The organism is Microbacterium sp., from assembly GCF_026393345.1.
Lineage (GTDB): Bacteria > Actinomycetota > Actinomycetes > Actinomycetales > Microbacteriaceae > Microbacterium.
This window is the reverse complement of the sequence record NZ_JAPLAI010000041.1, coordinates 1-56680: the sequence shown is the minus strand read 5'-3', so window position 1 is coordinate 56680 and position 56680 is coordinate 1. Positions and strand designations below refer to the sequence as shown.

The window sequence follows — 56680 nt, the reverse complement described above, 5'->3', positions numbered from 1 at the left end:
GCGCCGATGTGCTCTACCTCGCCCGGTACGAGGGTGCCCGCGCGGAACGCCTCGGTGCGCCCCTCGGCTCCCGTCTGCCTGCCGCCCTGTCCGCCACCGGGCGAGCCCTCCTCATGACGAAGCCGGATGCGGAGGTGCGCGCCCTGCTGACCGACGCCGAGCCGTTCCCCGCCGCAGCCGAGAACGGCACGCGGACCGTGACGGCGCTGCTGGAGAAGCTCGACGTCGCCCGCGAACGCGGCTGGACGCTGGATGATGGGGAGGCGCTGAACGGCATCATCGGCGTCGCCGTCTCCCTCGAGGGCTGGGCGCCGGGCGACCCGCAGCTGGCGCTGGGCGTCGGCATGCCCGCCGAACGCGCCGACCGTGCGCACGTGGAGCGCGTGGCCGCCGCCCTGCAGGATGCCGCCGCGGCGCTCACCAATCCGCTCGGCGCCTCCTCCCGCCGCCGCTGACACCCCACACCGGACGCCTCCCGCCGGAGGCGCGCTTCCGCGCGCCCGCATCCGTCCCTCCCGGTCCATCGGGCCTGCGGACGCGTCACGCGTATCCCGTTTCCGCGGGAAAACGGGACATTCACGAGGGTTTGTGCGACCCACGGCGTTCAGTGGGTTGAACTATGTCCAGCAGGTTGGTATCTTCATGGACAACCCCCTGGGTAGCCGATCGAAGGAGATGGCCATGTCAGACCCCCGCACCGTGGCGATGCCGCCCGCCGAAGACCCGGAATACGCCGCCAACCTGCGGCGCGCGACGTATGCGTCCAGCATCGGAAGCGCGCTGGAGTACTTCGACTTCGCCCTCTACGGTCTGTCCACCGCGCTGATCTTCAACGTGCTGTTCTTCCCGCAGGGCGACCCCGCCATGGCCACCGTCGCCGCGTTCGCGACGTTCGGCGTGGGCTTCCTCGCCCGCCCGTTCGGCGGCTTTATCTTCGGCGCCCTCGGCGACAAGGTCGGCCGCAAGTGGGTGCTGGTGATCACGATCCTGCTGATGGGCGGCGCGTCCACCGCGATCGGACTCCTGCCGACCTTCGAGACCATCGGGTACGCGGCGCCGATCCTCCTCGTGGTGCTGCGGCTGCTGCAGGGCTTCGGCGCCGGCGCGGAGCAGGCGGGCGCGACCGTGCTGATGGCCGAGTACGCGCCGATCCGCCGCCGTGGCTTCTACGCCGCGCTGCCGTTTATCGGCATCCAGGCGGGCACCCTGCTGGCCGCCGTCGTGTTCAGCCTGATCTCGCTGATGCCGACCGACCAGCTGCTCAGCTGGGGCTGGCGCGTGCCGTTCCTGTGCTCGTTCGTCCTCATCCTCGTCGCCCTGTTCATCCGGATGCGGCTGCGCGAGACGCCGACCTTCGTCGAGCTGGAGAAGAGCGAGCAGGTCGCCGAGCACCCGGTCCGCGACATCTTCACCCACGGCCTGCCCGGGGTCATCGTCGGCATCGGCCTGCGGATGGCCGAGAACGGCGGCTCCTACATGTTCAACACCCTGGCGCTGGCGTTCTTCGTCACCGTGGTGGGTCCGGAGGCCGACAAGAGCCTGCTCACCTGGGGGGTCACCCTCGGTTCGCTCATCGGCGTGTTCTCGGTACCGTTCACCGGTCACCTCTCCGACCGCTTCGGCCGCCGCACCGTCTACCGCTTCGGCGCCGTGTTCATGCTCGTCTACACCTTCCCGGCCTGGTGGCTGCTCTCGCTCGGCAACTACGCCATCGCGATCGGCGTCATCGCCGTCGGCATCGGCGTAGCCGTCAACTCCATGCTCGGCCCGCAGTGCGCCATGCTCCCGGAGCTGTTCGGCAACCGCCACCGCTACCTCGGTGTCGCCATGGCGCGGGAGATCTCCGCGGTCCTCGCCGGTGTCCTCGGCGCCTACCTCATCGCCGTCAGCGACGGCAACTGGGTGCTGCTGGCGATCTACATGGGTGTGCTGGCGCTCATCACGGCCGCATCCACCTTCCTCGTCCCGGAGACCCTGCGCCGCGACCTCACCCGGGTCGATGACGCCGTGAAGGTCTCCCGGGATGAATCCGGCGGCGACGTCAGCGCCACCACTGTCACGATCCGTACGGTTCGCTGGTGAGCGGCCTCGGCGCCTTCGACCTCACCGGCAGGCTCGCGCTGGTGACCGGGTCGAGCCAGGGCATCGGGTACGCGCTGGCCGCGGGCCTTGCCGAGGCGGGCGCGACGGTCATCGTCCACGGGCGGGATGCGGCCAAGGCCGCCGCCGCCGCATCCGCCATCGCCGAGCGCACCGGCACCGCCGCCCGTAGCGCCGTGTTCGACGTCACGGACACCGCGGCGGTGGATGCGGGGATCACCGCGATCGAGGAGGCGTTCGGCACGCCCGACATCCTGATCAACAACGCCGGGATCCAGCGCCGCGCACCCATCGTGGAATTCAGCGACACCGACTGGCACGACCTGATCGCCACCAACCTGACGAGCGCCTTCGCGCTGTCGCGCCGGGTGGCGCCCGGGATGATCGCCCGCGGGTCGGGCAAGCTCATCCAGATCGGCAGTGTCCAGTCGCAACTCGGCCGGCCGTCCATCGCGCCGTACGCGGCCACCAAGGGCGCCATCGTCATGCTCACCAAAGGGTTGTGCGCCGACCTCGCCCCGCACGGCGTGCAGGCCAACGCCCTCGCGCCGGGATACATCCGCACCGAGCTCACCCGTGCCCTCGTGGACGACGAGGAGTTCTCCGGCTGGGTGCGCACCCGCACACCCGCCGGCCGCTGGGGCGAGACGGGCGACCTGGTGGGCGCCGCCGTGTTCCTGGCGAGCTCGGCGAGCGACTTCGTGAACGGTCAGACCCTGTACGTCGACGGCGGCATGACCGCGGTCGTCTGACCCCGTTCTGCACTGGAGAGGAAGCCATGGCGAACATCGGAGTGGTCGCGCACGCGGCCGGTGACGTGCGCATCGACGACATCGGCGAGCCGCGGCCGGCCCCTCATGAGGCGGTCGTCGAGATCGCCTACGGCGGCGTGTGCGGCTCCGACCTGCACTACTGGCGCCACGGTGCGGCCGGCGCGTCGATCCTCCGCGAACCCATGGTCCTCGGGCACGAGGTGTCGGGCACGGTCTCCCGTGCGGCGGCAGACGGGTCGGGACCGGCCGCGGGGACCCCGGTGACGGTGCATCCGCTGACACCGCTCGGCGACGGGCACACCCCGTGGCCCGCGGATCGGCCGAACCTCGCTCCCGGCTCGCGGTACCTCGGCTCCGGCCAGCATCTTCCGCACACCGCCGGTGCCTTCGCGCAGCGCGTTGCCCTGCCCACCCGGATGCTGGTGCCGCTGCCTGCGGGACTGTCGCTCGAGGTCGCGACGCTCGCTGAGCCGGCGGCGGTGGCGTGGCACGGCGTCGAACGTGCCGGAGACATCCGCGGCCGCCACGTCGCGGTGATCGGTGCCGGGCCCATCGGGCAGCTGGCGATCGCCGTCGCGCACCACCACGGCGCGGCGCAGGTCAGCGCGACCGACCTGCATCCGCTGCCGCGACGCCTCGCGGCCGCCGCCGGCGCCACCGTGGTCGACCACGATGCGATCGCCGAGCTCCATGCCGATGTGGTCATCGAATCCAGCGGCACCGTCCCCGGCCTTGCCGACGCGATCGCCGCGGCCGGGCGCGGCGGCACCGTCGTCATGCTCGGTCTGCAGCGCGCGGGCGATGTCCCGGCGAACCTTGCCGCCGCGATCACCCGCGAGCTCGCACTCGTGGGATCGTTCCGGTTCGCGGGGGAGCTGCATCCGGTTGTCGAGGCACTCACCGACGGCTCGCTGCGCGTCGACGGTATCGTCACCCACGTGCTGCCCGTCACCGACGCCCTCTCCGCCTTCGACGTCGCCGCCGATCCGGCACGATCGTCGAAGGTGCTGCTGGATCTGCGCGCATGAGCCGGATCGTGGTGATGGGCCCGTCGGGTGCGGGCAAGTCCGTGGTCGGGGTCGCGCTGGCGGCCCGGCTCGGCATGGGCTTCGCCGACGCGGATGCGCTGCATCCTGCCGCCAACGTGGCCAAGATGAGCGCGGGCGTCCCGCTCGACGACGGTGACCGGATGCCGTGGCTCGATGTCGTGGCGCAGACCCTCGCCGCGGCGGAGGAGGGCCTCGTGATGGCCTGCTCCGCGCTGGCCCGGCGTTACCGGGAGCGGATCGTCGCGGGCGCCGCCGACGTGGTGTTCGTCGAGCTCGTCGTTCCGACGGATGATCTGGCGGAGCGCATGGCGACGCGCGAGCACTTCATGCCGCCGAGCCTGCTGACCTCGCAGTTGCGGACGCTAGAACCGCTCGCCGCAGACGAACCGGGCATCCGGGTGGTCAACACCGGCCCGCTCGACGAGGTGGTCGGCCGGATCGTCGCGGGGCTCGCCGCACGCTGAGCCGAGAACGCCGTCGCGGCGCCACCGGAGGAGAGCGCGGTTACTTGCGGAAGGGCTCGCGGCCCAGGGAGAACAGGGCGCCCACGGCGCCGATACCGCCGACCGCGACGAGTGCCCAGATGATGCCCTCGAACACGGCGGACGCGGCGGTCGGAGTCACGAGCTCGGACAGGTGCACGATCATGCGGGGGCCCTTCGTGGGGGTGGACGGAACGGTTCTCATGTTATCCGCCCCGCTGGTAGACTCGTGACGAACTTCGGCGAGGGACGCCTGTCCGCTTCACGGCGGGCCGTCCGTTATCGACGAGGGTGTGCAGGCCCACGGCTTCCTCACGCACTCGCGTTCGAGTCGAATCCGAACCATCCCATTTCACTGGGCCTGTAGGCCCCGCAAGGAGAATCATCATGTCGGAAGACAACAAGGTCGCAGCCGAGCTGCGCACGCAGTTCGGCAAGGGTTTCGCCCGTCGCCTCCGCGCCGCCGGCCAGGTCCCCGCGGTTCTGTACGGTCACGGCACCGACCCGGTCCACATGGCCCTCCCCGGCCACCAGATCGCCCTGATCCTGCGCCGCGCCAACGCCCTGCTGGAGCTGTCGGTCGACGGCACCGACCACCTCGCGCTCGTCAAGGACGTGCAGCGTGACCCGGTGCGTCAGATCATCGAGCACATCGACCTCCTCGTCGTGAAGAAGGGCGAGAAGGTTCAGGTCGACATCCCCGTCATCCTCGTCGGTGAGGCTGCCGTCGGCACCATCGCCAACCAGGACGCGAACACCGTGTCGCTCGAGGTCGAGGCCACCCACATCCCGCAGCACGTCGAGGTCGACCTCACCGGCCTCTCCGAGGGCGCGCACGTCACCGCCGCCGACCTGAAGCTGCCCAAGGGTGCAAGCCTGGCCGTCGACCCCGAGACGCTGATCGTCGCGATCTCCGGCGAGTCGTCCGCTGCCGAGGACGAGATTGCCGCCGCCGATGCTGCGGTCGCCGCCGAGCAGTCCGAGGAGTCTGCGGAGTCCGCGGAGTAAGACCCGCATCCTTCGGGGCATCCTGCATGTCCCGAAATCAGTACAACATGTCCCACTTTCTGCCGTTCTGGCGTCGCCATTCCGGCAGAAAGTGGGACATGCTCGTTGACGGAGGGGCGGAGATGGCACAGACCTGGTTGGTCGTCGGCCTCGGGAACCCGGGGCCGCAATACGCGGCGACCCGGCACAACGTCGGGCAGATGGTCGTGGACGAGCTCGCCGCACGCCGCTCCGAGACCTTCCGGGCTCACAAGGCGAACGCGCGCGTCGTCGAGACGTGGCTGCGTCCGGGCGCCGACAAGCTCGTGCTCGCCAAGCCGAACAGCTTCATGAACGTCTCCGGCGGGCCGGTGTCCGGTCTCGCGTCGTTCTACGGCATCCCGCCGGAGCGCATCATCGTCGTCCACGACGAACTCGACATCCCGTTCGACACCCTGCGGCTGAAAACCGGCGGCGGACACGGCGGCCACAACGGCGTGCGCGACGTCGTCAAGGCGCTCGGCACCCCGGACTTCCCCCGCGTGCGCGTCGGCATCGGCCGCCCGCCCGGCCGGCAGGACCCGGCCGATTGGGTGCTCGACCCGTTCTCGGCGAGCGATCGAACCGTACTGCCGAACCTCGTCTCGGATGCGGCGGATGCGGTCGAACTGCTGGTCGACGAGGGCCTCACCGCCGCACAGCAGCGCTGGCACGCGCCCCGGTGACCCGCGGCGAACGTAGGATCGTTCTGTGACAGTTCCCGGGATCGTTCGCGCCCTCGCACAGTCCGAGACCTTCGAGGATGCGCTTCGCTCCGCCGGGGTCGATGCCGCATTCTCGGTGCCGAGCGCACTGGATGCGCCGCTCCTGGCCGGATTGCTGGAGCGCCGCCGCAGCCGTGACGAACCGGCAGCGCTGCTGCTCATCGCGCCCACCGGACGCCGCGCCGAATCCCTCGGTCCCGCGCTGGAAGCGCTCCTGCCCGGCGCCGTCGTGCTCCACCTCCCGGCGTGGGAGACCCTGCCGCACGAGCGACTCAGCCCGAGCCCCGAGACCGTGGGCCGCCGGCTCGCCGTGCTCCGCCGCATCGCGGCCTGGGACGGCATCGCGCCGCTCGTGATCACCGCGTCCATCCGCGGCGCGCTGCAGCCGCTCGCCCCGGGACTGGCCGACATCGAACCGGTCGTGCTGGCCAAGGGAGAGCGCGGCCAGGAGCTCGACGACGTCATCGGGCGCCTCATCGAGCGGGCTTACCACCGGGTCGACATGGTGTCGCGCCGCGGCGAGTTCGCGGTGCGCGGCGGCATCCTCGACGTTTTCCCGCCCGACGCCGACCATCCTTACCGGGTGGAATTCTTCGGCGATGAGGTGGACGAGATCCGCGCCTTCTCGGTCGCCGACCAGCGCTCCCTGCCGGGCGAGGTCGGCCGGGTGGAACTGCTCGCAAGCCGTGAGCTGCTCCTCACCGCCGACGTCCGTGAGCGCGCCGCCGGCCTCAAGGACGCCTTCCCCGCGCTGACCGGGATGCTGGAGAAGATGTCGCAGGGCATCCCCGTGGAGGGCATGGAGTCGCTCACCCCGGCCCTGCTCGATGGTCTCGTCACTCTCATCGACTACCTGCCGGAGCGTTCCGCGGTGGCCCTCGTCGAGCCCGAGCGGGCCCTCACCCGTGCCACCACCCTCGCCGACACCAACCGGGAGTTCCTCGACGCCGCGTGGAGCGCCGCGGTCGCCGGGGCCGACACCCCGGTCGACCTCGGCGCCGGCGACTTCGTCACCCTCGACGAGCTGCGCGAAGCCACCTCCGAGCGCGGCGGCGTCTGGTGGACCCTCAGCGCCTTCGACTCGGGAGCGGCGGATGCGGCCGAGCTCGGGCTCATCGAGGCCGGCGACACCGTCCGCATCGATGCCGCATCCGTCCCCTCGTTCGCCGGGAACGTCGACGGCGCCACGGAGCTCGTCGGATCGCTCCTCCGTGACGGCTGGAGCGTGGCCGTCACCGCGGAGGGTGCGGGCCTCGCCGACCGCGCCCGCGACGTGCTGGCGGAGCGCGGCATCGCCGCCCGGCGGGTCGATGAGATCCTCACCCCACCGGAGCCGGGCGTTGCCCTGGTCGTCGCCTGCGGACTGGAGCGGGGCTTCCAGGCTCCCGGCGCGAAGCTCGCCGTCATCACCGAGTCCGAGTTCTACGGCCGCGCCGTCAGCGGCGAGAACCGCGGGCCGAAGAAGCTCGCCTCCCGGCGCCGCAACGTCGTTGACCCGCTGCAGCTGAAGCCCGGCGACATCGTGGTGCATTCCACCCACGGCATCGGGAAGTTCGTCGAACTCGTACAGCGCGAGGTCTCCAGCGGCGGCCGCAACCCGGTCAAGAGCATGCGTGAGTACCTGGTTCTGGAGTACGCGCCGTCCAAGCGCGGACACCCGGGCGACAAGCTGTTCGTCCCCACCGACCAGCTCGACCTGCTCTCCCGTTACGTCGGCGGCGAGACGCCGACACTGTCCAAGATGGGCGGGAGCGACTGGTCGGCCGCGAAGAGCAAGGCCCGCAGGGCTGTCCGCGACATCGCGGTGGAGCTCGTGAAGCTGTACTCGGCGCGGATGGCCTCCCGTGGCCACGCGTTCGGGCCGGACACCCCCTGGCAGCGTGAGCTCGAGGAGGCGTTCCCGTTTGCGGAGACCCCCGACCAGCTGCAGACGATCGATGAGATCAAGGCCGACATGGAGAAGCCGATCCCGATGGACCGGTTGCTCTCGGGCGACGTCGGCTTCGGGAAGACCGAGGTCGCCGTGCGGGCCGCGTTCAAGGCCATCCAGGACGGCAAGCAGGTCGCCATGCTCGTGCCCACGACGCTCCTCGTCAAGCAGCACCTGGAGACATTCACCGAGCGGTTCGCCGGTTTCCCGGTGAAGGTCCGCGCGTTGTCGCGTTTCCAGACCGACAAGCAGGCGCGCGAGGTCGTCGCCGGCCTCGCGGACGGCACCGTCGACATGGTCATCGGCACGCACCGCATCCTTACCGAGACGATCCTGTTCAAAGACCTCGGACTCATGATCATCGACGAGGAGCAGCGGTTCGGCGTCGAGCACAAGGATGCGCTGAAGAAACTGAAGACGAACGTCGACATCTTGGCGATGAGCGCGACGCCGATCCCGCGGACGCTGGAGATGGCGGTCACCGGTATCCGCGAGATGTCGACCCTCGCGACGCCGCCGGAGGACCGGCATCCGATCCTCTCCTACGTCGGGCCCCGCAACGACAAGCAGATCGCCGCGGCCATCCGCCGCGAGATGCTGCGCGAGGGTCAGGTGTTCTTCGTGCACAACCGGGTGCAGTCGATTCAGCGGGTCGCGGCCCAGCTCGCCGAGCTCGTGCCCGAGGCGCGCATCGCCGTCGCGCACGGCCAGCTGGGGGAGCACGCCCTGGAGCAGGTGGTCGACGACTTCTGGGAGCGTCGTGCCGATGTGCTGGTGTGCACGACGATCGTCGAGACCGGTCTCGACATCTCCAACGCGAACACGATCATCATCGACCGTGCCGACAAGTACGGGCTCAGCCAGCTGCACCAGCTGCGCGGGCGCGTGGGACGCGGACGCGAACGCGCGTACGCCTACTTCCTGTACGACGAATCGAAGCCGCTGTCGGAGACCGCCGCGGACCGGCTCGAGACCATCGCCGTGAACAACGACCTCGGCTCCGGCATGCAGGTCGCGCTGAAGGACCTGGAGCTTCGCGGCGCGGGCAACCTCCTGGGCGCCGAGCAGGCCGGCCACATCGCCGGGGTGGGATTCGACCTGTACCTGCGGATGATCGGTGAGGCCGTCGCCACCTTCCGGGGTGATGAGACGGAGGGCCCCACCGAACTGCGGCTGGAGCTGCCGGTGCAGGCCCGCATCCCGGAGACCTACATCGACAGCGAGCGGCTGCGCCTGGAGGCGTACCAGAAGCTGTCCGCTGCGGCATCCGCAGCCGCGAAGGACGACGCGCTCGACCTCGTGGTCGAGGAGCTCACCGACCGCTACGGCACGCCGCCCGCGGAGCTCGAGGGGCTCGTGCGGATGGCGCGACTGCGCCGGCGTGCCGCCCGCGCCGGGCTGTCCGACGTCGTCGCGATGGGTCCGAACCTCCGCGTCGCACCGGCCCACCTGCCCGATTCGCTACGGGTCCGGCTGCAGCGGCTCTACCCGAAGGCGAAGCTCGTCTCCAGCGGCGAGGCGCTCGTCGTGCCGCTGCCGGGCGCGGGCGGGGAGCCGCTCGCCGACGGCGACCTCATCGCGTGGACGCAGCAGCTGCTCGATGCGATCTTCCCGGAGCCCGCGCCCGCCGCATCCGCCGCATCCGAGTCGGTGAACGCCTCCGAGTGAGACCTCGGAACGCGAAGACCCCGCTCCCCGATTACGGCCCGGGGAGCGGGGACTTCCCCGACGGCGGGGTCAGACCAGGCCCAGGGCGAGCATGGCGTCGGCGACGCGGGTGAACCCGGCGATGTTCGCCCCGGCGACGTAATCGCCCGGGGTGCCGTATTCGTCCGCGGTCTCGAGGCACCGGTCGTGGATGGACCGCATGATCTCGGCCAGCCGGTTCTCGGTGTACTCGAAGCTCCACGAGTCGCGCGAGGCGTTCTGCTGCATCTCCAGCGCGCTGGTGGACACGCCGCCGGCGTTGACAGCCTTGCCGGGAGCGAACCGCACACCGGCCGCCCGCAGGACCCGCACCGCGCCCGGGGTGGTGGGCATGTTCGCGCCCTCGGCGACGACCCGGCAGCCGCCGGCGATGAGCGTCGCGGCGCCGTGCTCGTCGAGCTCGTTCTGCGTCGCGCAGGGGAGCGCCACCTCGCAGGCCACGTCCCATACCGAGCCGCCGGTGACGTACACGGCACCGTCGCGCCGTGCGGCGTAGTCGGACATGCGGCCGCGGGCGCCGTTCTTGATCTCCTTCAGCAGCTCCAGGTCGATGCCCGCCTCGTCGACGACGTACCCGTTGGAGTCGGAACAGGCGATCACGCGCCCGCCCAGGTCGTGCACCTTCTCGATCGCGTAGATGGCCACGTTCCCGGACCCGGAGACGACCACGCGCTTGCCCTCCAGGGTCTCGCCGGTGGTGCGGAGGATCTCGTTCACGAAGAACACGGCGCCGTACCCGGTGGCCTCCGTGCGCACCTGCGAACCGCCCCAGGTGAGGCCCTTGCCGGTGAGCACGCCGGACTCGTAGCGGTTGGTGATGCGCTTGTACTGCCCGAACAGGTAGCCGATCTCGCGCGTGCCGACGCCGATGTCGCCCGCGGGCACGTCGGTGTGCTCGCCGAGATGACGGTAGAGCTCGGTCATGAACGACTGGCAGAACCGCATGATCTCGGCCTCCGATCGTCCCTTCGGGTCGAAGTCGGAGCCGCCCTTGCCGCCGCCGATGGGCAGGCCGGTGAGCGAGTTCTTGAAGATCTGCTCGAAGCCGAGGAACTTCACGATCCCGAGGTACACGCTCGGGTGGAACCGTAGGCCGCCCTTGAACGGGCCGAGCGCGGAGTTGAACTCGACCCGGAAACCGCGGTTGAGCTGCACGCGGCCGGCGTCGTCGGTCCACGGCACACGGAAGATGATCTGCCGCTCGGGTTCGCACAGGCGCCGGATGACCTCGGCATCGGCGTATTCGGGATGCTTCACGACGACGGGGCCGAGGCTTTCGAGCACCTCGCGGACGGCCTGGTGGAACTCCCGTTCGCCGGGGTTCCGCCGGATCACCTCCTCGAAGACGGGCGCGACGGATGAAGGAAGGACGGTCTCGGTCACAGTGGAGCTCTCATGCCGGGAGACGCGCGGAGAAGGCGGGTCCCATGGGTAGCGGACACCCTCCAGATTACGCGCGTGATGCCGGGGGTCCTGCCCGCCGGCGGCCACGCCGGCGCGGTCAGAGGGTGATCGTGCCGGTGGCGAGCAGGACCACGGCGGCCACCGCCCCGGCCGCTGCGAGCACGAACACGACAGCCTCCACCCGCGTGAACACGCGCAGGCCCCGCTCTCGCCGTGCGGCGACGAACAGCACGGTGCCGGGCACGATGATGAGCAGCGACAGCAGGAGGTAGCTCAGCCCCGCCGCATACAGCAGGAAAGCGGTGTAGCCGGTCGCCAGCGCAGAGATCGCGACATCGCGCCCGCGGGAGCGGTCGCCTGGCGCGTATCCCTCGCCGGTGAGGGTGAGCTTCAGCGCGTACGACGCCGATAGCAGGAACGGGATGAGCACGAGCGAGCTGGTGAGATCCAGCGCGACGTCGAACGCGTCCTGTGCGAACAGCACGACGACGAGCATCACCTGCACCAGCGCGGTCGACAGCAGCAGCGCGGCAACCGGCGTGTCGTGCCGGTCGGTGCGGCGCAGGAACCGGGGCAGGTCGCCGGCCCGCGCGGCGGCAAGCAGCACCTCCGCCGCCATCAGCGTCCACGCCAGATACGCACCGAGCACCGCGACGATGAGCGCGACCCCGACGACGATCGCGCCCCACGGACCCACCGCCGCGGCGAGCACACCGCCCATGGAGGGCTCGGCGAGCGCGGCGATCTCGGCGCGCGGCAGCACGCCGTACGACACGATCGTCACCGAGGCGAACACGGCCAGCACGCTGAAAAAACCGAGCAGCGTCGCGCGGCCCACATCCTTCCGGCTGCGGGCGTGCCGGGAATTGACGCTCGCCCCCTCCACCCCGATGAAGACGAACACGGTGACCAGCATCGTGGCGCGCACCTGCTCGAACACCGGAGCCGCATCCGTGCCGCCGGTCCAGTTCTCGGCGAAGACCGCAGGGTCGAACACGGTGAGGCACAGCACGACGAAGACGAGGATGGGGACGGTCTTGGCGATGCTGACGATGCGGTTGAGCGACGCCGCCTCCCGGACGCCGCGGCGGATGAGGACGAAGAACAGCCACACCCCGGCCGAGGCGAGGCCGACCGCGAGCAGCGTGTCCCCGGCGCCGAGCGCGGGGAAGACGGCACCCAGGGTCGACATGATGAACACCCAGTAGAAGACGTTGCCGGCGCAGGCGCTCGCCCAGTAGCCGAATGCGGAGAAGGAGCCGGCGAAGTCGCCGAACCCGGCCTTGGCGTAGCTGAAGACACCGGCATCCAGATCTGGGCGACGCACCGCCAGCATCCGGAACACCAGCGCGAGCGTCAGCATCCCGGCCCCGGCGATACCCCAGGCGATGAGCGCGCCGGCGACGCCCGTGTCGGCGGCGAACGCGCCGGGAAGGGAGAACACACCGGCGCCCACCATGGAGCCGACGACGAACGCGGCGAGGGTGAGCATCGAGACCTGGGCGGTGCCGGATGCGGCGGCCGCGGTGCGAGCGTCGGTCATGGCCGGCGCCTCACCGGCGTCGCGGGACCCTGCCGGAAGCGCGTCACGGTTCTCACCCTAACCACCGGGCGCGCCCTCGACGCGGATGTCGCGGCCGTCCTACGCTGACCGTGACGCGAGGAGCACGCATGCAGTTCGAGCATCTCGGGGTTCGCCCCCGCATCCACCCCACCGCCGTCATCGCTCCCACCGCGGTGATCAGCGGCGACGTCACGATCGGCGCCGGCTGCCAGGTGCTGCACGGTGCGGTGATCACCGCCGAGGGCGGGCCGATCACGCTCGGCGAGAACGTCATCGTGATGGAGAACGCCGTGATCCGGGCGAGCTCCACCAACCCGGTGCACATCGCCGACCACACCCTCGTGGGGCCCATGGCGAGCATCTCCGGGGCGACGATCGGCGCGGAGGTGTTCCTCGCCACCGGGGTGCGCGTGTTCAACGGCGCCGTGATCGGGGATCGCAGCGAGGTGCGCATCAATGCCGTGGTGCACCTGCGCACCCATCTGCCGGAGCGGAGCGTCGTGCCGATCGGGTGGGTCGCGGTCGGAGACCCGGCCATCGTCGTCTCACCGGATCGTCATGACGAGATCTGGGCGTTGCAGCAGGAACTCGACTTCCCCGGGTACGTCTTCGGCCTCGACCGCGACACCCCCGACCTCATGGTGCAGCTGACCGACCGCTACGGCCGCAGCCTCTCCCGCCACGCCGCCGACACCCAGCTCGACTGAGCTGCCGGCGCTCCCGACGCCTCGCGGTCAGCGGATGCGGGTCAGCCGGTGTTCTGCAGGCCCGCTGCGACCCCGGACACCGACAGCAGCAGCAGACGCTGCAGCTCGGGATCGGCGGGCGCGTCCTGCGGCGCCTCGCGCAAGGCACGCAGGGCCCGCAGCTGCAGCAGCGACAGCGCGTCGACGTAGGGGCTCCGCAGCTTCACCGCCCGCTGCAGCACGGGCTTGTTCGCCAGCAGGTCGTCGCCGCCTGCGATGCGCACCACCCAGGCGCGGGTGAGGGCCATCTCCTCCTGCACCAGCTGCGCCAGGTCGTCGCGGTCGCCGAGCGCCAGGTACTCGCGGGCGATGCGGTCGTCGGCCTTGGCGAGGCTCATTCCGACGTTGTCGATCATGGCGCGAAACAGCGGCCACTCGCGGTACGCGTCGCGCAGCAGCGCCTCATCGCCCACGGCCTCGAGCGCCGTACCGAGCCCGAACCAGCCGGCGAGGTTGATGCGCGCCTGCGTCCACGCGAACACCCACGGGATCGCCCGCAGATCCTCGAGCGACTCCACGGACAGGCCGCGACGGGCGGGGCGCGAGCCGAGCGCGAGCAGGCCCACCTCCTCCATCGGGGTGACGGTCGCGAACCACGGGGCGAAGCCGTCGGCCTTCACCAGCGTGAAGAACCGGTCCTTCGACGCATCCTCCATCGTCTGCGCCATCGCGGCGAACCGCTCCGCCGCGGAGCGGTTGCGCTCCTCGTTGGAGGGGGCGGATGCCAGGAGCACAGCGGAGGCGACCTGGTCGATGTGGCGCATGGCGATGGCCGGGTCGCCATAGCGGGCGAAGATGACCTCACCCTGCTCCGTAAGCTTGAACCGGCCGTCAACCGAGTGGGGCGGCTGCGCCAGGATCGCGCTGTTGGCGGGGCCGCCGCCGCGCCCGAGCGCGCCGCCGCGGCCATGGAACAGTGTCAGGGTGATCTCGTTGTCCTGCGCCCACGCAGCGATGAGCGCCTGCGCCTCGTAGAGGGCGAGGTTCGCGGCGACCGGGCCGACGTCCTTCGACGAGTCGGAATAGCCGAGCATCACCTCGAGGCGCCGGCCGGTCGCCTCCAAACGCGCGGCAAAGGCCGGATGCTGCACGATCTCGGCCAGGATGCCGGGCGCTGCCTGCAGATCGGCGAACGTCTCGAACAGCGGGACGACGTCGAGCACCGGCGGTGTGCCGTCGGGGCCGACCGCGTACCGGGCGAGCCGGTGCACCGCGGCGAGGTCGTCGGCGGACCGGGTGAACGACACGATGTAGCGGCCGGCCGCGCGCGGCCCGAAGCGCTCCTGCACGAAGGCGATCGCGCGGAAGACCTCCAGCACCTCTTCGGTCAGGTCGCTGCGTTCGCCGCCCGCATCCAGCTCCGCGAGGACGGTGTCGTGCACGGCGGAGTGCTGGCGCACTTCGAGTTCGGCCAGGTGGAACCCGTAGGTCTCCACCTGCCAGATGAGCTGCTGCAGGTGGCCGTACGCCTGCCGGGCCGCACCCGCCGCCGCAAGCGATTCCTGCAGCACGCGGAGGTCCGCGAGCAGGTGCTCCGGGTCGCGGTAGGCGAGGTCGGCATCGCGGGTACGGGTCGCGGCGATCTTGCGTGCGATGAGCAGCAGGATGCGGCGGTGCGGCTCGTTCGGCGACCGCTTGGCGATGTCGGCCGCGGCCTCCTCGTCGGCGCTTCGCAGCCGCGTCCACAGCGCATCGAGCGCGGCGGAGGGGGGAGTGGTGGTCGCGTCCAGCGTGAGCCCGCGGCCGATCCGGTTGGCGGCGTGCTCCAGGCCCAGCAGCACGTGCTCGCTGGCGATTGCCGCGGCCTTGCGGGTGACCTTCGCGGTCACGAACGGGTTGCCGTCGCGGTCGCCGCCCACCCAGGAGCCGACGCGGACGAACGGCTTCACGATCGGCGGGCGACTGCCGCCATGGCCGTCCTGCAGCGCGTCGTCGATGCGGCGGTACACATGCGGCACTGCCGAGAACAGGGTGTCGTCGAAGACGGCCATGATGGCGCGCACCTCGTCGGTGGGCGACGGCTTCTCGGCGCGCAGCGGCGCGGTGCGCCACAGCGTGTCGATCTCCTCCAGCATCCGGCGTTCCGCCCGTCGCCGCTCCGCACTGCCCTCACCCGTGCTGTCGTAGCCCTCGAGGAGCACGGACAGGCGCCGGATGCTGGTGGACACGGCGCGCCGGCGTGCCTCGGTGGGGTGGGCGGTGAACACGGGATGGAAGCGCAGGTTCTGCAGCCGGGCGAGTGCCTCGTCGGCGCCGACCTCCTCGGCGAGTTTGCCGTAGGCGCCCGCGAGGGTGTCGGTGGCATCGGGACGGTCCTCGCCGTCGCGCTCGCGCAGCACCCGCACCCGCTGGTGCTCCTCGGCGAGGTTCACCAGGTGGAAGTACGCGGTGAACGCCCGCGCCACCTCATCCGCCCGGGCGACGGTGAAGGCATCGGCGATCGCGGCCGCGCGCGCGAAGGCGTCGGAGCCGGGATCGGTGTACGCCTCGATCGTGGCGGTGCGCAGCTGCTCCACGTCCTCGAACAGGCCGGCCGACCCGCTCTCCTGCAGCACGCGACCGAGGAGGGTGCCGAGCAGGCGGACGTCCGCCCGCATCCGTTCCGGCATCTCCTGGCCGGCCTCGTAGCGGCCGACGAGATCGAGTGCTTCCGTGGGGGTCGGTTCGTGCATGGCATCAACGCTAGCCGTCCTGGATTGCGGGCATGTCACGGGTAACATGGCTGGCGGTGTGCCGGGAAGTCTGGTCGGCTCGTCGCGGCCATCGGGCGCGACGGTGATGACGCATCCTGCCACCGATCGGAGACGAATGTCCCTGCTGCGTTCCGAACGATTCCCCGCTGTGCTGCTGCTTGCCGGCGCTGCCGTGGGACTCCTCCTCGCCAACTCGCCCTGGGGCGAGGCGGCGCTGTCGCTGAAACACGTCGAGCTCGGCATCCCGGGGGTGTTCGAGCTCTCCGTGGAGCACTGGATCGCCGACGGGCTGCTCGCGGTGTTCTTCTTCGTCGCGTCCGTGGAACTGCAGTTCGAGCTCACCAGCGGTCAGCTGAACTCGGTCCGGCGCGGCCTCCGCCCCGCGATCGGCGCGGCAGGCGGGGTGCTCGTGCCGATCGCGATCTTCACCGCGTTCGCCGTCGGCACGGACTCCGCGCCGGGCTGGCCCATCCCCACCGCCACCGACATCGCCTTCGCCCTCGGGCTGCTCGCCGTGTTCGGGCGCGGCCTGCCGCCCGCTGTCCGGGTGTTCCTGCTGGCCCTCGCGATCCTCGACGACATCGTCGGCATCCTCTTCATCGCGGTGCTGTTCACCTCCGACCTCGACGTGCTCGCGCTGATCGGCGCGGTCGTGCTGCTGGTGGTCTTCGCGGTGCTCAGCCGGATGCTCGGCGGACGGTCCTCCCGGCTGATCGGGGTGCTGCTCGTGATCGTGGCGGTGGCCGTATGGCTGCTCGTGCTGCGGTCGGGCGTGCACGCCACGATCGCGGGCGTGGCGCTCGGCCTCGCCATGCACCAGCAGCCGGCCGTGCGCGTGCGCCACGCCCTCGAGCCGTGGGTGAACGGGCTCGTGCTGCCGCTGTTCGCGCTGTCCGCCGCGCTGGTTGCGGTCCCCGCGGTGGGCTGGGGTGAGCTGCAGCCGGCGTTCTGGGGCGTCGCGGTCGCGCTTCCGGTGGGGAAACTGGTGGGCATCGGCCTGGCGGGCTGGCTCGCCCAGCGGGTCATGCGCGTGCCGCCGGCCGAGCGGCTGGCCGCCGGTGATCTCGCCGCCGCCGGTGCGCTGGGCGGCATCGGGTTCACGGTGTCGCTGCTGCTGTCCGAGCTCGCCTTCGCCGGGGATGCGGAACTGCGCGACGAGGCGGTGCTCGGCGTCCTCAGCGGTTCCGCCATCTCGCTCGTTCTGGCCGCGGTGCTCGTATCCTGGCGGGCACACCACCATCGCCGTCTCGCACGGGAGGGGACCGCATGACCGACCAGCTCCGCACCGATCCGCTCGGTGCCGATGGACTCCGCCGCGCTGCCGACACCATGCGAGCGGTGCGCGACCGCTGTGTGTGGTCGCAGCAGATCGACCATCGTGCCCTGATCCCGTACCTCGTCGAGGAGAGCCACGAGGTCATCGACGCCGTCGAAGCCGGCAGCCGGGCGGAACTCCGCGAAGAACTGGGCGACCTGCTGTGGCAGGTGCTGTTCCACGCCGAGATCGCGTCGCGCGACGAGGATGATCCCTTCGACATCGACGATGTCGCCGGCGACCTCGCCGACAAGATGATCCGCCGCCACCCGCACGTGTTCGCGGGGGCCGTGGCGAACACTCCGGAAGAGGTGCTGGTGCACTGGAATGCGGCGAAGGCCGCCGAGAAGCGCGAGCGCACCAGCGTGCTCGACGGCGTGCCGTCCGGGATGCCGGCGCTCGCTCGGGCGCAGAAGGTGCTGGGGCGCGCCGCATCCGTCATCCCCGTCCCGCCCGCCTCCGACCCGGCGCCGGGCTCCGAGGCGGAGCTGGGGGAGGCGCTGCTGCGGCTGGTGGCGCAGGCGCGGACGCGGGGGTGGGACGCCGAGCGGGCCCTGCGCGAGCGCACCCGGATGCTCGAGGCCGACGTGCGGACCGCCGAGGCTGCGGCCACCGCGCCGGACCTGGGAGAATGACTTCTCGTGGCTACCGTCAACCCGCCGCGCGGCATGCGCGATTTCCTCCCCGCCGACAAGGCTCGCCGCGAGCGCGTGCTCGCCGTCATCCGTGAGCGCTACCGTGCGCACGGGTTCGACGAGATCGAGACGCCCGTGGTCGAGGATTACGATCGCCTGCACGCCGGCATCGGCGGCGACAACGAGAAGCTCGCCTTCAACGTGCTCAAGCGCGGGTTGGATGCGGACGGCATCCGCGCCGCCGCGGACGATCCCGCCGCGCTCAGCGACCTGGGACTGCGCTACGACCTGACGGTGCCGCTGGCCCGTTTCTACGCCTCGCACCGGGGCGAGCTGCCGACCGTGTTCCGGTCGGTGCAGATCGCCCGGCAGTTCGTGCAGTGCGACATCGACATCATCGGGGACGCCTCTGCCCGCGCCGAAGCGGAGCTCCTCACGGCGACCCTCGACACCCTCGACGCGCTGGGGCTCACCGGCGCATCCGTACGTATCAACGACCGCCGGGCGCTGGACGCCATGCTCGACGTCTTCGGGTTCGCCCCGGCGGAGCGGCCGGGCGTGCTCATCACGATTGACAAGCTCGACAAGATCGGCCCCGACGGCGTCGAGGCGGAGCTCCGCGACCGGGGCGCGACCCCCGCAGCCGTCGACGCGTTCGCCGCGTTCCTCCGGCGTCCGGTGACCCGCGAGTTCGTCCCGTACGGGGAGCAGCAGATCCGGAAGGCCCTGCCCGACGGGGTCCCCGACGAGGTCGTGGGCCACCTCGTCGGCATCGGCGAGGCCGTGGGTGCATCCCGCGAGAACGACCCGTTCCAGGGCGTGCCGCTCGTCTTCGACCCGTTCCTGGTGCGCGGCATGGGGTACTACACCGGCACGATCTTCGAGATCGCCCACCCCTCGGTCGGATACTCGCTCGGCGGCGGGGGACGGTACGACGGCATGATCGGACGGTTCCTCGGCCAGGACGTCCCCGCCGTCGGGTTCTCCATCGGCTTCGAGCGGATCGTCGACCTGCTGCAGGAGGAGACCGCGGATGCGGCGTCCGCCGTCGTGCTCGTGCACGACCGTGACGTGCCGGTTCCCGAACTCATCGCGCACAAGGCCACCCTCGTGGCGACGGGGGCGCGGGTGCGGTTGGAACAGCGCCCCAAGAACATGAAGGCGCTGCTGGAGCGGGCGGCCCTCGACGGCTACACCGCCTTCGCGACCGTGTCGGCAGGCGCAGCGCCCGGCGACGTCGAGGTCAAGCCGCTCGGCTGATCTCGGTCGCCGACTCGCGCCGGCGACACGTCACGCGGATGCGGTGACGCGGCGCTTCTCGCGGATGTACACCTCGCGCCGCACCCGCGCCACGACGATGCCGGCCGCATCCGTGATCTCGGTCTCGAACCACTCCCGCACCTTCGCGCCGCCGCGGGCTCTTTCGCGCAGCTCCTGCGCTTTCTCGCGCGACACCGCGAAGTGGGCGGTGAGGACGCCGCGGCCGGGGGTGAGGAACTCGATCACGCCGCGGGTGTCCCACACCACATAGTCGCGTCCGAGCTGGTGCATCACGAGCATGAAGAAGTACGGGTCGGTCATCGCCGACATCGACCCGCCGAACGCGGTCTTCACGTAGTTGCGGGTCAGCGGGTTCACGTGAAGCTCGACCGTGGCACTGGTCCAGTCGTCCGCGAAGCGGCGGATGCGGATGCCGCTGGCGAGGTTCGGGAGCCACAGATTCATGCCGAAGGCGAGTCGTCGGGGTGTCATACGCATGCCCGGGATCGTGCCGGTTCGTGCATCGATGCGCAGCATCCGTTGTGCCCTTTCCACAATTCCTTCCTCCGCCGAGACGCCAGCCATGTCCCGTCTTCCACGCCGGACCGGACCGACCCGCAGTCTCGGCGGGCGGTTGACGCGGATGCGGCGGCACGGTGCGCTGGAGGCATGGATGCACCCACACCCGAAGCCTGGCTCGCCGTCGACGCCTACCTCACCGGCACGCTGGTGGGGGAGGACGCGGCCCTGCAGCGGGCGATCTCCGATCAGCAGGATGCCGGGCTCCCCGCGATCGAGGTGGCACCCCTGAACGGCAAGTTCCTGCACCTGCTGGCGCGGATCGCGGGCGCCCGGCGGGTGTTGGAGATCGGTACCCTCGGCGGCTACTCCACGATCTGGCTGGCGCGGGCGCTCCCGGACGACGGGCGGGTCGTGACGATCGAGGCCGAGCCCGCGCACGCGGCGGTCGCCCGCGCGAGCATCGACCGCGCCGGCGTGGGGGAGAAGGTCGACATCCGCGTCGGGCGCGCCGAGGACGTGCTGCCCACGCTCGAAGGACAGGGCCCCTTCGACCTCGTCTTCGTCGACGCCGACAAGGAGTCCAACACGATCTACCTCGACTGGGCGGCCCGGCTCGGCCGGCCCGGCACCGTCGTCGTGGTGGACAACGTGGGTCGGGGCGGTGCGGTCGCCGACCCGGACTCCGATCGCAGTGATGTGCGTGGCACGCGCGCCGGGCTCATGATGCTGGGCGCCGACCCGCGGTTCGACGCCACCGCGCTGCAGACCCTGGACGCGAAGGGCTGGGACGGTATCGCGGTCGCCCTGCTCACGGATGCGGTTGCCACCTGATGCCGAGCGACGCGGTTCACTAGACTTGTCCCGGATCGACGACGCTCCGAGAACCATCCCTCCCGCTTCTCCCCGCGTTCTGCGTGTGCGGAGCCTCCGGCGGCAGGGGCCCACCCCAAATCAAGGAGTCCTCTGTGGCACTCATCGAGGCTGTAGGCGCGCGCGAGATTCTCGACTCGCGCGGTAACCCGACCGTTGAGGTGGAGGTGTTGCTCGACGACGGGATCGTCCAGCGCGCCGCCGTCCCCTCCGGCGCGTCAACCGGCGCCTTCGAGGCGTACGAACTGCGTGACGGCGACAAGAGCCGGTACGGCGGCAAGGGCGTCCTCAAGGCTGTGGGTGCCGTGATCGACGAGCTCGGGCCGGCCATCGAGGGCGTCGAGGCGAGCGAGCAGCGCATCATCGACCAGATCCTCATCGAGACCGACGGCACCGACAACAAGCAGCGCACCGGCGCGAACGCCATCCTCGGCGTCAGCCTCGCCGTCGCCAAGGCCGCCGCGGACTCCGCCGACCTGCCGCTGTTCCGCTACCTCGGTGGACCGAACGCTCACGTCATGCCCGTCCCGCTGTTCAACGTCATCAACGGTGGCGAGCACGCCGACAACGGCATCGACATGCAGGAGTTCTTCCTCGCCCCCATCGGCGCCGAGACCTACGCCGAGTCGCTGCGCTGGGGCGTCGAGACCTACCACGTGCTCCGTGCCGAGCTGAAGGCGGCCGGCTACGCCACCGGCCTCGGCGACGAGGGCGGCTTCGCCCCCGACCTGCCCAGCAACCGTGAGGGTCTGGACTTCCTGGTCAAGGCGATCGAGAAGGCCGGCTTCACCCCGGGCAAGGACATCGCGCTCGGCCTCGATGTCGCCGCCACCGAGTTCTTCAACGATGGCGTGTATCGCCTCGACAACAAGGACTGGAACGCCGCCGAGCTCACCGAGTACTACGTGGGTCTGGTCAACGACTACCCGATCGTCACGATCGAGGACGCGCTGGCAGAGGACGACTGGGACAACTGGAAGCTCCTCACCGACGCACTCGGCTCCAAGGTGCAGCTGGTCGGCGACGACCTGTTCGTCACCAACCCGGCCCGCCTGCAGGATGGCATCACCCGCGGTGTCGCCAACTCGCTGCTGGTGAAGGTCAACCAGATCGGCACCCTGACCGAGACGCTGGATGCGGTCAGCCTGGCGCAGCGCTCCGGTTACACCGCGATGCTGTCGCACCGTTCCGGTGAGACCGAGGACACCACCATCGCCGACCTCGCCGTCGCCACCAACTGCGGTCAGATCAAGACCGGCGCGCCCGCCCGCAGCGAGCGCGTCGCGAAATATAATCAGCTTCTGCGCATCGAAGAGGAGCTGGGTGAGGCTGCCGTGTTCGCCGGCCGCAGCGCCTTCCCCCGCTTCAAGGGCTGAGCGCACCGCACACATCTGATCGGAAGGGGGAGTCGTGTCCAGACGAACGGCTCCCCCTTCCGCGTCCCCGCCCGCGGCCGAGCGGTCCGCGCGGCGCCGGGTCGACGTGCGGGAGTGGCTCGGCGGCATCCGGCTGTCCGGGTTCATGATCATCATGCTCGGGCTCGTCGTGCTCGCCGTGCTCGTGCTGGTGCCGACGATCGGCACCTACGTCGACCAGCGGCAGCGGATCGCCGCGCTCGAGCACGCGGTCCAGGTCACGCAGGAGCAGATCGACGATCTCGAAGCGCAGGACGACCGTTGGAATGACCCGGCCTACATCATGACGCAGGCCCGCGAACGGCTCTACTACACGCAGCCGGGGGAGATCTTCTACCTCGTCGACAACGACCTCAGCGCCGCCCAGCAGCCGCAGGAACGGGCCGCGGTGAGCGATGAGGTTCAGCAGACCCGCACCGACTGGATGTCGCAGCTCGTGCGGTCCGTCGTCGTCGCCGGCGCGGCTCAGAGCGCGACCGGCCCCGTCGGGTGACGCGCGGCGGTTTCCCGGGGAGCTGCCGGTAGCCTGGCACGGTGAGTACTCCGCCGTTCGCCCCTGTCACGGATGCTGAATTCGCGGTGCTGCGCGCCCAGCTGGGCCGCCCCGTCCGAGGTGCCGTGGGCATCGCCGCACGGTGCGTCTGCGGCAACCCCACCGTGGTGGCCACCGCACCCCGGCTGGACGACGGATCGCCCTTCCCCACGTTCTACTACCTGACCCACCCCGGAGCCACCGCCGCGATGTCTCGGCTGGAGGCGGAGCATGTGATGCCGGAGCTGGCGGCGCAGCTCGACGATCCCGATGTCGCGGCGGCTTATCTCCGGGCGCACCAGGCGTACCTGTCCGATCGTGCCGGTTTCGGCGAGGTCGACGAGATCGCCGGTGTCTCCGCGGGCGGCATGCCGACCCGGGTGAAGTGCCTGCACGCTCTCGCCGGTCACGCGCTGGCCGCCGGTCCCGGAGTGAACCCGATCGGTGACGCCGCCCTCGCGCGCGGCGACTGGTCGCCGGAGCGCTGCGTCTGCGCCGACCCGGGCGCTGCCCTCGGCGCCCCCACCGGTGGCGACGCCGTTCTCGACGCCGTTCTCGACGCCGGGCAGCCTGGATGAGACGGGCGCTCCGCGCGGTCGCTGCCGCCGGAATCGTGTGGGCCGTGTTCGCGCCCGCATCCGCTCTGGCCTCGACCCCGGACGTCACCCCGGACCCGGTCCGGGCGCAGGAGTATTGGCTCGACGACTACGGGATCGAGACTGCCTGGGCCACGACGCGCGGTGAGGGCGTCCGCATCGCTGTGATCGACACCGGCATCGGCAAGGCTCCCGCGTTCGAGGGCGCCGTAGTGGGTGGCACCGACGTCTCGGGGGAGGGTGCCGCCGACGGCCGTACTCCGGTCGGCGTCGTGGATGCCAACCACGGCAGCTGGGTCGCCTCGCTCGCCGCCGCACGCCAGACCCCCGGCGGCATGATCGGCGTCGCACCCGAGGCGGACCTGCTCTCCGTCTCGGTGGGCTTCGGGTCGAGCACGACAGTCCCGATCACGACGCAGGTCGCCGACGCCATCCGTTGGTCGGTCGACCACGGCGCCGACGTCATCAACCTGTCGTTCACCACCAACACGCTGGACTGGGATCAGACCTGGGACGACGCCTTCCTGTACGCCTTCGACCACGATGTGGTCGTGGTGGTCGCTGCCGGCAACCGCGGCAGCGGCACTTCGCGCGTGGGGGCGCCGGCGACCATCCCCGGCGTGCTGACGGTCGGCGGAGTCGACCCGCAGGGCCGGGCCAGCGTCGCCGCCTCCACCCAGGGGATCACGATCGGGGTCGACGCACCCAGCGAGAAGCTGCTCGGCGTGTCCGCAGATGGCCAGCTCGTCACCTGGGACGGCACGAGCGGGGCGGCGCCCATCGTCGCCGGCATCGCCGCGCTCGTCCGCGCCGCCCATCCCGAGCTAGACGCCGCGAACGTGATCAACCGCATCGTGCGCACCGCTCGTCCGCCCGCCGGGGTGGGAGACCTACCGGACAACCAGTACGGCTACGGCCTGGTGGATGCGGCCGCCGCCGTGTCTGCGCCCGTCGCCACGGTGAGCGCCAACCCCATGGGCGACCTGCGCGAATGGATCCGCGTCCATCGCCGCGCGCAGGGGACGCCGATGCCCGAAACCTCCATCGATCCGGTGCAGGTGCCCGCGCTGCCGGAAGCGGATCAGCCGAGCGCGGGTGGTTCGCCGCTATTGCCAACGGAGGCGACGCTCCTCTACGGCTCGTTGCCGCTTATGGGGCTCACAGTCGCAGCTATACTGGTAGCGCTCGGCGTCACTGCTGCTGTCCGACGCGTCCGATTGGCGCGAGCGCCACGCGCACCACGCCGTTGATTCTCAGGAGTTCTTTCCCATCGTGACAAGCACAGTGACCAATGTCGTGCCCCGCATCCTCATCGTCGGTGGAGGGTACGCAGGGTTCTACACTGCGTGGAAGCTCGAGAAGCAGCTACGCAAGGGTGAGGCCGATGTGACCATCGTCGACCCGCTGCCGTACATGACCTATCTGCCGTTCCTGCCCGAGGTGGCGGCCGGCGCGATCGAGCCGCGGCACGCCGTGGTCGCCACGCGCCGCCACCTCAAGCGCACGCACGTCGTCGCGGCCAAGGTCACCGCCATCGACCACGCCAACAAGGTCGCCACGATCACGCCCGCCCTGGGCGAGCCGTACCAGTTCCCGTACGACCAGATCGTCGTCACGGCCGGATCCGTCTCGCGGACCTTCCCGATCCCCGGCATCGCCGAGAACGCGATCGGCATGAAGGCCATCGAAGAGGCCGTCTGGGTGCGCGACAAGCTGCTCTCGAACTTCGATAAGGCCGCTGCCCTCCCCGCGGGCCCTGCCCGCGAGCGGCTGCTGACCGTCGTCGTCGTCGGCGGTGGGTTCGCCGGTATTGAGACGTTCGCGGAGCTGCGCTCGTTCGCCTCGGCGTTGCTGGAGAAGTACCCCGAGCTCAGCTTCGACGAGACCCACTTCCACCTGATCGAGGCGATGGGCCGGATCATGCCGGAGGTGTCGCTCAAGACCAGCGAATGGGTGCTCAAGGATCTCGCCAAGCGCGGCGCGTTCGTTCACCTGGACACCCAGGTCACCGGTGCCGTCGGCGGCAATGTCGAGCTGTCGACGGGTGAGATCATCCCCACCGACATCATTGTGTGGACCGCCGGAGTCATGGCGAACCCGCAGGTCGTCAAGGGCGGCGACCTGCCGACCGAGGAGCGCGGCCGCATCCGCGCCCAGGCCGACCTCCGCGTCGTCGACGCCGAGGGGAACGTCGTCGAGGGCGCCTGGACCGCCGGTGCCGTGGCCGCTGTGCCCGATCTCACCGGCGGCGGCGTCGGCGGCTACTGCGTGCCCAACGCCCAGCACGCCGTGCGTCAGGCGAAGCGGCTCGCGAAGAACCTCATCGCGGTGCTTCGCGGCGAGCTTCCCAAGGACTACGTGCACAAGAACCTCGGTGCCGTGGCCGGTCTGGGTCTGTACAACGGTGTCTTCCAGTCCGGCAACCTCGCGCTCAAGGGCTTTGTCGCCTGGATCGCCCACCGCGGCTACCACGGCCTGGCGATGCCCTCCTGGGAGCGCAAGTGGCGCGTGCTGTGGGGCTGGTGGAACAACTTCTGGCTCGGTCGCGACATCGTGAACCTGGAGCCGGTGCAGCACCCCCGCGGGTTCTTCGAGGAGTTCGCCTCCCGCCCCCGCCCGGCTGTCGCCGCCGCCGACGCGGCCCCGGCCGCGAAGGCGCCGGTCGCGAAGTAGGCTCCGTGAACGCCGCCGCATCCTCTGGGTACGGCGGCGTTTCCGCGTCTAGGGTGAAGACGCGCCCCCGTAGCCCAATGGCAGAGGCAGGCGACTTAAAATCGCTTCAGTGTGGGTTCGAGTCCCACCGGGGGTACCAGAGATCGGTGTGATGTCAACGCTTGTCGCCCTCGTCGACGTCGGTCGGCAGGTCGTTCGATGAGTCCTCGTGAAGGTGTCGCCCGGTGGATGTGGCTCGCTTCGCCCAGTGCTGCGGGTTCGAGATGAGGCCGTAGCCAGCGAGGTAGTCCTGGAGCATGTCGGCAACGACCGGAAGGTGTTCATAGACCGGGCTTCGCGCCATCCGATACAGATCCCACCAGAGGTCGGATTCCTCGTGACGGGTCTCACCTTTCACTTCGTTGAGCGCGTTGATGAAAAGGAGCCGTCCCTCCTCGCGCTCATGGTCCGAGGTCGCAAGCGCCCACTCCCAGAGGATGCTCCACACCCCTGCAAGCCCGGTGCGCATAGCGAGGACGCGATCTCGTCGCCAGCGCCGCTCCGCCTCACTCTGACGTTCGCGCCGCGACTCCTCTCGTTCGGCTGCCCGATCCAGTCGTTCCTGCTCACGATCTGCACTCCGCTCCCGTGCCTCCCGTCGACGCAGATCGAGCGCGAACAGCCAGGATGCGAATGCGCCGACCGCGGCTCCGACGATCGCGCCTGCAAGAGTCCCCCAAAAGACGTCCACGTCCCGACTTTAAACCGCCCGATTCTTGACCGAGGCAGAGTCGGTGGCAGTGCGTTGCCCGGGAGCAGCCGCGCTCCGCCTTCGCGGTGACCAGCACGAGGCCCGCGCTCGCATCCGCCGCCCGCGCCCGTAGGCTATGGCGCATGTTTGTGACTCGACGTCGGAACGTGCGCGCATGATCGATCTGCTGAGCGGCGGCGGAGCCCAGCCGTGGCGCGACCCCCGTGCGTATTGGCAGGGCATGACGGATGCGGTGGCGCACCTGCCCGCACCGATTGCCGCCGTGAACCTCGACGCGCTGCGCTACAACGCGCTGGACATGATGGTCCGCGCCGGCGGCGTGCCGGTGCGCGTGGCGAGCAAGTCCATCCGGGTGCGAGAGATGCTCGACGCACTGCTGCGGCTCCCGGGGTACGCCGGCATCCTGGCCTTCACACTCGCCGAGGCGCTGTGGCTCGCCGAGGACCACGACGACATCGTGCTCGGGTACCCGACCGCCGATCGGCAGGCGCTGGCCCGCCTCATCGCCGACCCTGCGGCAGCGTCCCGCATCACGCTCATGGTGGACGACGAGGCCCAGCTCGACCTTGTCGACGCGATCGCCGCGCCGGGCAGCCGGCCGGACATCCGGGTCGCGATCGATGCCGATGCCTCCTGGCGCGCGCCGGGACTCGGGCACGTGGGGGTGCGTCGCTCCCCGCTCCACGACCCCAGCGAGGTGGTCCGATTCGCCCAGGCAATCACTCGTCGCCCCGGTTTCACCCTCGTGGGTCTCATGATGTACGAGGCACAGATCGCCGGTCAGCCGGATTCCGCCGGCCCCGGCGACCCCGTCATCCGATGGATGCAGCGGCGTTCCGCCGACGAGCTGCTCGACCGCCGCGGGGCGATCGTCGCGGGCCTGCGTGACGTCGCCGCGCTCGAATTCGTCAACGGCGGCGGCACCGGTTCGCTGGAGGTCACGAGCCGCGACGAGGCGGTGACCGAGCTCACCGCCGGCAGCGGCCTGCTCGCCGGTCATCTGTTCTCGCACTACCGCGCCTTCGACCCGGCGCCGGCCGCCGCGTTCACGCTCGACGTCGTGCGCAAGCCCCTCGCCGACATCGCCACCGTCCTCGGCGGCGGCTGGGTGGCATCTGGACCGCCCGTCGCATCCCGCCAACCCGAACCGGTCTGGCCCACGGGCCTCCACACGCTCGGGCGCGAGGGCGCCGGCGAGGTGCAGACCCCGCTCCAGGGTGCTGCGGCGAAGCGGCTGAGCGTGGGGGACCGGGTCTGGTTCCGGCACGCCAAGAGTGGCGAGCTCGCCGAACGCGTCGTCGGCTACGCCCTCGTCGTGGGCTCCGAGCTGGTCGGCACGAGTCCCACCTACCGTGGCGAAGGGAAGGCGTTCCTGTGACCCGCCCCGGTGGCGTGTGGCGCAACTGGGGTCGCACGACCGCGGTGCGGCCGCTCCGGGTGGAGTTCCCGGCGTCGACGGATGCGGTCCGCCGCGCGGTCCGTGCGGCTGCCGCCCGCGGCCTCCGGGTGAAGGCGGTCGGCGCCGGCCACAGCTTCAGTGACATCGCCGCAGCCCCCGACATCCTCCTGGACCTCCGCGACCTCTCCGGGCTCGTGCGGGTCGACCGGGATCGGCGGCGGGTGACCTTGCGCGCGGGGACGCATCTCCACCAGGTGCCGCGGCTCCTCGCCCCCTATGGCTGGGCCATGACGAACCTCGGCGACATCGACCGGCAGACCATCGCCGGGGCGATCTCGACCGGTACCCACGGCACCGGCGCGCGTTTCGGGGGCCTGTCGACCCAGGTGGTGGGCGCGACGCTGGTGACCGCGGACGGGGAGGTGCTCCGCGTCGACGAGGACGAGAACCCGGAGCTGCTGCCCGCCGTGGCGCTTGGCCTCGGGGCGCTCGGCATCCTGGTCGAGGTCACTCTCGAGGTGGTGCCCGCGTTCCTGCTCCACGCGGTGGAACAGCGCGAGCCGCTCGCCGAACTGCTTCCGGAACTCGACGCCCGCGCCGCGGACGCCGACCATTTCGAGTTCTACTGGTTCCCCCGCACCGACGTCGCGCAGACGAAGACCAACACGCGCCTCCCGGAGAGCGCACCGCGGCATCCGCTGCCCGTGACGGGTCGCTTCATCGAGGACACGCTGCTGTCGAACCACGCGTACCGCGTGCTGTGCGCCGCATCCACCGCCGTCCCCGCGCTCGCGACGCCGCTCGCCCGGCTCGGGGCCAACACCATCGGCCAGCGTGAATACACCGACCGCTCGAACCGGGTGTTCACCCAGCACCGTGACGTGCGGTTCCGCGAGATGGAGTACGCGATTCCGGTGGCGAGCCTGCGGCCGGCGTTCGAAGCGCTCCGCGCGCTCATCGACCGCGAACGGTGGCCGCTGTCGTTCCCGATCGAGGTGCGGGTCGCCGCCGCCGATGACCGGTGGCTGTCCACCGCGCACGGCCGGGACAGCGCGTACCTCGCGGTCCACCGGTACTGGCGTGAGGATCCCACCGACTACTTCACCGCGGTGGAGGAACTCATGCAGGGGTTCGAGGGCCGACCCCACTGGGGGAAGATGCACCGACTGGATGCGGCCGTGCTGCGCACGCGCTACCCGCGCTTCGACGACTTCGTCGCCCTCCGCGACCGCCTGGATCCCGACCGGCGGTTCCACAACGCCTACCTCACGCGGGTGCTGGGAGAGTAGCTCGGCGGCCCGGCGTAGGATGTCCGAAAACGGGGAATGGAGAACGCACCGACATGGAATGGCTCATCCCGGTTCTGATCGTCGTCGCTCTCGTGGTGATCGTCGGAATCTACCTCTGGGCGACGTACAACTCGCTCGTCCAGCTGAACGTCCGGGTGGACGAGGCGTGGAGCGACATCACTGTCCAGCTCAAGCGGCGCGCTGATCTCCTGCCCAACCTGATCGAGACCGTCAAGGGCTACGCCGCGCACGAGAAGGCGGTGTTCGAGAACGTCACACAGGCGCGTGCCGAGACGATCAACGCCAGCGGGCCGGCCGAGGCGGGTATCGCCGAAGGTCACATGCAGCAGGCGCTGAAGTCTCTGTTCGCAGTCGCTGAGGCGTATCCGCAGCTCCAGGCCAGCCAGAACTTCCTGCAGTTGCAGCAGTCGATCGTCGACACCGAGGACAAGGTCCAGGCCTCGCGACGGTTCTACAACGGCGGGGTGCGGGAGCTGAACACGAAGATCAAGGTGTTCCCGAACAACCTCTTCGCACGGCGCCTCGGCTTCAGCGAGCGTGAGTTCTTCGAGGTCGTCGGCGGCGCGTCCATCGCGGAACCGCCGCGCGTGCAGTTCTGACGGCCTGATCCGACCGCGGCGAGGGGAGCCCGGTGTATTCGGCGATCGCGCGCAACAAGCGCAACACCTGGCTGATCCTCGTCGGTTTCGTGCTGTTGCTCGGCGCGGTGGGGCTCCTCGTCGGCTGGCTCGCGGGCAACAACTGGTGGATCACCGCGTTCGTGCTGCTGTTCGCCGCTGGCTACGCGGTCATCCAGTACTTCGCGGCCGACCGGGAGGCGCTCGCCCTGTCCGGTGCCGTCGAGGTCACCCAGGCCGACGCGCCTCGGTACTACCGACTGGTCGAGAACCTGTGCATCACGACGGGCACCCCGATGCCGCGGCTGTACGTCGTCGACGACCCCGCGCCGAACGCCTTCGCCACCGGGCGGACGCCGGAGAAGGCGGCCATCGCGGTGACCACCGGCCTGTTCGAGGTCATGACCGACCGCGAGCTGGAGGGCGTGCTCGGGCATGAGCTCGGCCACATCCGGAACTACGACATCCGGGTGTCGCTCCTCGTCTTCGGACTCGTCGTGGCGCTGGGCATCGTCGCCGACATGATGCTGCGTGCCGTGTTCTTCGGCGGGCTCCGACGCAGTGGGGGCAACAATCCGGCCCAGCTCGTGTTCCTGCTGTTCGGGGTGGTCGCGGCCGTCGTCGCACCGCTCCTGGCGGGGCTCGTGCAAGCGGCGATCTCGCGGCAGCGGGAGTACCTGGCCGATGCGACGAGCGCGCTCACCACGCGCGACCCAGAGGGTCTCGCGTCCGCGCTCGAGACCCTGGCGGCTCACGCGGCACCGCTGCAGCGGGCGAACACCTCGATGGCGCATCTATGGATCGCCGACCCGCTGCGCCCGGGAATGCTCTCGCGCCTGTTCGCCACGCATCCGCCGCTCGCCGATCGGGTGGTGCGCCTGCGCGAGATGGGCGGGCAGTTCTAGCTCACGCATCCACCCCGGGTCCCTCGTTCGGATTCCGGCCCGGGTGCCGCGCGCCCGCCCGGTCCGTCGTTCGGATATGTCGGCGGTCGCGGTGGCGTCGCCTGGTCCGTCGTTCGGATGCAGGCTCGGACCGTGCTGCGCCGGCCGTGCCGTCGTTCGGATTCGGGACCGGATGTGGCCGTCACGGCGTTCGCTGCGCAGCGTGTCGTGCCGCATCTCCGAACGAGGGCCCAGGGGAGCGCGGCGTCCTGTGCCGCATCTCCGAACGACGGCGCGGCGTCCTGTGCCGGATCTCCGAACGACGGCCCCAGGACCCGCGGCGCGGTGCTCCACTTCTCCGAACGACGGCACGCCGGACAGAGCGCGGCGGCGACCGGACCGGATGCGGAGCTCAGCCGGGCTCGTCGCCGGCGAGGGCGACCGGCTCCGGCCCCGCGACGTGCCGTGACGCCTCCGGGAGTGCGCGGGCGACGTCCTCGGCGGCGTTGCCCCAGCGCGATACCGACAGGCCGGCGAGCCCCTGCCACCGTGCGGCCTCGCGGAGCACGTCGGCGAGGCGTTCCGCGGCCCCAAGCGGCGGCTCCGGCTCCCACCACGCCGCCTGCACCCGGAGGACGGATGCGGCCCGGTCGGCCTTCAGATCCACGCGGCCGACCACCCGGTCGCCGATCACGACCGGGAGCGAGTAGTACCCGAACCGGCGCTGCGGGGCCGGCGTGTAGATCTCGATCCGGTAGTCGAAGTCGAACAACCGCTCCGCCCGCGGCCGGAACCACACCACCGGATCGAACGGGGTGAGCACCGTCGCACCGTCGAGAGAGCGGGGCACCGAGGCGGCGTGATGCAGCCATGCCGGCTGACGCCAGCCGTCCACCTGCACCGGGTGCAGGATGCCCTGGGCCTCCAGCGCACGGACCACCGTGGCGACCGTGCGCTGATCCCGGATGCGCCAGTAGTCGTCGAGGTCGGCGATCGTGGCCACACCGCAGGCGCGTGCGGCGCGCTCGATGAGGATCGGCAACGCCTCCTCCCGCGGCACCGGGCGGGAGAGCGTATCGGCGGGGATCACATCCTCCGCCAGTCCGTACACACGCTCGAACCCGCGGCGCCCGGCGATCGCCACCTCGCCGGTGAACCACAGGTACTCCAGCGAACTCTTCACCGCGCTCCAGTCCCACCAGGGGCCCCGCGTCGCGCGCTCCGCATCGTGCTCGATCTGGGCCGGCCGCATCGGCCCGCGATCACGAAGTTCTGTCCGCACCCACTGCAGAGTCTCGTCGTCCACCGCGAACCATCCGGTCCGCTCGTGCCGTGCCCGGTGCTCCGCCATCCGGAAGCCGAACAGGTTCCAGTCGGTCGCAGGAATGAACGCCGCCTGGTGCGCCCAGAACTCCACGTACGGCGCCGGGTGCTGGAACAAGAGCCGGTCGAGCCGGCCGGTGTCGTAGGCGCCGAGGCGCGAGAACAACGGCATGTAGTGCGACCGGGCGAACACGTTGACCGAATCGATCTGCAGCGTCGCCATCCGGGACAGCTCCCGGTTCAGCTGGCGGGCGGTGACAGCCGCCGGGGGCGTGCCGCCCACCCCCTGCGCCGACAACGCGACTCGGCGAGCCTGGGGACGGGTCAAGCGGGTGCGCACGGGCGACAGCCTACGGGCGGCCACCGACACGGCGGCACGGCCGCGCTCCGTTGGCGCGCGGGCCGCTCCCGGGTGCAGTCCTAGACTGGCGGGATGAGCGCTCCCGACCCCAAGCCCCGCGGGTCGTTCCGTGACGCCTGGCGGGCGCGCACGGTCTCGACCGATGTGACGGATGCGGTGCCCCGACGTCTCCGTGTCGCTACCGCGTACGCCTGGCGTTTCCTGGTGATCGCCGGCGCCATCGCCGTGGTCGTCTGGCTCGTCATCCAGCTGAAGATCCTCGTTATCCCGCTGCTCGTCGCGATCCTCCTCGCCGCGCTCCTCTGGCCCGCGTTCAGCTGGATGCTGCGGCACCGGATGCCGCGGTGGCTGGCGATCGTCATTGCGCTGCTCGGCACGGTCGCCGTGATCGGTGGCCTGCTGTGGCTCGCCGGGTGGCAGATCGCCCAGCAGTGGAGCTCCGTCCAGGCGCGCACGATCGATGGACTGGCTCAGCTGCGGGTCGGACTCCTCGAGGGTCCCCTGCACCTCACCGCCGATCAGATCGACGACCTGCTCGCCCAGGCAGGCGACCTGCTGCAGCAGCAGGCGCAACTGCTCCTGTCCGGTGCGCTCGCGATCGGTTCGACGGTCGGTCACGTCGCCACCGGTGCGCTGCTGACCGTCTTCATCCTGTTGTGCATCCTCGCCGACGGCGGAGGCATCTGGCGCTGGACGCAACGGCTGTTCCCGGCACGTGCCCGCGTGGCCGTCGACGGCGCCGCCCGCACCGGGTGGGTCACAGTCGTGAACTACGCCCGCACGCAGCTGCTGGTGGCCACTATCGATGCGGTCGGCATCGGCCTCGGCGCGTTCCTGCTGGGCGTGCCGCTGGCGATCCCCGTCGGCGTGCTGGTGTTCCTCGGCGCGTTCGTGCCGATCGTGGGTGCCGTCCTCACCGGCGCGGTCGCGGTGTTCCTCGCGCTCGTCTACAACGGACTGTGGATCGCTGTCTGGATGCTGGTGGTCGTGCTCGGGGTGCAACAGATCGAGGGCCACATCCTGCCGCCGCTGCTCATGGGTTCTGCAGTGAAGGTGCACCCGCTCGCGGTCGTGCTCGTCGTCGCCGGTGGAGCGCTCATCGGCGGCATCCCGGGCGCACTGTTCGCTGTGCCGCTCGCCGCCTTCGTCAACGTGGCCGCCCTCTACCTCTCCCGCCGCTCCTGGGAGACGGGCCTTCGCCCCGCGCCGGGCGATCTCATCTGGAGCACAGTTCCCCGACAGAGGAGGAAACGGGCGTGACCCTGCCAACACTGGCCGATTTCGAGAACGCTGCAGCCGTGTTGGCGCCGCTCATCACCCGAACGCCGCTGAACGATTCCGAATACCTCTCGGACCTGCTCGGTGTGCCGGTGCGGCTCAAGCTCGAGAACCTGCAGCGGACGGGATCGTTCAAGATCCGCGGCGCTGCGTACCGCCTGTCCCGTCTGACCGCGGAGGAACGCGCCCGCGGCGTGGTCGCGGCGTCGGCTGGCAACCACGCCCAGGGCGTCGCGCTGGCGGCGAAGCGGCTCGGCATCCCCGCCACGATCTTCATGCCGCTGGGGGTCCCGGTGCCGAAGCTCCTCGCGACCCGCGGTTACGGCGCCGAGGTCGTGCTCGAGGGCGCCACCGTCGAGACGCCGCTCCGCCTCGCCGCCGAGTTCGCCGAGCGCACAGGGGCCGTGCTCATCCCGCCCTACGACCACCCCGACATCATCGTCGGCCAGGGCACCGTAGGCCTGGAGCTCTGGGAGGACATGCCCGAGCTCGACACCGTGATCGTCGGTATCGGCGGGGGAGGGCTCATCGCCGGCGTCGCCGCGGCCGTGAAGGCCCGCGCCGCCGCCGCCGGGCGCACCGTGCGCGTCATCGGCGTGCAGGCGGCGAATTCCGCCGCCTACCCGCCGTCGCTCGCCGCCGGCAGCCCGCTGGAGGTCGCGACCACACCGACGATCGCCGACGGCATCGCCGTCGCCCGGCCGGGCGACGTGCCGTTCGACATCATCAGGGACGTCGTCGACGAGGTCGTCACCGTCACCGACGACGACATCGCCCGCGCCATCCTGGTGCTGCTCGAGCGTGCGAAGCTCGTGGTCGAGCCCGCCGGCGCGGTCGGGGTCGCCGCGATCCTCACCGGCAAGGTGAAGGCCACCGGTCCCACGGTGTCCATCCTGTCCGGCGGCAACATCGACCCGCTGCTGCTGCAGCGCGTCGTCGCGCACGGTCTCACCGCATCCGGTCGCTACATGACGCTGCGCATCCCGCTGCCCGACCGCCCCGGTCAGCTGGCTCGGGTGTCGGAGCTCCTGGCCGAGGCGGGGGCGAACGTCACCGAGGTACTGCACACACGGCACGGCCACGGGCTGCAGATCAGCGACGTGATCCTGCAGCTGAGTGTCGAGACGCGGGGCGAGGAACATCGCCGTCACGTCATCCAGACGCTCGAGCAGGCTGGCTACGAGCCCACCGTCGTCGCGGACTGAGCGGCGGGCTTACTGCCCGTTGTAGGTCTCGACTTTGACGATCTCGACGCCGATCTCGCGACCGTTCGGGGCGGTGTAGGAGGTCTTCGCACCCTCCTTGAGGCCGAGGATCGCCGCTCCCAACGGAGAGGCCTCGCTGTACACGTCGAGTTCGCTGTTCACGGCGATCTCGCGGCTGCCGAGGAGGAAGATCTCTTCGCCGCCGGCCACGATCGCGGTGATGACGGTCCCGGGCTCGACCACGCCGGTGCTGGTGGGCGCCTCGCCGACCTTGGCACCCTTCAGCAGCGACTGCAGGGTGCGGATGCGGGCCTCCTGCTTGCCCTGCTCATCCTTGGCGGCGTGATACCCGCCGTTCTCCTTCAGGTCGCCTTCTTCCCGGGCGGCCTCGATGCGCTTCGCGATCTCGATCCGGCCGGTGGTGGACAGTCGTTCGAGCTCGTCGACGAGTCGGTCGTACGCGTCCTGGGTGAGGAATGTCACCGGAGCATCTGCAGACACGAGCGTCTCCTTCGTACGTCGCGGCGCGTGGGCCGCGAATGCCAAGACGCCCCGGCAGTGCACCGGGGCGTCGTCACGTGCGGCTAGATTACGGCACCCAGCAGGAGTTGACCAAACCCGTCGTCGCTTCCGAGAGCACCGGGATCGTCTCGGTGAAGGCGCGGGAATGCGCGTCGGAGGCGGGATACTGCACCACGCGCCAGCCCACCACGCCATGCTCGGAATCGAGGGCTTCCAGCGCGCAGGCGAGCTCGTTGCCGGCGGGGACCGACACCTGGAACGAGATCGACACGGTGTGCTCGTCGACCAGTGCGAAGCCGGTGTCGCTCGCCTCGGCCGAGCCCTGCGAGGACGACAGTGCGAACCATCCCGCCACCGCGACGGCGATCGTGAGGCCGATCGTTGCGAAGACGATCCAGAACCGCCGGCTGCGCGGGGTGCGGCCGTAACGGTCATCGAGCATCTGCTGGGTTGTCATCGCACTCTCGCGTCGGGAATAGGCTGGACTTCCAGGCTATGCGCTCGCGATGGCTTGCGCGTTCGGAACGGGGACACCCAATGAATCTTTTGCCGTGGGCAGCGGCGGCGACGCCCTCGCCGAGCGACACCGGCATGGTCGACGAGTCCCTCGTGACCCCGGGACCGTGGGGCTTCGCCGTCATCGCGGTGCTGGCGGTCATCGTCATCCTGCTGGTGATCGACATGCTCCGCCGCATCCGCCGCGCGCGCTACCGGTCGGAGGTGCGGGAGCAGCTGGATGCTGAGGAGCTCGCCGCCGCGCAGGGCGATCGCGCCGTGCTCGAGAGCGACGCCGACGACCAGGACGTGGATCCCGACCACAACCGCTGACCCGTGCCGCGGCTCAGCCGTGGAAGGCGGGGTTCAGGCAGATGAGCAGGCACGCCGTCCAGTGGCAGAGGAAGGCGAGCACCGTGCACAAATGAAAGATCTCGTGGAAGCCGAACGTCCCCGGCCACGGGTTCGGTCGCTTCGTCGCGTACACGATCGCGCCGCCGGTGTAGAGGACGCCGCCCACCAGCACCAGCACCATCATGATCACGCTGGTCTGGAACAGGTCGACGATGTACATCATGGCCGCCCATCCGAGCACCAGGTAGAGGGCGACGTAGAGCCAGCGGGGCGCGTTGATCCAGAAGACGCGGAACAGGATGCCGACCAGTGCCCCGCCCCAGACGAACGACAGCAGCATGATCGATTTGTCGGTGGGCAGTGCCAGCACCGCCACCGGGGTGTACGTCCCGGCGATCAGCAGCATGATGTTGGCGTGGTCGATGCGTTTGAGCACCATCTTCACGCGCGGCTTCCAGTCGAAGCGGTGGTACAGGGCGGAGTTTCCGAACAGGAGCAGTGACGACACCATGAACACCGCGGCCGACCACTTCGCCGCGGTTCCGTGGGCCAGCACGATGAGCACGATGCCGGCAACGAGGGCCACCGGGAACGTGCCGGCGTGGATCCACCCGCGCCACGTGGGACGGATCTCCGCCTGAGCGTCGTGCGCCGCCTCCTCGACCAGAGGGAGCGAGGGGACGTCGGGTGCGTCGGCGGGTTGTGTCACACCTCCAGCGTATGCCTGGCCGCATTCCGGCCCGAGCACATGCGCCGTGAATGGGGGGCGGGTGCGGGCGGAGTAGCGTAGGGGGGTGACGAATGGCCGTGAGCGCGGGGAGCGGGGACCCCTCTACCGGCTGTACAGCAAGCGCTTGCGCCGTCGCATCCCGGCCGGCGGGGTGCCGCAGCACGTGGCCATGATGATCGACGGCAACCGTCGATGGGCGCGCCAGCTGGGCTACGCCACCGCCGCGCACGGCCATCGCGCCGGAGCGGCGAAGATGCGCGAGTTCCTGCGCTGGTGCGACGACGTCGGCGTGCGCGTGGTGTCGCTCTATCTGCTGTCCGTGGACAACGTGAACAAGCGCGACTCCCAGGAGCTCGACGACCTGCTCGAGATCATCGCGGAGCTCGCCGCCGAGCTGTCCGAGGAACGGGACTGGCGCGTGCAGCACGTCGGCCGCGCGGATCTGCTGCCGCCCGAGCTCGCCGCCGCGCTGGCGGAGGCCGAGCGTCGCACCGCGACCCGCACCGGCATGCACGTCAACCTGGCGGTGGGTTACGGCGGGCGCGGCGAGATCGTGGATGCGGTGCGCAGCATCATCACGCAGCACGACCAGCGCGGCGGTTCGCTGGAGGAGCTCGCGGCGAGTCTCACACCGGAGCAGATCGGCGAGCACCTGTACACCGGTGGGCAGCCCGACCCGGACCTCGTCATCCGCACCTCGGGGGAGCAGCGGCTGAGCGACTTCCTGCTGTGGCAGTCCGCGCACAGCGAGTTCTACTTCGTGGAAGCACTCGGCCCGGATCTGCGCGAGGTGGATTTCCTCCGCGCCATCCGCGACTACGCCAAGCGCGACCGCCGCTACGGCCGCTGACCGCCGGCGCGGGTCAGAAGTTCACGAACCCGTAACGCGACACGCCCGGCATCCGCTCGCGCGACACCGGCGCCCGGACGTACGTTCATCCCATCGGGCAAGGCGCCCGGTCGAGTCGGCCGACGGTCTACGATTCGTGACTTCCGGTCGACGCGTAGGACCCCGGGATCCGATCCCGGAGTGGGAGCGGGTTGTGACCACACGAGCACCACAGCAGAGCCGGCAGGATGTCGTCCAGAGCGCAGATCAGGAAACTGACCTGCGCTCTTATGTTTTGGATACATCCGTCCTGTTGAGCGATCCGAGCGCCTTCTTCCGTTTCGCGGAGCACTCGGTCGTGATCCCCGTCGTCGTCATCACAGAGTTGGAGGCCAAGCGTCACGACCCCGAACTGGGATACTTCGCGCGGCAGGCGCTGCGACACCTCGACGACCTGCGGATCGAGCACGGCCGACTCGACTTCCCGATCATCGTCGGCAGCGGCGGCACCCTCCGGGTGGAGCTGACCAACACCGACCCGACCGTCCTGCCGTCCGGGATGCGGCTGGGGGACAACGACACCCGCATCCTCGCCGTCGCCATGCACCTCATGCAGGAGGGACACCACGTCACGGTCGTCTCCAAGGATCTGCCGATGCGCGTCAAGGCCGCCTCGCTCGGCATCGACGCGGAGGAGTACCTGGCCGAACAGGCCGCGGATTCCGGCTGGACCGGCATCGCCTCCCTCGACGTGTCGGGCGACGATCTCAGTGACCTCTACGAGACGGAGGTCGCCGTCAGCGACGAGGTGAAGGGGTTCCCGGTGAATACCGGGCTCGTCATCCACTCCGAACGCGGATCGGCGCTCGGCCGGGTGACGGCGCCGGGGGAGTACCGGCTGGTGCGCGGGGACCGCGAAGTGTTCGGCCTGCACGGCCGGTCGGCGGAGCAGCGCATCGCCATCGACCTGCTCCTCGACCCGGACGTGGGCATCGTTTCGCTCGGCGGACGCGCGGGCACCGGCAAGTCGGCGCTCGCCCTGTGCGCGGGGCTGGAAGCCGTGCTGGAGCGCGCGCAGCAGCGGAAGATCATCGTTTTCCGCCCGCTGTACGCCGTCGGCGGGCAGGAACTCGGATACCTTCCCGGCGATGCCACGGAGAAGATGAATCCGTGGGGGCAGGCCGTGTTCGACACCCTCGGCTCGGTGGTCTCCGGCAACGTCCTCGAGGAGGTCGTGGCCCGGGGGCTGCTCGAGGTCCTGCCGCTCACCCACATCCGGGGCCGCTCCCTGCACGATGCGTTCGTGATCGTGGATGAGGCGCAGTCACTGGAACGGAACGTGCTGCTGACCGTGCTCAGCCGGATCGGGCAGAACTCCCGCGTCGTCCTGACCCACGACGTCGCCCAGCGGGACAACCTGCGTGTCGGGCGCCACGACGGCATCGCCTCGGTGATCGAGACGTTGAAGGATCACGGCCTGTTCGGGCACGTGACGCTGCAGCGCTCGGAGCGGTCGGCCATCGCGGCGCTCGTCACCGATCTGCTGGAGCAGGCCGACCTGCTCTGAACCCCCGCCCCGCCTGATGACGAGGACCGCGTGAGAGCTTTCTCACGCGGTCCTTGTACGGCTCTCACTGCGCGGGGTCAAGATAGAACCACGGAAGGCCGCAAGGTCCTCCCTCCACCGCGCAGATTCCCCCAGATCGCGCTGACGGAAAACAACATGGAGTGGTCGGTCCGGGATTCCCCCCGGTACCAGGATCGACACGCGGGTTCGGGTCTCGCACAACACTCCACATGGCCCCCGGCGTCCCCCAGCGCCGGGGGCCCTTCCGCGTACCCGGCGACACCGGTCATCGTGCGACGGTGAGGTGCGGCGTCACTCCCAGCGGTAGCCCGCGCCACGGACCGTGGTGATCCGCTCGTGCCCGAATTTCGCGCGGAGGTAGCGGACGTACACGTCCACGACGTTGGAGCCGGGATCGAAGTCGAGGCCCCAGACGCTGGAGAGCAGCTGTTCCCGGCTGAGGACCTGACCGGGGTGGCGGAGGAACTGCTCCGCCAGCGCGAACTCCCGCGCCGAGAGGTCGACCTCACGTCCGGCGACGCTGGCCCGACGGGCCAGCACGTCGAGGCGCACGTCGCTGTGCACGATTGCGATGGTTCCGGTGGCGACGTTCTCGCGCAGCCGCGACCGCACCCGGGCGAGCAGCTCGTCGAACTTGAACGGCTTCGGCACGTAGTCGTTCGCGCCAGCGTTCAGCCCGTCGACCGTGTCGCGCGTGCTGCTGCGAGCCGTGAGCATGATGACGGGAAGCGTGGAGCCCTGGCCACGCAGGTGACGCAGGACCTCGAACCCGTCCATGCTGGGCAGCCCGACATCCAGCAGCAGCAGGTCCACGCTGTTCGACTGGGCACGCTCCAATGCCTCGACGCCGTCGGCCACGACCTCGGTCGCGAACCCGGCAGCCTCGAGGCCACGTTTGACGAACGACGAGATCCGAGGTTCATCCTCCGCGATCAGGATCAGGGTCATGTGGTGGCCTCTCGTTGCAGCACGACGTCGCCGGCGCGCACCGGCGTGGGGATGAGCGTGTCCGGGTGGTCGCCGACCGGGATGTGGATGGTGAAGGTGGCGCCGCCGCCCTCGGTGTCCGTGACCTCGCACGTGCCCGAGTGGGCGTGGGCGATGGCCTCGACGATCGCGAGTCCCAACCCCGATCCGCCGACCGTGCGATGCGCCTCGGCGCGGTCGAAGCGGCGGAAGATGCGACGGCGGGCGGATGCGGGGATTCCGGCGCCGTGGTCGCGGACCCACAGTCGCACCTCGGTCGCGTCCAGCTCGCTGCCGATCTCGATGGGCGTCCCGGCGGGGGTGTACTTCGCGGCATTGTCCGCCAGCTGCAGCCAGGCCTGGGTGAGCCGGTCCGCGTCGCCGATGAGCACGCCGCGCGCGAGCTGCGCGATGCTGAAGGGATGCCCGGGGATGGCGGTGATGAGCTCGCTGACGCGTTCGGTCAGCAGTCCCACATCGATCGGGCGCATGGAGAACTGGTCGTCCTGCGCCGACGACAGCAGGTCGATGTCCTCGACGAGACGGGTGAGCCGGTCGAGCTCGGTGATGCCGATGTCGCGCGTGCTGGCGACATCCGACGGGTCCTCGACGTCCATCATCTCGAGGTGCCCGCGGACGATCGTGATGGGGGTCTTCAGCTCGTGCCGGATGTCGTCGAGCAGCTGCTGCTGACTCTCGACCGACATCTCGAGTCGCTCCAGCATGAGGTTCATGGTGCGCGACAGCTCACCGAACTCGCCGTCGCTGTTCTCCGGCACGCGCGCCCGCAGGTCATCGAATGTGACCGACTCCGCGGCGTCACGGAGCCGGCGAAGCGGCGACAGCAGTCGGCCGGTCATGAACCAGCTGACGGCGCCGAGGCCCGCCAGCACGATGATCCCGGTGATGCCGTAGGTCAGCACCGACCCGTTCAGCGGAGCGAGCTCCGCATCGATGCTGACGATGCGGATGTACAGGCCCTCGGTGGGGTCGTCGCCCGTGCCGATGGGTGCGGCGATGAAGCGCACACCGCCCTCAGCGGTGTTCACGGTCCCGAGCGCGGTCTTTCCGGTCTCGGCAACCGCGGCGACGGCCGCATCCACCACGGCCGGGTCACTCATCGCGTCGAACTGGGTGCCGGCCTCCGGAAGCGCCTGCACCGTGCCGTCGATGATCCCCGCCACCGCCTCGTTCTCGAGCGGCAGGAACCCCGCCACCAGGCGCGACGCGTACGCCCGGGTGTCCTCGTCGGACGACGGTTCGGGGAGCGAATTGATCTTGCTGTGCAGTCGCACGTCGATGCCGACGAGGGTGCGTGCGTACTGCACGGCGAACGTGACCCCGCCCGCGATGATGAGCCCGGCGCACGCCACGATGAGGATGGTCCCCAACGTTCGAACGCGCGCCGAGATCATCCTCGGCGTCTGGCTCACGGTCTGATTATGGCCTGAGGTGCCGTCTCCGGCATCTCGGTCATCCGGCGTGGGTCATGGAGAGCAGGTCGAGCTTCGCGTCGAGCTGCTCGAGGGTGAGGTCGCCGCGCTCCACGTATCCGAGGTCGATGACGGCTTCACGCACCGTGATGCCCTTGGCCACGGCGTGCTTGGCGATCTTTGCGGCCGCCTCGTACCCGATGAGCTTGTTCAGCGGGGTGACGATCGACGGGGACATGCCGGCGAAGGCCGCGGCGCGCTCGAGGTTCGCCTGCAGTCCGTCGACGGTCTTGTCGGCGAGCACCCGCATCGCGTTGGCGAGCAGTCGGATCGACTCGAGCAGGGCGGTGCCCATCACCGGGATGGCGACGTTCAGCTCGAAGGAGCCCGAGGCTCCTGCCCAGGCGACGGTGGCGTCGTTACCGATGACGCGGGCGCAGACCATGAGGGTCGCCTCAGGGACGACCGGGTTGACCTTGCCGGGCATGATCGAGGATCCGGGCTGGAGGTCCGGGATGTGCAGCTCGCCGAGGCCGGTGTTGGGGCCGGAGCCCATCCACCGCAGGTCGTTGTTGATCTTCGTCAGCGATACCGCGATGGTGCGGAGGGCCCCGGAGGTCTCGACCAGGCCGTCACGGTTGGCCTGCGCCTCGAAGTGGTCCTTCGCCTCGGTGATCGGCAGCTCGGTCTCGGCGGCGAGCAGCTCGATGACCTTCTGCGGGAAGCCGAGGGGGGTGTTGATGCCGGTGCCGACGGCGGTGCCGCCGAGCGGCACCTCGGCCACGTGGGGGATGACCGACTGCACGCGCTCGATACCGAGGCGCATCTGACGGGCGTAGCCGCCGAACTCCTGGCCGAGGGTCACCGGGGTCGCGTCCATGAGGTGGGTGCGGCCGGACTTGACCGCGTCCTGCCATAGTTCGGCTTTCGCCTCGAAGGCGACGGAGAGGTGGTCGAGTGCGGGGATCAGGTCGTCGATGAGTGCCTGGGTGACGGCGATGTGCACCGACGTGGGGAACACGTCGTTGGATGACTGCGACGCGTTCACGTGATCGTTGGGGTGAACCGGGGCGCCGAGGCCGCGGGTGGCGAGGGTCGCGAGCACCTCGTTCATGTTCATGTTCGAGGACGTGCCCGAACCGGTCTGGTACGTGTCGACCGGGAAGTGCTCGTCGTACGCGCCCGTGATGACCTCGTCCGCGGCGGCCGCGATGGCGTCGGCGATGCTGCCGTCGAGCACCCCGAGCTCTTTGTTCGCGAGGGCCGCCGCCTTCTTGATCCGCGCGAGCGCCGCGATCTGGGTGGACTCGAGGCCCTTGCCGGAGATCGGGAAGTTCTCCACCGCGCGCTGGGTCTGTGCGCCGTACAGCGCAGCGGCGGGAACCCGCACCTCGCCCATGGTGTCGTGCTCGATGCGGTACTCGGTCTCTGCCACGTCGTGTCTCCTCTGACGTTCGATTCGGTGGATAGGGGGCTCAGACCTCGGCGAGGCCGAGGACGAAGTCGGGGACCGCCGTGCCCTCGGCCAGCCGGTAGTTCACGGCGGCGATCGCGAGGGTGCCGTCGGCAACGGCCTGGCTGATGAGCTCGGACGAGTGCAGCAGCTCGTTCACGGTGTCGCGCAGGTGCTCGCGGCCCACGTGCTCGGCGTCGATATCGCCGGCGGCGCTGTGATCGGCGGTCTGCACCCGGCGGACGGCGGGAACGATCGGCGCGACCTGACGCCACACGTGCGGCGGCAGCACGGGTGCATCCGGGGCGGTGCTGTCGATCGCGGCGCGCACGGCACCGCAGGCGTCATGCCCGAGCACCACGATCAGCGGCACGCCCAGCGCGAACACCGCGTACTCCAGGCTTCCGACGACCGAGTCCGAGATGACCTGACCGGCGTTGCGGATGACGAATAGGTCGCCCAGGCCCTCGTCGAAGATGATCTCGGCCGCGAGGCGCGAGTCCGAGCACCCGAACAGGGCGGCGCGGGGGCGCTGCTCGGCGGCGATCTCGTGGCGACGATCCACATCCTGCCTCGGATGCCGCGGCTCACCGGAGACGAAACGGGAGTTTCCCTCGAGCATCTCGGTCCACACCTGGGCGGGGGTGAGTCGCGATTCGGTCACCGGGTCTCCTTCTGCAGCTCACGGATCTGGTCGGCCACGGCCTCCGCGGCGACGGCCGTGGTGGCGGCGTCGGCGGTGCCGTACAGCAGGATCTGGTCGGCGCCCGCCCCGGTGGCGAGCGCGTACGACACGTTCCCCGCATCCGCCGGGTCGGTGATCTCGTACTCGTCCCAGGTGATGCCCGCCACGGTCACGGTGCCCTCGGGGGTCGCGCCGGAAAGGGTCCGGGAGACCCAGGATGCGTCGGGGTCGAACGCCTGCGCCACCCGCAGGTAGCTGGTGTCATCGGGCACGTACACGATCGTCCAGGCCGAGACGTCATCGCCTTCGATCTGCGCCGAGTTGACACCCCAGTCTGCGGGGACGCCTGGGGCGAGGACGGTGCGGTCGTAAGCCTCGGACATCTTCTGCGCCTCAGCGACCACGTCGATGTCGTCGGCGGGGGTGATCGTGCCGCGCGGCACCCCGAGGACGACGACGACCACGACGGCCACGGTCACCAGCAGCGCCGCGATGAGGTGCCGGAAGGTCTGGCTGGACCGGTAGGTGTACGACGACAGTGCCTTGCGTTCGGCGGTCTCCTGCGGCGTCTCGGGGCGGCCGAGTTCGGCGACGATCCGCGGTCCGCGGGGGCTCACGAGGTCGCCTCCCCGCCGGGGCGGGCCGCATCCAGGCGCTGCTTGGCACCGAGCAGCCACTGCTCGCAGCGTGCGGCAAGGGCCTCCCCGCGCTCCCACAGGGCGAGCGAATGCTCCAGCGTCGGGGCGCCTTGTTCCAGCTCGGCGACGACACGCACGAGTTCGTCGCGGGCCTGCTCGAAGGAGAGTTCTGCGACGTCGGCGGCGCTGTCGGCGGGCACGGACATGTCTTCCATCCTAGATCGCAGCCGTGTCGTCGCTGTTCGCCTCGGCGATCTCGCCGAGCGACCGCGCGGCGAGCGACCCGGTGTCAAGCGTCACCGTCAGTTCGGTGCCGTCGGGTGCCTGGGCGGCGTCGCGGAGGATCACGCCGCCGGGCAGATACGCGATCGCGTAGCCGCGCGCGAGGGTGCCGGCGGGGGAGAGGGCGCGCAGCGACGCCCGCAGTTCGCGCGTCTGCAGGGCGCCTTCGGCGAGCTCGCGGTCGACGGTGTCGCGGCCGCGCGCGGCGAGGATCTCGATCTCGTGTGCGCGCCGCTCCAGCGCCTCCTCCGGACGACTGAGCACCGGGCGGCTGCGCAGTTGCTCCAGCTGGGCGATGTCGTGCGAGATGCGCATGGTCAGCCGGGTGGTGAGCCGCGAGCGCAGCTGGTCGACGAGAGCGCGCTGCTCGGCGACGTCCGGGACGACCCGCTTGGCCGCATCCGTCGGGGTCGAGGCGCGGAGATCCGCCACGTCGTCCAGGAGCGGATGGTCGTTCTCATGTCCGATGGCGCTGACGATGGGGGTGGATGCGGCGGCCACCGCCCGCACCAGGCGTTCGTCGCTGAACGCAAGCAGGTGCTGCGGGTCACCGCCGCCGCGGGCGATGATGATCACGTCCACGTCGGGGTCGCGTTCCAGGGTCGCCAGCGCCCCGAGGGTCTCCGGCACGCAGCGATCGCCCTGCACCGCCGCATGGACGATGCGGAAATGCACGCCCGGCCAGCGGAGTTCCGCGTTGCGGAGCACATCCCGCTCCGCATCCGACCGCTCGCCGGTGATGAGACCGATGGTGTGCGGCAGGAACGGCAGGCGTTTCTTCCGCGTCGGTTCGAACAGGCCCTCGCGTCGCAGCTGGGTGCGCAGGCGCTCCAGCTTCTCCAGCTGGTCGCCGAGGCCGACGTGGCGCATCGCGGAGACGACGACGGAGAAGTCGCCGGTCTTCACGAAGTAGTCGGCCTTCACGCACGCGACGACATGGTCGCCGGACTTCATGTCTTCGGCGAGGCGCTGCCGCGTGGTGCTCCACAGGCGGAACGAAACGCTGGAATCCGTGGCGAGGTCCTTCAGCCGGCCGAAGACGTTGCCGCCGCGAACGTTCCACGACGTGATCTCGCCCTCGACCCAGACGGAGCCCCAGCCGGAGACGAACGCGCGGATCGTGTCGTTGAACCGGGCAACCGAGGTCGGAGTGTCGACGGTGGAGTCCCTCGGGTGCACCGCGTCGCCGGTCGGCACGCCGTCATCCGGTGCGAAGTTCGCCACCCGTCTTCCCTTCGCTGGTGCTCGGCGCCCGCCCAGGGCACCGCCCGTAGAATCAAGGCGTGACTTCCCCCGCCATCCACCTGCCCATGCCGCGCATTCCGGGCCGTCGTGGGCGCCTCCAGGATATCCCCGTCGCGGGGTCCAAGCGGGTGCTGCTGGCCGCCCCCCGGGGATACTGCGCCGGTGTCGACCGGGCGGTGATCGCGGTGGAGAAGGCGCTGGAGCGCTTCGGCGCTCCGGTGTACGTGCGCAAGCAGATCGTGCACAACATCCACGTGGTGACTGAGCTCGAGGCCAAGGGCGCCGTCTTCGTCGACGAGGTCGACGAAGTGCCGGAGGGGTCGCACGTCGTCTTCAGCGCCCACGGCGTTGCCCCGGCTGTCGTCTCCGCGGCCGCGGACCGCGGCCTGCAGGCGATCGACGCGACCTGCCCGCTGGTCACCAAGGTGCACCGTGAAGCGGTGCGGTTCGCGCGCGACGACTTCGAGATCCTGCTGATCGGCCACCTCGGACACGAGGAGGTCGAGGGCACCGCCGGCGAGGCGCCCGACCATGTGACCATCGTCAACTCCCCGGCGGAGGCCGACACCGTCGAGGTGCGCGACCCGTCGCGGGTCGTGTGGCTGTCGCAGACCACCCTCTCGGTCGACGAGACCATGGAGACCGTGCGGCGCCTGCGCACTCGGTTCCCCGAGCTGCAGGATCCGCCCTCCGACGACATCTGTTACGCGACGCAGAACCGTCAGGTCGCGATCAAGAAGGTCGCCGCCGGCGCCGACCTCGTCATCGTGGTGGGGTCGGCGAACTCGTCCAACAGCGTCCGGCTCGTCGAGGTCGCCCTCGAGCACGGGGCGAAGGCCGCGTACCGGGTGGACTACGCCGACGAGATGCGCCAGGAGTGGTTCGACGGCGTCGAGACCGTGGGCGTCACCAGCGGCGCGTCCGTGCCAGAGGTGCTCGTGCAGGAGGTGCTGGACGATCTCGCCCACGCCGGCTACCGGGATGTGGAGCAGGTGCGCACCGCCGAGGAAGACCTCATGTTCTCCCTCCCCAAGGAACTCCGCCAGGATGCGACCGGTCGCCGCGACGAGCGCGCGCTCGGCGGGCGGGGTCGCGCATGAGCGACTTCGCACCTGAGGCCGGCCCCGACGGACGTCCCCGTCCGCGCTACGGCGAGTACGCCACCCCCGAGGAGCAGCGTGCCCGGATCGCGCAGCCCGCGGTGACGGATGCGCTGAGCGCCGGGGTGACCCCGGCCGCCGCGCCCGCCGCATCCACGCCGCCGGCCTCGGCCGAACCGGGTAAGCCGGTCCCGGTCGCCGCCCGCCGGTCGATGCTCGACCGGATCTTCACCGTGGCGCTCCTCGGCTACGGCCTGTTCATCGTGATCACCTCGATCCCGACCGTCGCCGACTACACCGGATTCGCCGCGAGTTTCTTCGACACCCTCGGGGTCGATGCGACGCTGACCGACCCGGGCGCCGGACGCGGCTGGGGCCTCGCCTCGGCGCTCGTGCTCGGCATCGGGTGGCTCGCCGCCGCCGTACTGTCGTGGCGGAACCTGCGGGCCGGGCGCATCAGCTTCTGGATCCCACTGGTCGCGGGCATCGTGTGCACGATGATCGCCTCGTTGCTGCTGGTCGTGCCGCTCATGATGGACCCGGGCGCCTGGGCCGCCATCCAGGGCGTGATCGACTCCGCCGGGACCGAGTGATGTCGGGGCGGCTGCTCTCGGTGTGCGCCGTGGGCGAGCTGCGCCGCGACCGGGGCGCCGTCGGCGTCACCGCGATCAACAAGCGTCCGGTCACCGGCCCCGTCCGGATCGGACCTTACGGGGTCTACGCGGACGTACAGTGCAGCCGCAAATACCACGGCGGACTCGAGCGGGCGCTCTACGCCTACGCCGACGAGGACGCAGCGTTCTGGCAGCAGGAGCTCGGCCGCGAACTGCCGCACGGCTGGTTCGGGGAGAACCTCCGCACCGGCGGCATCGATGTGAACGCTGCGCGCATCGGTGAGCGTTGGGCGATCGGTGAGCGGCTCATCGTCGAGGTCACCTCGCCCCGCACCGCCTGCGGCACGTTCGCGCGGTGGGTCGGCGGCGCGGAGGGACGCGGGTGGGTTGCGCGTTTCACGACCGCGCAGCGTCCGGGCCCGTATCTGCGAGTGGTGCGGTCGGGCGTGGTCGCCGCGGGCGATGTGATCACCGTGCTGTCGAGCCCGGAGGATGCGCCCACGATCCGCGAGGTGTTCGCCGGCTGACTCGTTAACGCAACGGATGCCGCAACCCGGGGGTCGCGGCATCCGTTCGGTGATCTCAGATCAGGACTGGCTCTTGCCGTACGAGCCGAGCTGACGGGTCGCCTCGATGACGCGGGCGGCCATGGCCGACTCGGCCACCTTGCCCCAGGCGCGCGGGTCGTAGGCCTTCTTGTTGCCCACCTCGCCGTCGATCTTGAGCACACCGTCGTAGTTGCTGAACATGAAGCCGGCGACCGAACGCGTGAACGCATACTGGGTGTCGGTGTCGATGTTCATCTTCACCACGCCGTTGGCGACCGCGAGGGCGATCTCCTCATCGGTCGAGCCGCTGCCGCCGTGGAAGACGAGGTCGAGGGGCTTTTCCCCGGTGCCGAAGGTCGCGGCGATGCCGGCCTGGATCTCGCCGAGCAGTTCCGGCTTCAGCTTCACGTTGCCGGGCTTGTACACACCGTGCACGTTGCCGAAGGTCAGCGCGGCGATCCAGCGGCCGGCGTCGCCGAGACCGAGCGCCTCGACGACCTGCGCGACGTCGCCCGTGGTCGTGTAGAGCGCGTCGTTCGTGCCCTCGTGCTTCACGCCGTCCTCTTCGCCGCCGACGACGCCGATCTCGACCTCGAGGATCGCGTTGATCGCCTTCAGACGGGGGAGGAGCTCCTTGGCAATCTCGATGTTCTCGGCGAGCGGCACGGCCGAGCCGTCCCACATGTGGGACTGGAAGATCGGGTTGCCGCCGTCGGCGACGACCTCTTCGGATGCCGCGATCAGCGGCAGCACGAAGTCCTCGAGCGCCGGCTTCGGGCAGTGATCGGTGTGCAGCGCGATGGTGATGGGGTAGTTCTTGGCAACCTCGGTCGCGAACTTCGCCATGGCGAGGGCGCCGGTGGCGCGGCCCTTGACGGTGTGGCCGGCGAAGTAGTCGGCACCGCCCGTGGTGACCTGGACGATGCCGTCGGAACCGGCTTCGGTCAGCCCCTGCAGCACGGCGTTGATCGACTGCGAGCTGGCCACGTTGATGGCCGGGTAGGCGAAGCCACCGGTCTTGGCGCGGTCCAGCATCTCGGCATACTGCTCGGGGGTGGCGACAGGCATGTCAGCTCCTTATAAGTCTGTGGATCTCCACTCGCCACTCTAGCGAAGCGGCTCGGCGCCGACCCGGGTGCCGTGATCGACAGGTGCTCGGGGGCACATGACAAGCGCGAAAGATTCACGATTCCTTCCCTGTTCGTGGTCGGAAAGACGAGCTTGGCGCCCCCCGCCGTGGTTAGGCTGGCGCCATGGTGAGTCTGACCGCCGACATGAGTCCGCTGCATCCCGACCGAAACCTGGCCCTTGAGCTGGTGCGAGCGACGGAGGCCGCGGCGATCCGTTCCGTGCCCTTCATCGGCCGTGGCCAGAAGGAGGCGGCTGACGGTGCCGCAGTCGACGCGATGCGTGCGTTCCTCACCACCGTTGACTTCGACGGCGTGATCGTCATCGGTGAGGGCGAGAAGGACAACGCCCCGATGCTCTACAACGGCGAGCACGTCGGCACCGGCCGCGGCCCGCAGTGCGACATCGCGGTGGACCCGATCGACGGCACGTCGCTGACCGCGGCGGGCCGCAACAACGCCCTGTCGGTGCTGGCGGTCTCGGACCGCGGCACCATGCTCGACGCATCGAGCGTGTTCTACATGGACAAGCTCGTCACCGGCCCCGCCGGTGTCGGCGTCGTCGACATCCGCCTCCCCATCGGCGAGAACATCCGACTGCTCGCGAAGGCGCTCGGCAAGCCGGTCGACGAGCTCGTCGTCTCCGTGCTCCACCGTCCGCGTCACGAGCAGCTCATCCAGGAGATCCGCGAAGCCGGGGCCGGTACCCGCCTGATGTCCGACGGCGACGTCGCCGGGGGCATCAACGCCGCTCGCCATGACGCGCGCACCGACATGTGCGTCGGGATCGGCGGGAGCCCGGAGGGCATCGTCACCGCCTGCGCCATCAAGGCCCTCGGCGGCCACATCCAGGGGCGGCTGTGGCCGCAGACGGATGATGAGAAGCAACGCGGCATCGATGCGGGCCTGAAGATGGACTACGTCTACGAGGCCGATGAGCTCGTCACCGGGAAGAACACGATCTTCGTCGCCACGGGTGTAACCGATGGTCAGCTGGTCGCCGGTGTCCGTCGTGAGAACGGCTACGTCTATACCGAGAGCGTCGTGCTCCGCGGTGCATCGGGGACGCTGCGACGGATCACCTCAGACCACCTCGTCTCGAAGTGGCTCTGACCCCCGCGCGACTCACCTGACACCTCCGCGGGTGTCAACCTCCCGGGTACGCCCTCGTGACTCTGGCAGAATGGACGACGACGCCGCTCTTCGGCGTCTGTCCGTGGGCTGAGCGAGAAGAGGGATCCGCGTGGTTGATCCGGCGAACGATTCCGCACCCCGCACCGGGGCGCATGCGGTGGTCGCGAACGCGTTGGCGTCGCACGGCGCCGCACCGGCCCCGACCCATCCGATCGACCCGGCCCGCCGGCCGGACGTCTTGTTCCGCGTCCGCCGCGAGGAGGGTCAGCAGACCAGCCCGTGGTGGATGGTTGGCGCCTTCGTCGCCGTCTCGGCGATCGTGATTGTGCTGTTCAGCTTCGTGCCGGGTGGCGCATAACCCCTGACGTCTCGTCCTCGGTGGCGGCTGCGGCCCCGTCGGCATCCGGCATGACGCCGGGCTCGACGATCGGCTCAGCGGCATCGACGGGGTTCACCGCATCCGTACCGGACTCGACGGGGTTTCCCGCCGCCGTACCGGCGTCGATCCGCTCCGCGGTGGCATCCATCGCCGCGGAGAACTCCGGCGCACTGAGCGCCCGCGGACGCTGCTCCACCGTCGGCGGGGCGTCCGTGGCGGCGAGGCGCGTCTCATCCACCCCGGGGAAGCGTCGCGCGCTCACCAGGACTCGGGTCTCCAGCGAGCCGACGAACCTGTTGTAACTGTCGACGGTGCGCTCGAGTCCGCGCCGCAGGTCGTCGACGTGGCCCACCATGCTGCCGAGCCGGTCGTAGAGCTGGTTACCCAGGGTGAAGAGTTCCCGAGCTTGTTCGGACACGGCCTCCTGCGTCCAGGTGTACGCGACGGTCTTGAGCACGGCCCACAGGTTCACGGGGGAGGCGAGGGCAACCCGGCGGCCGAAAGCGTAGTCGAGCAGGCCAGGATCGGAATCGAGCGCCGTCGACAGCAGCGATTCGCTCGGCAGGAAGCAGACGACGAACTCCGGACTGGCGTCGAGGCCGGTCCAATACGCACGCTTCGCCAGAGCGTCGATGTGCGCGCGGAGTGCCTTCACATGCTTGGACAGGAGCGCCGTGCGCCGTGCGCCATCGGCGCCGGTGGCCGCGTCCGAGATCTCGGATGCTTCGAGGAACGCGTCCAGCGGCACCTTCGCATCCACCGCGATCGCCTTGCCGCCGGGGAGACGTACGACCATGTCGGGGCGCCCGGCGCCGGCATCCGAGGACATGCCGGACTGCAGGTCGAAGTCGACGTGCCGAGTGAGGCCGGCGGCCTCGACGATGCGCCGCAGCTGGGTCTCGCCCCACACGCCCCGCGCGCTGGAGGAACGAAGCGCGCTCGCGAGCGAGTCGGTGGTGCGTCGCAGCGACTCGTCGGACTCCTGCGCGCGGCGCAGTTGCTCGGCCAGCGCGCCGAACTGCGACTGCCGGTCGCGCTCGAGGTCTTCGACCTTCCGCTGCATGTCGAACAGGCTCTCCCGCACCGGCGCGAGCGCACGGAGCACGGACTGCTCGCGCGCCTCGCGCTCGTACTGTGCCTCGCGTTCGCTGCGGGCCTGCGCCAGCTGCCCTTCGGCAGCGCGGGCGGTGGCTTCGGCGGCGGCGATGCGTGCCGCATCCGTCGCCCGCGCGGTCGCGGCTCTCGCCGATGCCGCGAGCCACCCGCCCGCGGCGCCGATCAGCACACAGATCAACGCGATCGCGATCACACCGGTGATGTCCATGTCGCCAGTCTGCCCAGGGCCACTGACATCGGCCGCCGCACCGCGCCGATGAGCGTGTCCCACTTTCTGCCGTTATGACCTGCCCAGAGCGGCAGAAAGTGGGACATGTTCTGCAGAATTCGGGACATGCGCGCGGGGGATGCGGGCACGCGAGGTCGCGGTGAAGAGAGCGAGGAGAGGCGGGGCGAGGCGCAGAGGCCGAGGAGAGGCGGGGCGAGTCGCAGAGGGGAGGAGAGACCTCAGGCGGCGACGGGCACGGCGGTGGGGACGATGACGCCCACCTTGATGCCGCAGAGTGCGGCGAGTTCGTCGATGTCGGCCGCTCCCTGGGTGCGCGCCGCGTGCACCATGATGTGGGCACAGGCGGCCGCATCCGCCGTCGCGTCGTGGTGGGCGAAATCGCCGAAGCCGGCGTGGGCGGCCACCGCGGGAAGCCGGTGCGAGGGCAACTGGTAGATCTTGCGCGACACCTGCAGGCTGCATGCATACCGGTACGGCGGGCACGGGTCGCCGGTCGCTTCGCAGGCGCGGCGGAGCACCGCCATATCGAACCCGGCGTTGTGGGCGACGAGCACGTCGTCGCCGGTGAAGGTGATGAGGTCGTCGAGCTGCTCGCTCCAGCTCTTCGCACCGATCACGTCTTGCGGCCGGATGCCGTGGATGCCGACGTTCAGCTCGAAGAAGGTGTCGTGCCCGGCCGGCGGGCGGATGAGCCAGCCAGCCGTCTCGACGATGACCCCGGCGCGGACACGGGCGAGGCCCACGCTACAGGCGGAGGCGCTGGACGCATTCGCGGTTTCGAAGTCGATCGCGGTGAAATCCAGTGGCACGACACCAGACTCACCGCCCCGGTCACAAAGACCGCGCAGGCACGCCGAGGAAGCGGCGCGTCGGACCGGATGCGGGGTCAGCCGCCGCTCGTGGATTGCTCGCGCACGCGCGTCAGTGCCGACATCAGATGCGTGAGCCGCTCGTGTTCTTCATGATGCTCGGTGGTGCCGGGGGTGAGGGTGGACAGACGTGCGCGGACCTGTGCGACCGTCTGCTCGAGTTCCAGATGTTCCGTCATGTGCCGAACCTTAGGACCGCAGCTGCGGTCGCGAAAGGGGGTGGCATTCACCAGGCGTAGGGTCGGCCCATGACCAGCCGCGAAGAGATGTCCACGTCGTTCGGCGTCGTCGCCGAGACCTATGAGGCGGGGCGTCCGTCCTACCCGACGGATGCGGTTCGATGGATGCTGCAGCCCGCCGGCGAGAGCACGGGCGTCCGCGTCGTAGACGTCGGCGCCGGCACCGGCAAGCTCACTCGCGCACTGATCGACCTCGGTGCCGAGGTCACGGCTGTCGATCCCGACCCCGGCATGCTCGAGAACCTCCGGGCGAATCTTCCGAGCATCCCGGCCCTCCTCGGACGCGCCGAGTCGCTTCCGCTACCCGACGCGGGCGCGGATGCGGTCGTCTTCGGCCAGGCGTGGCATTGGGTCGACGTCGCCGCCGCGTCCGCAGAGGCGGGGCGTGTGCTCCGCCGCGGCGGGGTCCTCGGGCTGATCTGGAACATCCGTGACGAGAGCGTCGACTGGGTGCGGCGGCTCACTGCGGCGATGCACGGTAGCCACGCCGAGGAGCTTCTCGCCTCCGGCGGTCCTGCTGTCGGTGCGCCGTTCGCCGGGTTGGATCGGCAGGAGTGGCGCTGGTCGCGCCGGATGACCCGCGAGGATCTGCTCGCCATGGCCCGCTCGCGCAGCTACGTGATCACCGCGGCACCGGCCGAACGGGCGCGGATCGAGCAGGCGCTCGTCGAGCTGTGCGACGAGATCGGAGCGGTGGGGAATGCGACGGTCGACCTGCCGTACGTGACGCATGCGTTCCGCAGCATCCGTCCGTAGAAGCCGCTCCGCATCCGCCGCCTAGACTGGACTCTCGTGGCTCTCACTATCGGAATCGTCGGTCTCCCCAATGTTGGCAAGTCGACGCTGTTCAACGCGCTGACCAAGAACCAGGTGCTCGCCGCGAACTACCCGTTCGCGACGATCGAGCCCAACGTCGGCGTGGTGAACCTGCCCGACCCGCGTCTGGAGACGCTCGCGGAGATCTTCCACTCCGAGCGGATCCTGCCCGCCGCGGTGTCGTTCGTCGACATCGCCGGCATCGTCCGCGGTGCGAGCGAGGGGGAGGGGCTCGGAAACAAGTTCCTCGCCAACATCCGCGAGGCCGACGCCATCGCGCAGGTCGTCCGCGGCTTCGTCGACTCCGACGTTGTGCACGTCGAGGGCAAGGTCGACCCCAAGAACGACCTCGAGACCATCAACGCCGAGCTGCAGCTCGCCGACCTCGAGACGCTCGAGAAGGCGATCAACCGGTACGAGAAGGAGGTTCGCGGGCGGAAGCTCGACGCCTCCGTACTCGAGACCGCGAACGCCGCGAAGGACGCGCTCGAGCGGGGCGTGCTGCTTTCCGCATCCGGGATCGACCTCGCCCCGATCAAGGAGCTGGGCCTGCTCACCGCGAAGCCCTTCATCTTCGTTTTCAACGTCGACGAGTCGGTGCTGACGGATGCGGACCGCAAGGCTGAGCTCGCGGCGCTCGTGGCTCCCGCCAATGCGGTGTTCCTCGACGCGAAGATCGAGTCGGAACTCATCGACCTCGACCCGGCGGATGCCGCGGAGTTGCTCGCCTCGACCGGTCAGGACGAGTCCGGCCTCGACCAGCTCGCCCGCATCGGGTTCGACACGCTGGGCCTGCAGACCTACCTCACGGCGGGCCCGAAGGAGTCACGCGCCTGGACGATCGGCAAGGGCTGGAAGGCTCCGCAGGCGGCCGGTGTCATCCACACCGACTTCGAGAAGGGCTTCATCAAGGCCGAAGTCATCTCGTTCGACGACCTCGTCGCGACCGGCTCCGTGCAGGAGGCGCGCGCGAAGGGCAAGGCCCGTCTCGAGGGCAAGGACTACGTCATGCAGGACGGCGACGTCGTGGAGTTCCGTTTCAACGTCTGAGCAGGTGGCGAGCGCCCGGAGCTAGTTGGAGCTTGGCGTCGCGGCCCTGAATGCACCGGCGGTGCCGCCGATGACAAGACCCACTGCGCCGCACACAACGGCCCACGTGGCGCACCAGGCCAGAACGGACTGTCGCGGATCCACGAACTGCGGGTTCTCCGCATAGGTCGCCATCGCCCCGGGGAGCCAGGGCCCTATTGGCAAGTTCGTGATGCGCCCGAGTTGAGACATGACATCAACTCGGTGGAGTTCCGTTTTCCACGTGGATGACGACACCTGACGCTGCGTTGGATGGATGTCATCTGTAATCATGTCGTCATGCTTCGCGCCGCCAGGCTGACCACTACCGTCGCTGCGCTCGTCCTAGCCACCAGCGCGCTTGCAGGGTGCGCCGGATCGGCTGAGCCGCAAGCGGCACCCCCGTCGCCAACGCCGACCGTCACGCAGACTCCGGAGTACCTCACGGAGCTACCCGAGTGGGCGCGTGTTTCCTCGCCCTGGCTCATCTATCCAGACGGTTTTGAGTGCTCCGGCACCGAGGGGTGCCCAAATGACTATCGCGCGCTGATAGGCGAGCCAGGCCCCGTCCTGCCTCAGGGCGTCGAGTACTACGACCCGGCAAGGCACGACTGCGTGGTCGTGCAGCCCCTGGGCGTGAATTGCAGTGGCTGAACCGTAGGCCACGACGGTGACGCTGACGACAACATCTACTGCGCCGCACACATTGTCCACGGGGCGCACCACGGCAAGTCCATGGCAGCCGGCCGTGACCTGACCAGGAAGCCGATTCGTGAACGCACAAGATCAGCTGAAGCAGGCCCTCCGCGAGGATCTCGCGCCCCAACTGCGAGAGTTGGGGTTTCGTGGAACCGAGCGCAAATTCAGCCTGCCCAGCGAGAGGTACTTCGCCCAGATAGGCATCCAGTCATCCGACTCGAGCACGCGAGAACTCGTGAAGTTCACCGTCAATCTTTCCGTCATAGACAAGGCTGCCTGGACGCGGGCTCGCGACGAACGCTCGTATCTCCCCGTGAAGCCCAGCCCCAATGTGAGTTACCTCCCATGGCGGGATGAGTCCGAATGGCGCGAGCGGA

The 56680-nt window shown here is 70.0% G+C and carries 56 protein-coding genes and 1 tRNA gene (1 of these 57 cut by a window edge); 36 read left to right on the top strand and 21 right to left on the bottom strand.

Annotated elements, in window-relative coordinates:
* The 5 genes from NT132_RS07260 to NT132_RS07240 all read left to right on the top strand — a co-directional run.
* A protein-coding gene (locus NT132_RS07260) for an IclR family transcriptional regulator C-terminal domain-containing protein (protein ID WP_297786920.1) crosses the window boundary here: on the top strand, positions 1-455 show its 3' portion. Its footprint begins 343 nt before the window's first position; the window shows 455 of its 798 coding nt (coding positions 344-798); its start codon lies off the left edge, out of view; the stop codon is at positions 453-455.
* Positions 456-675: 220 nt separating this feature from the next.
* On the top strand, positions 676-2082 hold the full coding sequence (locus NT132_RS07255; protein ID WP_297786918.1) for an MFS transporter: 1407 nt from the start codon (positions 676-678) through the stop codon (positions 2080-2082).
* The gene (locus NT132_RS07250) at positions 2079-2852 is read left to right on the top strand and encodes an SDR family oxidoreductase (RefSeq protein ID WP_297786917.1); all 774 of its coding nucleotides are present in this window, start codon (positions 2079-2081) and stop codon (positions 2850-2852) included. The genes NT132_RS07255 and NT132_RS07250 overlap by 4 nt, the downstream gene beginning before the upstream one ends.
* Before the next feature lie 26 nt (positions 2853-2878).
* Positions 2879-3901, top strand: coding sequence for an alcohol dehydrogenase catalytic domain-containing protein (locus NT132_RS07245; RefSeq protein WP_297786915.1), 1023 nt, complete (start codon positions 2879-2881; stop codon positions 3899-3901).
* Positions 3898-4386, top strand: a complete 489-nt coding sequence (locus NT132_RS07240; protein ID WP_297786913.1) for a gluconokinase — start codon at positions 3898-3900, stop codon at positions 4384-4386. Before NT132_RS07245 ends, NT132_RS07240 begins: the two co-directional genes overlap by 4 nt.
* A 40-nt stretch (positions 4387-4426) precedes the next feature.
* Here NT132_RS07240 and NT132_RS07235 read toward each other — a convergent pair whose 3' ends face one another.
* Positions 4427-4609: a hypothetical protein gene (locus NT132_RS07235; protein WP_297786911.1), complete on the bottom strand. Its 183-nt coding sequence runs from the start codon at positions 4607-4609 to the stop codon at positions 4427-4429.
* A 182-nt stretch (positions 4610-4791) separates the two neighbouring features.
* Here NT132_RS07235 and NT132_RS07230 point away from each other — a divergent pair, with 182 nt between their 5' ends.
* The 3 genes from NT132_RS07230 (at position 4792) to mfd (ending at position 9753) form a co-directional block, all read left to right on the top strand.
* Positions 4792-5412: a 50S ribosomal protein L25/general stress protein Ctc gene (locus NT132_RS07230; RefSeq protein ID WP_297786909.1), complete on the top strand. Its 621-nt coding sequence runs from the start codon at positions 4792-4794 to the stop codon at positions 5410-5412.
* Positions 5413-5534: 122 nt separating this feature from the next.
* Complete coding sequence (gene pth / locus NT132_RS07225) at positions 5535-6116, top strand: aminoacyl-tRNA hydrolase (RefSeq protein WP_297786947.1); 582 nt, start codon at positions 5535-5537, stop codon at positions 6114-6116.
* Between the two features lie 25 nt (positions 6117-6141).
* A complete protein-coding gene (mfd, locus tag NT132_RS07220; RefSeq protein WP_297786907.1) occupies positions 6142-9753 on the top strand; it encodes a transcription-repair coupling factor in 3612 nt (1203 codons plus the stop codon).
* Positions 9754-9822: 69 nt separating this feature from the next.
* On the opposite strand, the gene gdhA is transcribed toward mfd, so the two are convergent.
* Both gdhA and NT132_RS07210 read right to left on the bottom strand, forming a co-directional pair.
* On the bottom strand, positions 9823-11175 hold the full coding sequence (gdhA, locus tag NT132_RS07215) for an NADP-specific glutamate dehydrogenase (RefSeq protein WP_297786905.1): 1353 nt from the start codon (positions 11173-11175) through the stop codon (positions 9823-9825).
* 118 nt (positions 11176-11293) lie between these two features.
* A complete protein-coding gene (locus NT132_RS07210; RefSeq protein WP_297786901.1) occupies positions 11294-12739 on the bottom strand; it encodes a basic amino acid/polyamine antiporter in 1446 nt (481 codons plus the stop codon).
* A 128-nt stretch (positions 12740-12867) separates the two neighbouring features.
* Between NT132_RS07210 and NT132_RS07205 the strand changes: the two genes are divergently transcribed.
* The gene (locus NT132_RS07205) at positions 12868-13467 is read left to right on the top strand and encodes a gamma carbonic anhydrase family protein (RefSeq protein WP_297786899.1); all 600 of its coding nucleotides are present in this window, start codon (positions 12868-12870) and stop codon (positions 13465-13467) included.
* Between the two features lie 41 nt (positions 13468-13508).
* On the opposite strand, the gene NT132_RS07200 is transcribed toward NT132_RS07205, so the two are convergent.
* Entirely contained in the window at positions 13509-16178 is a 2670-nt protein-coding gene (locus tag NT132_RS07200) for a phosphoenolpyruvate carboxylase (RefSeq protein WP_297786897.1), read from the bottom strand.
* A gap of 136 nt (positions 16179-16314) precedes the next feature.
* Here NT132_RS07200 and NT132_RS07195 point away from each other — a divergent pair, with 136 nt between their 5' ends.
* From NT132_RS07195 to NT132_RS07185, 3 genes are read left to right on the top strand one after another with little or no spacing between them, the layout of a single operon-like run.
* Positions 16315-17469, top strand: a complete 1155-nt coding sequence (locus tag NT132_RS07195; RefSeq protein WP_297786895.1) for a Na+/H+ antiporter NhaA — start codon at positions 16315-16317, stop codon at positions 17467-17469.
* Positions 17466-18149, top strand: a complete 684-nt coding sequence (locus tag NT132_RS07190) for a MazG family protein (protein ID WP_297786893.1) — start codon at positions 17466-17468, stop codon at positions 18147-18149. Before NT132_RS07195 ends, NT132_RS07190 begins: the two co-directional genes overlap by 4 nt.
* A gap of 33 nt (positions 18150-18182) precedes the next feature.
* Positions 18183-19409, top strand: a complete 1227-nt coding sequence (locus tag NT132_RS07185; RefSeq protein WP_297786945.1) for an ATP phosphoribosyltransferase regulatory subunit — start codon at positions 18183-18185, stop codon at positions 19407-19409.
* Between the two features lie 30 nt (positions 19410-19439).
* Here the strand turns inward: NT132_RS07185 and NT132_RS07180 are convergent, their stop codons facing one another.
* Positions 19440-19907 (bottom strand): DUF4442 domain-containing protein, encoded by a 468-nt coding sequence (locus NT132_RS07180; protein ID WP_297786891.1) that lies wholly within the window; start codon positions 19905-19907, stop codon positions 19440-19442.
* Between the two features lie 171 nt (positions 19908-20078).
* Here NT132_RS07180 and NT132_RS07175 point away from each other — a divergent pair, with 171 nt between their 5' ends.
* From NT132_RS07175 to NT132_RS07145, 7 genes are all read left to right on the top strand, one after another.
* Positions 20079-20762, top strand: coding sequence for an O-methyltransferase (locus tag NT132_RS07175; protein WP_297786889.1), 684 nt, complete (start codon positions 20079-20081; stop codon positions 20760-20762).
* A gap of 134 nt (positions 20763-20896) precedes the next feature.
* Positions 20897-22177 carry a phosphopyruvate hydratase gene (gene eno, locus NT132_RS07170; RefSeq protein ID WP_297786887.1) on the top strand — a complete coding sequence of 427 codons (1281 nt, stop codon included), beginning with the start codon at positions 20897-20899 and terminating at the stop codon, positions 22175-22177.
* A gap of 34 nt (positions 22178-22211) precedes the next feature.
* Complete coding sequence (locus NT132_RS07165) at positions 22212-22709, top strand: septum formation initiator family protein (protein WP_297786885.1); 498 nt, start codon at positions 22212-22214, stop codon at positions 22707-22709.
* Positions 22710-22750: 41 nt separating this feature from the next.
* Positions 22751-23326, top strand: a complete 576-nt coding sequence (locus tag NT132_RS07160) for a DUF501 domain-containing protein (protein ID WP_297786883.1) — start codon at positions 22751-22753, stop codon at positions 23324-23326.
* Positions 23323-24594 (top strand): S8 family serine peptidase, encoded by a 1272-nt coding sequence (locus NT132_RS07155; RefSeq protein WP_297786881.1) that lies wholly within the window; start codon positions 23323-23325, stop codon positions 24592-24594. Before NT132_RS07160 ends, NT132_RS07155 begins: the two co-directional genes overlap by 4 nt.
* A 46-nt stretch (positions 24595-24640) precedes the next feature.
* A complete protein-coding gene (locus NT132_RS07150) occupies positions 24641-26017 on the top strand; it encodes an FAD-dependent oxidoreductase (protein ID WP_297786943.1) in 1377 nt (458 codons plus the stop codon).
* Positions 26018-26080: 63 nt separating this feature from the next.
* Positions 26081-26156, top strand: a tRNA-Leu gene (locus NT132_RS07145).
* Between the two features lie 15 nt (positions 26157-26171).
* Here NT132_RS07145 and NT132_RS07140 read toward each other — a convergent pair.
* Positions 26172-26747 (bottom strand): hypothetical protein, encoded by a 576-nt coding sequence (locus NT132_RS07140; protein ID WP_297786879.1) that lies wholly within the window; start codon positions 26745-26747, stop codon positions 26172-26174.
* 175 nt (positions 26748-26922) lie between these two features.
* Between NT132_RS07140 and NT132_RS07135 the strand changes: the two genes are divergently transcribed.
* From NT132_RS07135 to NT132_RS07120, 4 genes are read left to right on the top strand one after another with little or no spacing between them, the layout of a single operon-like run.
* Positions 26923-28146, top strand: coding sequence for an alanine racemase (locus tag NT132_RS07135; RefSeq protein WP_297786877.1), 1224 nt, complete (start codon positions 26923-26925; stop codon positions 28144-28146).
* Positions 28143-29456, top strand: coding sequence for a D-arabinono-1,4-lactone oxidase (locus NT132_RS07130; protein ID WP_297786875.1), 1314 nt, complete (start codon positions 28143-28145; stop codon positions 29454-29456). The genes NT132_RS07135 and NT132_RS07130 overlap by 4 nt, the downstream gene beginning before the upstream one ends.
* A gap of 53 nt (positions 29457-29509) precedes the next feature.
* Positions 29510-30076 carry a LemA family protein gene (locus tag NT132_RS07125; RefSeq protein ID WP_297786873.1) on the top strand — a complete coding sequence of 189 codons (567 nt, stop codon included), beginning with the start codon at positions 29510-29512 and terminating at the stop codon, positions 30074-30076.
* Positions 30077-30108: 32 nt separating this feature from the next.
* A complete protein-coding gene (locus NT132_RS07120) occupies positions 30109-30999 on the top strand; it encodes a M48 family metalloprotease (RefSeq protein WP_297786871.1) in 891 nt (296 codons plus the stop codon).
* A gap of 391 nt (positions 31000-31390) precedes the next feature.
* Here the strand turns inward: NT132_RS07120 and NT132_RS07115 are convergent, their stop codons facing one another.
* Complete coding sequence (locus tag NT132_RS07115; RefSeq protein ID WP_297786869.1) at positions 31391-32641, bottom strand: crosslink repair DNA glycosylase YcaQ family protein; 1251 nt, start codon at positions 32639-32641, stop codon at positions 31391-31393.
* 93 nt (positions 32642-32734) lie between these two features.
* Between NT132_RS07115 and NT132_RS07110 the strand changes: the two genes are divergently transcribed.
* A complete protein-coding gene (locus tag NT132_RS07110; protein ID WP_297786867.1) occupies positions 32735-33922 on the top strand; it encodes an AI-2E family transporter in 1188 nt (395 codons plus the stop codon).
* The gene (gene ilvA / locus NT132_RS07105) at positions 33919-35145 is read left to right on the top strand and encodes a threonine ammonia-lyase (protein WP_297786865.1); all 1227 of its coding nucleotides are present in this window, start codon (positions 33919-33921) and stop codon (positions 35143-35145) included. The genes NT132_RS07110 and ilvA overlap by 4 nt, the downstream gene beginning before the upstream one ends.
* Before the next feature lie 9 nt (positions 35146-35154).
* On the opposite strand, the gene greA is transcribed toward ilvA, so the two are convergent.
* A complete protein-coding gene (gene greA, locus NT132_RS07100; RefSeq protein WP_297786863.1) occupies positions 35155-35646 on the bottom strand; it encodes a transcription elongation factor GreA in 492 nt (163 codons plus the stop codon).
* Positions 35647-35734: 88 nt separating this feature from the next.
* A complete protein-coding gene (locus NT132_RS07095) occupies positions 35735-36124 on the bottom strand; it encodes a DUF4307 domain-containing protein (RefSeq protein WP_297786861.1) in 390 nt (129 codons plus the stop codon).
* 80 nt (positions 36125-36204) lie between these two features.
* On the opposite strand from NT132_RS07095, the gene NT132_RS07090 reads away from it, so the two are divergent.
* Positions 36205-36495: a hypothetical protein gene (locus NT132_RS07090; RefSeq protein WP_297786858.1), complete on the top strand. Its 291-nt coding sequence runs from the start codon at positions 36205-36207 to the stop codon at positions 36493-36495.
* 13 nt (positions 36496-36508) lie between these two features.
* On the opposite strand, the gene NT132_RS07085 is transcribed toward NT132_RS07090, so the two are convergent.
* Positions 36509-37225 (bottom strand): hemolysin III family protein, encoded by a 717-nt coding sequence (locus NT132_RS07085; protein WP_297786856.1) that lies wholly within the window; start codon positions 37223-37225, stop codon positions 36509-36511.
* 85 nt (positions 37226-37310) lie between these two features.
* Here NT132_RS07085 and NT132_RS07080 point away from each other — a divergent pair, with 85 nt between their 5' ends.
* Both NT132_RS07080 and NT132_RS07075 read left to right on the top strand, forming a co-directional pair.
* The gene (locus NT132_RS07080) at positions 37311-38096 is read left to right on the top strand and encodes an isoprenyl transferase (RefSeq protein WP_297786854.1); all 786 of its coding nucleotides are present in this window, start codon (positions 37311-37313) and stop codon (positions 38094-38096) included.
* Positions 38097-38289: 193 nt separating this feature from the next.
* Positions 38290-39642 carry a PhoH family protein gene (locus NT132_RS07075; protein WP_297786852.1) on the top strand — a complete coding sequence of 451 codons (1353 nt, stop codon included), beginning with the start codon at positions 38290-38292 and terminating at the stop codon, positions 39640-39642.
* Positions 39643-39954: 312 nt separating this feature from the next.
* Here NT132_RS07075 and NT132_RS07070 read toward each other — a convergent pair whose 3' ends face one another.
* The 7 genes from NT132_RS07070 to xseA are packed head-to-tail and all read right to left on the bottom strand — an operon-like array spanning position 39955 to position 46344.
* Positions 39955-40611, bottom strand: a complete 657-nt coding sequence (locus tag NT132_RS07070; RefSeq protein WP_297786849.1) for a response regulator transcription factor — start codon at positions 40609-40611, stop codon at positions 39955-39957.
* Positions 40608-42062, bottom strand: a complete 1455-nt coding sequence (locus NT132_RS07065; protein WP_297786847.1) for a HAMP domain-containing sensor histidine kinase — start codon at positions 42060-42062, stop codon at positions 40608-40610. Before NT132_RS07065 ends, NT132_RS07070 begins: the two co-directional genes overlap by 4 nt.
* Before the next feature lie 40 nt (positions 42063-42102).
* Positions 42103-43497, bottom strand: coding sequence for an aspartate ammonia-lyase (locus NT132_RS07060; protein ID WP_297786845.1), 1395 nt, complete (start codon positions 43495-43497; stop codon positions 42103-42105).
* A gap of 40 nt (positions 43498-43537) precedes the next feature.
* Positions 43538-44137: a carbonic anhydrase gene (locus NT132_RS07055; protein ID WP_297786941.1), complete on the bottom strand. Its 600-nt coding sequence runs from the start codon at positions 44135-44137 to the stop codon at positions 43538-43540.
* A gap of 38 nt (positions 44138-44175) precedes the next feature.
* Positions 44176-44817, bottom strand: a complete 642-nt coding sequence (locus NT132_RS07050; protein WP_297786843.1) for a DUF4245 family protein — start codon at positions 44815-44817, stop codon at positions 44176-44178.
* A complete protein-coding gene (locus NT132_RS07045) occupies positions 44814-45053 on the bottom strand; it encodes an exodeoxyribonuclease VII small subunit (RefSeq protein WP_297786841.1) in 240 nt (79 codons plus the stop codon). Before NT132_RS07045 ends, NT132_RS07050 begins: the two co-directional genes overlap by 4 nt.
* A 1-nt stretch (position 45054) precedes the next feature.
* Positions 45055-46344 carry an exodeoxyribonuclease VII large subunit gene (gene xseA / locus NT132_RS07040; RefSeq protein ID WP_297786839.1) on the bottom strand — a complete coding sequence of 430 codons (1290 nt, stop codon included), beginning with the start codon at positions 46342-46344 and terminating at the stop codon, positions 45055-45057.
* A gap of 86 nt (positions 46345-46430) precedes the next feature.
* Here xseA and NT132_RS07035 point away from each other — a divergent pair, with 86 nt between their 5' ends.
* From NT132_RS07035 to NT132_RS07025, 3 genes are read left to right on the top strand one after another with little or no spacing between them, the layout of a single operon-like run.
* Positions 46431-47465 (top strand): 4-hydroxy-3-methylbut-2-enyl diphosphate reductase, encoded by a 1035-nt coding sequence (locus NT132_RS07035; protein ID WP_297786939.1) that lies wholly within the window; start codon positions 46431-46433, stop codon positions 47463-47465.
* The gene (locus tag NT132_RS07030; RefSeq protein WP_297786837.1) at positions 47462-48058 is read left to right on the top strand and encodes a DUF6264 family protein; all 597 of its coding nucleotides are present in this window, start codon (positions 47462-47464) and stop codon (positions 48056-48058) included. Before NT132_RS07035 ends, NT132_RS07030 begins: the two co-directional genes overlap by 4 nt.
* Complete coding sequence (locus NT132_RS07025) at positions 48058-48606, top strand: MOSC domain-containing protein (RefSeq protein ID WP_297786835.1); 549 nt, start codon at positions 48058-48060, stop codon at positions 48604-48606. Before NT132_RS07030 ends, NT132_RS07025 begins: the two co-directional genes overlap by 1 nt.
* Before the next feature lie 60 nt (positions 48607-48666).
* Here the strand turns inward: NT132_RS07025 and fbaA are convergent, their stop codons facing one another.
* A complete protein-coding gene (gene fbaA / locus NT132_RS07020; protein WP_297786833.1) occupies positions 48667-49695 on the bottom strand; it encodes a class II fructose-bisphosphate aldolase in 1029 nt (342 codons plus the stop codon).
* A gap of 185 nt (positions 49696-49880) precedes the next feature.
* Between fbaA and glpX the strand changes: the two genes are divergently transcribed.
* Both glpX and NT132_RS07010 read left to right on the top strand, forming a co-directional pair.
* Positions 49881-50867, top strand: coding sequence for a class II fructose-bisphosphatase (glpX, locus tag NT132_RS07015; protein ID WP_297786830.1), 987 nt, complete (start codon positions 49881-49883; stop codon positions 50865-50867).
* A gap of 130 nt (positions 50868-50997) precedes the next feature.
* Positions 50998-51246, top strand: coding sequence for a UDP-N-acetylmuramyl pentapeptide phosphotransferase (locus NT132_RS07010; RefSeq protein ID WP_297786829.1), 249 nt, complete (start codon positions 50998-51000; stop codon positions 51244-51246).
* Here NT132_RS07010 and NT132_RS07005 read toward each other — a convergent pair.
* The 3 genes from NT132_RS07005 to NT132_RS06995 form a co-directional block, all read right to left on the bottom strand.
* Positions 51221-52591 carry a DNA recombination protein RmuC gene (locus tag NT132_RS07005; protein WP_297786827.1) on the bottom strand — a complete coding sequence of 457 codons (1371 nt, stop codon included), beginning with the start codon at positions 52589-52591 and terminating at the stop codon, positions 51221-51223. The genes NT132_RS07010 and NT132_RS07005 overlap by 26 nt on opposite strands.
* 239 nt (positions 52592-52830) lie before the next feature.
* Complete coding sequence (locus NT132_RS07000; RefSeq protein ID WP_297786825.1) at positions 52831-53421, bottom strand: exonuclease domain-containing protein; 591 nt, start codon at positions 53419-53421, stop codon at positions 52831-52833.
* A gap of 77 nt (positions 53422-53498) precedes the next feature.
* Entirely contained in the window at positions 53499-53660 is a 162-nt protein-coding gene (locus NT132_RS06995; RefSeq protein WP_297786823.1) for a hypothetical protein, read from the bottom strand.
* 69 nt (positions 53661-53729) lie between these two features.
* Between NT132_RS06995 and NT132_RS06990 the strand changes: the two genes are divergently transcribed.
* The 3 genes from NT132_RS06990 to NT132_RS06980 all read left to right on the top strand — a co-directional run.
* On the top strand, positions 53730-54476 hold the full coding sequence (locus NT132_RS06990) for a class I SAM-dependent methyltransferase (protein ID WP_297786821.1): 747 nt from the start codon (positions 53730-53732) through the stop codon (positions 54474-54476).
* A 36-nt stretch (positions 54477-54512) separates the two neighbouring features.
* The gene (gene ychF / locus NT132_RS06985) at positions 54513-55586 is read left to right on the top strand and encodes a redox-regulated ATPase YchF (protein WP_297786819.1); all 1074 of its coding nucleotides are present in this window, start codon (positions 54513-54515) and stop codon (positions 55584-55586) included.
* A gap of 790 nt (positions 55587-56376) precedes the next feature.
* A partial coding sequence (locus NT132_RS06980; RefSeq protein WP_297786817.1) for a DUF4304 domain-containing protein occupies positions 56377-56680 on the top strand: 304 nt, incomplete at its 3' end.

Excerpts from the sequence above, each read along its gene's own strand:
- fbaA (WP_297786833.1), bottom strand. The coding sequence starts at position 49,695 with ATGCCTGTCGCCACCCCCGAGCAGTATGCCGAGATGCTGGACCGCGCC.
- NT132_RS07095 (WP_297786861.1), bottom strand. The coding sequence starts at position 36,124 with ATGACAACCCAGCAGATGCTCGATGACCGTTACGGCCGCACCCCGCGC.
- NT132_RS07025 (WP_297786835.1), top strand. The coding sequence starts at position 48,058 with ATGTCGGGGCGGCTGCTCTCGGTGTGCGCCGTGGGCGAGCTGCGCCGC.
- NT132_RS07175 (WP_297786889.1), top strand. The coding sequence starts at position 20,079 with ATGGATGCACCCACACCCGAAGCCTGGCTCGCCGTCGACGCCTACCTC.
- NT132_RS07195 (WP_297786895.1), top strand. The coding sequence starts at position 16,315 with ATGTCCCTGCTGCGTTCCGAACGATTCCCCGCTGTGCTGCTGCTTGCC.
- NT132_RS07045 (WP_297786841.1), bottom strand. The coding sequence starts at position 45,053 with ATGGAAGACATGTCCGTGCCCGCCGACAGCGCCGCCGACGTCGCAGAA.
- NT132_RS07235 (WP_297786911.1), bottom strand. The coding sequence starts at position 4,609 with ATGAGAACCGTTCCGTCCACCCCCACGAAGGGCCCCCGCATGATCGTG.
- NT132_RS07200 (WP_297786897.1), bottom strand. The coding sequence starts at position 16,178 with ATGCACGAACCGACCCCCACGGAAGCACTCGATCTCGTCGGCCGCTAC.
- NT132_RS07055 (WP_297786941.1), bottom strand. The coding sequence starts at position 44,137 with ATGCTCGAGGGAAACTCCCGTTTCGTCTCCGGTGAGCCGCGGCATCCG.
- NT132_RS07070 (WP_297786849.1), bottom strand. The coding sequence starts at position 40,611 with ATGACCCTGATCCTGATCGCGGAGGATGAACCTCGGATCTCGTCGTTC.
- NT132_RS07110 (WP_297786867.1), top strand. The coding sequence starts at position 32,735 with ATGAGCGCTCCCGACCCCAAGCCCCGCGGGTCGTTCCGTGACGCCTGG.
- NT132_RS07255 (WP_297786918.1), top strand. The coding sequence starts at position 676 with ATGGCCATGTCAGACCCCCGCACCGTGGCGATGCCGCCCGCCGAAGAC.
- NT132_RS07185 (WP_297786945.1), top strand. The coding sequence starts at position 18,183 with ATGCGCGATTTCCTCCCCGCCGACAAGGCTCGCCGCGAGCGCGTGCTC.
- NT132_RS07205 (WP_297786899.1), top strand. The coding sequence starts at position 12,868 with ATGCAGTTCGAGCATCTCGGGGTTCGCCCCCGCATCCACCCCACCGCC.
- NT132_RS07230 (WP_297786909.1), top strand. The coding sequence starts at position 4,792 with ATGTCGGAAGACAACAAGGTCGCAGCCGAGCTGCGCACGCAGTTCGGC.
- NT132_RS07180 (WP_297786891.1), bottom strand. The coding sequence starts at position 19,907 with ATGCGTATGACACCCCGACGACTCGCCTTCGGCATGAATCTGTGGCTC.
- NT132_RS07030 (WP_297786837.1), top strand. The coding sequence starts at position 47,462 with ATGAGCGACTTCGCACCTGAGGCCGGCCCCGACGGACGTCCCCGTCCG.
- glpX (WP_297786830.1), top strand. The coding sequence starts at position 49,881 with ATGGTGAGTCTGACCGCCGACATGAGTCCGCTGCATCCCGACCGAAAC.
- NT132_RS07155 (WP_297786881.1), top strand. The coding sequence starts at position 23,323 with ATGAGACGGGCGCTCCGCGCGGTCGCTGCCGCCGGAATCGTGTGGGCC.
- NT132_RS07005 (WP_297786827.1), bottom strand. The coding sequence starts at position 52,591 with ATGGACATCACCGGTGTGATCGCGATCGCGTTGATCTGTGTGCTGATC.
- pth (WP_297786947.1), top strand. The coding sequence starts at position 5,535 with ATGGCACAGACCTGGTTGGTCGTCGGCCTCGGGAACCCGGGGCCGCAA.
- NT132_RS07135 (WP_297786877.1), top strand. The coding sequence starts at position 26,923 with ATGATCGATCTGCTGAGCGGCGGCGGAGCCCAGCCGTGGCGCGACCCC.
- NT132_RS06990 (WP_297786821.1), top strand. The coding sequence starts at position 53,730 with ATGACCAGCCGCGAAGAGATGTCCACGTCGTTCGGCGTCGTCGCCGAG.
- NT132_RS07090 (WP_297786858.1), top strand. The coding sequence starts at position 36,205 with ATGAATCTTTTGCCGTGGGCAGCGGCGGCGACGCCCTCGCCGAGCGAC.
- NT132_RS07190 (WP_297786893.1), top strand. The coding sequence starts at position 17,466 with ATGACCGACCAGCTCCGCACCGATCCGCTCGGTGCCGATGGACTCCGC.
- NT132_RS07125 (WP_297786873.1), top strand. The coding sequence starts at position 29,510 with ATGGAATGGCTCATCCCGGTTCTGATCGTCGTCGCTCTCGTGGTGATC.
- NT132_RS07210 (WP_297786901.1), bottom strand. The coding sequence starts at position 12,739 with ATGACCGACGCTCGCACCGCGGCCGCCGCATCCGGCACCGCCCAGGTC.
- NT132_RS07245 (WP_297786915.1), top strand. The coding sequence starts at position 2,879 with ATGGCGAACATCGGAGTGGTCGCGCACGCGGCCGGTGACGTGCGCATC.
- NT132_RS07240 (WP_297786913.1), top strand. The coding sequence starts at position 3,898 with ATGAGCCGGATCGTGGTGATGGGCCCGTCGGGTGCGGGCAAGTCCGTG.
- NT132_RS07035 (WP_297786939.1), top strand. The coding sequence starts at position 46,431 with ATGCCGCGCATTCCGGGCCGTCGTGGGCGCCTCCAGGATATCCCCGTC.
- NT132_RS06995 (WP_297786823.1), bottom strand. The coding sequence starts at position 53,660 with ATGACGGAACATCTGGAACTCGAGCAGACGGTCGCACAGGTCCGCGCA.